Annotated in this window: 65 protein-coding genes and 1 pseudogene; 13 read left to right on the top strand and 53 right to left on the bottom strand. The window is 39.1% G+C overall.

Annotated features, from left to right (window positions below):
• Positions 1-416 precede the first annotated feature (416 nt).
• Positions 417-788 (top strand): helix-turn-helix transcriptional regulator, encoded by a 372-nt coding sequence (locus tag LEP1GSC194_RS08630; RefSeq protein ID WP_020773297.1) that lies wholly within the window; start codon positions 417-419, stop codon positions 786-788.
• A 96-nt stretch (positions 789-884) separates the two neighbouring features.
• On the opposite strand, the gene LEP1GSC194_RS08625 is transcribed toward LEP1GSC194_RS08630, so the two are convergent.
• From LEP1GSC194_RS08625 to LEP1GSC194_RS08555, 14 genes are all read right to left on the bottom strand, one after another.
• A complete protein-coding gene (locus tag LEP1GSC194_RS08625; RefSeq protein WP_020773233.1) occupies positions 885-1,508 on the bottom strand; it encodes a hypothetical protein in 624 nt (207 codons plus the stop codon).
• The gene (locus tag LEP1GSC194_RS08620) at positions 1,505-2,473 is read right to left on the bottom strand and encodes an MvdC/MvdD family ATP grasp protein (protein ID WP_020773332.1); all 969 of its coding nucleotides are present in this window, start codon (positions 2,471-2,473) and stop codon (positions 1,505-1,507) included. The genes LEP1GSC194_RS08625 and LEP1GSC194_RS08620 overlap by 4 nt, the downstream gene beginning before the upstream one ends.
• The gene (locus tag LEP1GSC194_RS08615) at positions 2,466-2,786 is read right to left on the bottom strand and encodes a hypothetical protein (RefSeq protein ID WP_036041826.1); all 321 of its coding nucleotides are present in this window, start codon (positions 2,784-2,786) and stop codon (positions 2,466-2,468) included. Before LEP1GSC194_RS08615 ends, LEP1GSC194_RS08620 begins: the two co-directional genes overlap by 8 nt.
• 534 nt (positions 2,787-3,320) lie before the next feature.
• Positions 3,321-4,346 (bottom strand): IS630 family transposase, encoded by a 1,026-nt coding sequence (locus LEP1GSC194_RS08610; protein ID WP_017809893.1) that lies wholly within the window; start codon positions 4,344-4,346, stop codon positions 3,321-3,323.
• 179 nt (positions 4,347-4,525) lie between these two features.
• Entirely contained in the window at positions 4,526-5,242 is a 717-nt protein-coding gene (locus LEP1GSC194_RS08605; RefSeq protein ID WP_232424454.1) for a hypothetical protein, read from the bottom strand.
• Positions 5,243-6,243: 1,001 nt separating this feature from the next.
• Positions 6,244-7,026, bottom strand: coding sequence for a DNA-methyltransferase (locus LEP1GSC194_RS08595; RefSeq protein WP_020773278.1), 783 nt, complete (start codon positions 7,024-7,026; stop codon positions 6,244-6,246).
• Complete coding sequence (locus LEP1GSC194_RS22965) at positions 7,026-7,403, bottom strand: hypothetical protein (RefSeq protein WP_020773198.1); 378 nt, start codon at positions 7,401-7,403, stop codon at positions 7,026-7,028. Before LEP1GSC194_RS22965 ends, LEP1GSC194_RS08595 begins: the two co-directional genes overlap by 1 nt.
• Complete coding sequence (locus LEP1GSC194_RS08585) at positions 7,403-7,681, bottom strand: hypothetical protein (RefSeq protein WP_020773271.1); 279 nt, start codon at positions 7,679-7,681, stop codon at positions 7,403-7,405. The genes LEP1GSC194_RS22965 and LEP1GSC194_RS08585 overlap by 1 nt, the downstream gene beginning before the upstream one ends.
• Positions 7,682-7,760: 79 nt before the next feature.
• Entirely contained in the window at positions 7,761-8,099 is a 339-nt protein-coding gene (locus LEP1GSC194_RS08580; RefSeq protein ID WP_020773350.1) for a hypothetical protein, read from the bottom strand.
• A gap of 6 nt (positions 8,100-8,105) precedes the next feature.
• Positions 8,106-8,777 carry a hypothetical protein gene (locus LEP1GSC194_RS08575; protein WP_020773277.1) on the bottom strand — a complete coding sequence of 224 codons (672 nt, stop codon included), beginning with the start codon at positions 8,775-8,777 and terminating at the stop codon, positions 8,106-8,108.
• Positions 8,778-8,802: 25 nt separating this feature from the next.
• Positions 8,803-9,357 (bottom strand): hypothetical protein, encoded by a 555-nt coding sequence (locus LEP1GSC194_RS08570; RefSeq protein WP_020773225.1) that lies wholly within the window; start codon positions 9,355-9,357, stop codon positions 8,803-8,805.
• Entirely contained in the window at positions 9,357-10,298 is a 942-nt protein-coding gene (locus LEP1GSC194_RS08565; protein WP_036041880.1) for a hypothetical protein, read from the bottom strand. Before LEP1GSC194_RS08565 ends, LEP1GSC194_RS08570 begins: the two co-directional genes overlap by 1 nt.
• Before the next feature lie 68 nt (positions 10,299-10,366).
• Positions 10,367-10,831, bottom strand: coding sequence for a hypothetical protein (locus LEP1GSC194_RS08560; protein WP_020773265.1), 465 nt, complete (start codon positions 10,829-10,831; stop codon positions 10,367-10,369).
• Positions 10,832-10,837: 6 nt separating this feature from the next.
• The gene (locus LEP1GSC194_RS08555; RefSeq protein ID WP_020773191.1) at positions 10,838-11,143 is read right to left on the bottom strand and encodes a hypothetical protein; all 306 of its coding nucleotides are present in this window, start codon (positions 11,141-11,143) and stop codon (positions 10,838-10,840) included.
• A gap of 145 nt (positions 11,144-11,288) precedes the next feature.
• Here LEP1GSC194_RS08555 and LEP1GSC194_RS08550 point away from each other — a divergent pair, with 145 nt between their 5' ends.
• On the top strand, positions 11,289-12,902 hold the full coding sequence (locus tag LEP1GSC194_RS08550; protein ID WP_036041878.1) for a phage portal protein: 1,614 nt from the start codon (positions 11,289-11,291) through the stop codon (positions 12,900-12,902).
• On the opposite strand, the gene LEP1GSC194_RS08545 is transcribed toward LEP1GSC194_RS08550, so the two are convergent.
• The 21 genes from LEP1GSC194_RS08545 to LEP1GSC194_RS08455 all read right to left on the bottom strand — a co-directional run bounded on the left by LEP1GSC194_RS08545 (position 12,899) and on the right by LEP1GSC194_RS08455 (position 33,519).
• The gene (locus LEP1GSC194_RS08545) at positions 12,899-14,050 is read right to left on the bottom strand and encodes a hypothetical protein (RefSeq protein WP_020773327.1); all 1,152 of its coding nucleotides are present in this window, start codon (positions 14,048-14,050) and stop codon (positions 12,899-12,901) included. The genes LEP1GSC194_RS08550 and LEP1GSC194_RS08545 overlap by 4 nt on opposite strands.
• A 4-nt stretch (positions 14,051-14,054) precedes the next feature.
• A complete protein-coding gene (locus LEP1GSC194_RS08540) occupies positions 14,055-15,416 on the bottom strand; it encodes a hypothetical protein (RefSeq protein ID WP_020773262.1) in 1,362 nt (453 codons plus the stop codon).
• Positions 15,413-16,918 carry a hypothetical protein gene (locus tag LEP1GSC194_RS08535; RefSeq protein WP_020773300.1) on the bottom strand — a complete coding sequence of 502 codons (1,506 nt, stop codon included), beginning with the start codon at positions 16,916-16,918 and terminating at the stop codon, positions 15,413-15,415. Before LEP1GSC194_RS08535 ends, LEP1GSC194_RS08540 begins: the two co-directional genes overlap by 4 nt.
• Positions 16,918-17,307, bottom strand: coding sequence for a hypothetical protein (locus tag LEP1GSC194_RS08530; RefSeq protein WP_020773282.1), 390 nt, complete (start codon positions 17,305-17,307; stop codon positions 16,918-16,920). The genes LEP1GSC194_RS08535 and LEP1GSC194_RS08530 overlap by 1 nt, the downstream gene beginning before the upstream one ends.
• Positions 17,308-17,344: 37 nt before the next feature.
• Positions 17,345-19,027, bottom strand: a complete 1,683-nt coding sequence (locus tag LEP1GSC194_RS08525; protein WP_020773192.1) for a hypothetical protein — start codon at positions 19,025-19,027, stop codon at positions 17,345-17,347.
• A 50-nt stretch (positions 19,028-19,077) separates the two neighbouring features.
• Positions 19,078-19,731 carry a hypothetical protein gene (locus LEP1GSC194_RS22960; protein ID WP_020773249.1) on the bottom strand — a complete coding sequence of 218 codons (654 nt, stop codon included), beginning with the start codon at positions 19,729-19,731 and terminating at the stop codon, positions 19,078-19,080.
• Positions 19,732-20,012: 281 nt separating this feature from the next.
• Entirely contained in the window at positions 20,013-20,444 is a 432-nt protein-coding gene (locus LEP1GSC194_RS08515) for a hypothetical protein (protein ID WP_020773207.1), read from the bottom strand.
• Positions 20,445-20,446: 2 nt separating this feature from the next.
• Positions 20,447-22,258 (bottom strand): hypothetical protein, encoded by a 1,812-nt coding sequence (locus tag LEP1GSC194_RS08510; RefSeq protein ID WP_020773274.1) that lies wholly within the window; start codon positions 22,256-22,258, stop codon positions 20,447-20,449.
• Positions 22,239-22,451, bottom strand: coding sequence for a hypothetical protein (locus LEP1GSC194_RS22955; RefSeq protein ID WP_081605063.1), 213 nt, complete (start codon positions 22,449-22,451; stop codon positions 22,239-22,241). Before LEP1GSC194_RS22955 ends, LEP1GSC194_RS08510 begins: the two co-directional genes overlap by 20 nt.
• A complete protein-coding gene (locus tag LEP1GSC194_RS08505; RefSeq protein WP_020773298.1) occupies positions 22,429-23,226 on the bottom strand; it encodes a hypothetical protein in 798 nt (265 codons plus the stop codon). Before LEP1GSC194_RS08505 ends, LEP1GSC194_RS22955 begins: the two co-directional genes overlap by 23 nt.
• Positions 23,227-23,315: 89 nt before the next feature.
• A complete protein-coding gene (locus LEP1GSC194_RS22590; RefSeq protein ID WP_017807789.1) occupies positions 23,316-23,492 on the bottom strand; it encodes a hypothetical protein in 177 nt (58 codons plus the stop codon).
• Positions 23,493-23,501: 9 nt separating this feature from the next.
• Positions 23,502-24,452 carry an Rpn family recombination-promoting nuclease/putative transposase gene (locus LEP1GSC194_RS08500; RefSeq protein ID WP_020773215.1) on the bottom strand — a complete coding sequence of 317 codons (951 nt, stop codon included), beginning with the start codon at positions 24,450-24,452 and terminating at the stop codon, positions 23,502-23,504.
• 72 nt (positions 24,453-24,524) lie between these two features.
• On the bottom strand, positions 24,525-25,268 hold the full coding sequence (locus tag LEP1GSC194_RS08495; protein ID WP_020773351.1) for a hypothetical protein: 744 nt from the start codon (positions 25,266-25,268) through the stop codon (positions 24,525-24,527).
• Positions 25,269-25,327: 59 nt separating this feature from the next.
• Positions 25,328-26,779, bottom strand: coding sequence for a hypothetical protein (locus LEP1GSC194_RS08490; protein WP_020773330.1), 1,452 nt, complete (start codon positions 26,777-26,779; stop codon positions 25,328-25,330).
• Positions 26,776-27,537 (bottom strand): hypothetical protein, encoded by a 762-nt coding sequence (locus LEP1GSC194_RS08485; RefSeq protein ID WP_020773208.1) that lies wholly within the window; start codon positions 27,535-27,537, stop codon positions 26,776-26,778. Before LEP1GSC194_RS08485 ends, LEP1GSC194_RS08490 begins: the two co-directional genes overlap by 4 nt.
• Positions 27,537-28,448 (bottom strand): hypothetical protein, encoded by a 912-nt coding sequence (locus LEP1GSC194_RS08480; protein ID WP_020773311.1) that lies wholly within the window; start codon positions 28,446-28,448, stop codon positions 27,537-27,539. Before LEP1GSC194_RS08480 ends, LEP1GSC194_RS08485 begins: the two co-directional genes overlap by 1 nt.
• A gap of 47 nt (positions 28,449-28,495) precedes the next feature.
• On the bottom strand, positions 28,496-28,726 hold the full coding sequence (locus LEP1GSC194_RS08475; RefSeq protein WP_020773254.1) for a hypothetical protein: 231 nt from the start codon (positions 28,724-28,726) through the stop codon (positions 28,496-28,498).
• 176 nt (positions 28,727-28,902) lie between these two features.
• Positions 28,903-29,292, bottom strand: a complete 390-nt coding sequence (locus LEP1GSC194_RS08470; protein WP_020773346.1) for a hypothetical protein — start codon at positions 29,290-29,292, stop codon at positions 28,903-28,905.
• Between the two features lie 50 nt (positions 29,293-29,342).
• Positions 29,343-30,905 carry a hypothetical protein gene (locus tag LEP1GSC194_RS08465; protein WP_020773260.1) on the bottom strand — a complete coding sequence of 521 codons (1,563 nt, stop codon included), beginning with the start codon at positions 30,903-30,905 and terminating at the stop codon, positions 29,343-29,345.
• Positions 30,906-30,928: 23 nt separating this feature from the next.
• Positions 30,929-31,612, bottom strand: a complete 684-nt coding sequence (locus LEP1GSC194_RS08460) for a hypothetical protein (RefSeq protein ID WP_020773195.1) — start codon at positions 31,610-31,612, stop codon at positions 30,929-30,931.
• On the bottom strand, positions 31,609-33,519 hold the full coding sequence (locus LEP1GSC194_RS08455; protein ID WP_036041822.1) for a hypothetical protein: 1,911 nt from the start codon (positions 33,517-33,519) through the stop codon (positions 31,609-31,611). The genes LEP1GSC194_RS08460 and LEP1GSC194_RS08455 overlap by 4 nt, the downstream gene beginning before the upstream one ends.
• Before the next feature lie 57 nt (positions 33,520-33,576).
• Between LEP1GSC194_RS08455 and LEP1GSC194_RS08450 the strand changes: the two genes are divergently transcribed.
• From LEP1GSC194_RS08450 to LEP1GSC194_RS22230, 7 genes are all read left to right on the top strand, one after another.
• The gene (locus tag LEP1GSC194_RS08450) at positions 33,577-34,779 is read left to right on the top strand and encodes a baseplate J/gp47 family protein (RefSeq protein ID WP_020773336.1); all 1,203 of its coding nucleotides are present in this window, start codon (positions 33,577-33,579) and stop codon (positions 34,777-34,779) included.
• A gap of 5 nt (positions 34,780-34,784) precedes the next feature.
• A complete protein-coding gene (locus LEP1GSC194_RS08445; protein ID WP_020773306.1) occupies positions 34,785-35,384 on the top strand; it encodes a hypothetical protein in 600 nt (199 codons plus the stop codon).
• Complete coding sequence (locus tag LEP1GSC194_RS08440; RefSeq protein ID WP_020773248.1) at positions 35,374-36,150, top strand: hypothetical protein; 777 nt, start codon at positions 35,374-35,376, stop codon at positions 36,148-36,150. The genes LEP1GSC194_RS08445 and LEP1GSC194_RS08440 overlap by 11 nt, the downstream gene beginning before the upstream one ends.
• A 50-nt stretch (positions 36,151-36,200) precedes the next feature.
• Positions 36,201-36,590, top strand: coding sequence for a hypothetical protein (locus tag LEP1GSC194_RS08435; protein ID WP_081605062.1), 390 nt, complete (start codon positions 36,201-36,203; stop codon positions 36,588-36,590).
• Positions 36,591-36,596: 6 nt separating this feature from the next.
• A complete protein-coding gene (locus LEP1GSC194_RS22950; protein ID WP_232424453.1) occupies positions 36,597-36,761 on the top strand; it encodes a DUF6171 family protein in 165 nt (54 codons plus the stop codon).
• A gap of 35 nt (positions 36,762-36,796) precedes the next feature.
• Positions 36,797-37,105, top strand: coding sequence for a hypothetical protein (locus LEP1GSC194_RS08430; RefSeq protein ID WP_020773316.1), 309 nt, complete (start codon positions 36,797-36,799; stop codon positions 37,103-37,105).
• Between the two features lie 260 nt (positions 37,106-37,365).
• Positions 37,366-37,647, top strand: coding sequence for a hypothetical protein (locus tag LEP1GSC194_RS22230; RefSeq protein WP_198288894.1), 282 nt, complete (start codon positions 37,366-37,368; stop codon positions 37,645-37,647).
• Here LEP1GSC194_RS22230 and LEP1GSC194_RS08420 read toward each other — a convergent pair.
• From LEP1GSC194_RS08420 to LEP1GSC194_RS08345, 16 genes are all read right to left on the bottom strand, one after another.
• Positions 37,644-37,865, bottom strand: a complete 222-nt coding sequence (locus LEP1GSC194_RS08420) for a hypothetical protein (RefSeq protein ID WP_020773222.1) — start codon at positions 37,863-37,865, stop codon at positions 37,644-37,646. The two genes, LEP1GSC194_RS22230 and LEP1GSC194_RS08420, sit on opposite strands and share 4 nt — an antisense overlap.
• A 50-nt stretch (positions 37,866-37,915) precedes the next feature.
• Positions 37,916-40,120 (bottom strand): ParB N-terminal domain-containing protein, encoded by a 2,205-nt coding sequence (locus LEP1GSC194_RS08415; RefSeq protein WP_020773221.1) that lies wholly within the window; start codon positions 40,118-40,120, stop codon positions 37,916-37,918.
• Positions 40,121-40,125: 5 nt separating this feature from the next.
• Positions 40,126-40,587 carry a hypothetical protein gene (locus LEP1GSC194_RS08410; protein WP_020773301.1) on the bottom strand — a complete coding sequence of 154 codons (462 nt, stop codon included), beginning with the start codon at positions 40,585-40,587 and terminating at the stop codon, positions 40,126-40,128.
• Between the two features lie 17 nt (positions 40,588-40,604).
• On the bottom strand, positions 40,605-41,717 hold the full coding sequence (locus tag LEP1GSC194_RS08405; RefSeq protein ID WP_020773334.1) for a hypothetical protein: 1,113 nt from the start codon (positions 41,715-41,717) through the stop codon (positions 40,605-40,607).
• Positions 41,714-41,959, bottom strand: coding sequence for a hypothetical protein (locus LEP1GSC194_RS08400; RefSeq protein ID WP_036041817.1), 246 nt, complete (start codon positions 41,957-41,959; stop codon positions 41,714-41,716). The genes LEP1GSC194_RS08405 and LEP1GSC194_RS08400 overlap by 4 nt, the downstream gene beginning before the upstream one ends.
• Positions 41,938-42,489, bottom strand: coding sequence for a hypothetical protein (locus LEP1GSC194_RS08395; RefSeq protein ID WP_020773228.1), 552 nt, complete (start codon positions 42,487-42,489; stop codon positions 41,938-41,940). The genes LEP1GSC194_RS08400 and LEP1GSC194_RS08395 overlap by 22 nt, the downstream gene beginning before the upstream one ends.
• A 6-nt stretch (positions 42,490-42,495) precedes the next feature.
• Positions 42,496-43,473: a hypothetical protein gene (locus tag LEP1GSC194_RS08390; RefSeq protein ID WP_020773288.1), complete on the bottom strand. Its 978-nt coding sequence runs from the start codon at positions 43,471-43,473 to the stop codon at positions 42,496-42,498.
• Complete coding sequence (locus tag LEP1GSC194_RS08385; RefSeq protein WP_020773196.1) at positions 43,470-43,829, bottom strand: hypothetical protein; 360 nt, start codon at positions 43,827-43,829, stop codon at positions 43,470-43,472. Before LEP1GSC194_RS08385 ends, LEP1GSC194_RS08390 begins: the two co-directional genes overlap by 4 nt.
• An 86-nt stretch (positions 43,830-43,915) precedes the next feature.
• On the bottom strand, positions 43,916-45,355 hold the full coding sequence (locus tag LEP1GSC194_RS08380) for a PBSX family phage terminase large subunit (protein WP_051997429.1): 1,440 nt from the start codon (positions 45,353-45,355) through the stop codon (positions 43,916-43,918).
• A complete protein-coding gene (locus LEP1GSC194_RS22945) occupies positions 45,303-45,617 on the bottom strand; it encodes a hypothetical protein (RefSeq protein ID WP_232424452.1) in 315 nt (104 codons plus the stop codon). Before LEP1GSC194_RS22945 ends, LEP1GSC194_RS08380 begins: the two co-directional genes overlap by 53 nt.
• Before the next feature lie 341 nt (positions 45,618-45,958).
• On the bottom strand, positions 45,959-46,915 hold the full coding sequence (locus tag LEP1GSC194_RS08370; protein WP_020773303.1) for a DNA-methyltransferase: 957 nt from the start codon (positions 46,913-46,915) through the stop codon (positions 45,959-45,961).
• Positions 46,912-47,802: a helix-turn-helix domain-containing protein gene (locus LEP1GSC194_RS08365; RefSeq protein WP_036041813.1), complete on the bottom strand. Its 891-nt coding sequence runs from the start codon at positions 47,800-47,802 to the stop codon at positions 46,912-46,914. The genes LEP1GSC194_RS08370 and LEP1GSC194_RS08365 overlap by 4 nt, the downstream gene beginning before the upstream one ends.
• 245 nt (positions 47,803-48,047) lie before the next feature.
• Positions 48,048-48,308 carry a hypothetical protein gene (locus LEP1GSC194_RS08360; protein WP_020773302.1) on the bottom strand — a complete coding sequence of 87 codons (261 nt, stop codon included), beginning with the start codon at positions 48,306-48,308 and terminating at the stop codon, positions 48,048-48,050.
• A 16-nt stretch (positions 48,309-48,324) separates the two neighbouring features.
• Complete coding sequence (locus LEP1GSC194_RS08355) at positions 48,325-48,537, bottom strand: hypothetical protein (protein WP_017808651.1); 213 nt, start codon at positions 48,535-48,537, stop codon at positions 48,325-48,327.
• On the bottom strand, positions 48,534-49,775 hold the full coding sequence (locus tag LEP1GSC194_RS08350) for a hypothetical protein (protein ID WP_020773323.1): 1,242 nt from the start codon (positions 49,773-49,775) through the stop codon (positions 48,534-48,536). Before LEP1GSC194_RS08350 ends, LEP1GSC194_RS08355 begins: the two co-directional genes overlap by 4 nt.
• Positions 49,776-49,787: 12 nt before the next feature.
• Complete coding sequence (locus tag LEP1GSC194_RS08345) at positions 49,788-50,135, bottom strand: hypothetical protein (protein ID WP_020773343.1); 348 nt, start codon at positions 50,133-50,135, stop codon at positions 49,788-49,790.
• Between the two features lie 759 nt (positions 50,136-50,894).
• Between LEP1GSC194_RS08345 and LEP1GSC194_RS21230 the strand changes: the two genes are divergently transcribed.
• The 4 genes from LEP1GSC194_RS21230 to LEP1GSC194_RS08325 all read left to right on the top strand — a co-directional run bounded on the left by LEP1GSC194_RS21230 (position 50,895) and on the right by LEP1GSC194_RS08325 (position 55,156).
• Positions 50,895-51,281 (top strand): helix-turn-helix domain-containing protein, encoded by a 387-nt coding sequence (locus LEP1GSC194_RS21230; protein WP_061218455.1) that lies wholly within the window; start codon positions 50,895-50,897, stop codon positions 51,279-51,281.
• A 391-nt stretch (positions 51,282-51,672) separates the two neighbouring features.
• Positions 51,673-52,551: a ParA family protein gene (locus tag LEP1GSC194_RS08335; RefSeq protein ID WP_020773281.1), complete on the top strand. Its 879-nt coding sequence runs from the start codon at positions 51,673-51,675 to the stop codon at positions 52,549-52,551.
• A 9-nt stretch (positions 52,552-52,560) separates the two neighbouring features.
• Positions 52,561-53,517, top strand: a complete 957-nt coding sequence (locus LEP1GSC194_RS08330) for a ParB/RepB/Spo0J family partition protein (protein ID WP_020773237.1) — start codon at positions 52,561-52,563, stop codon at positions 53,515-53,517.
• Positions 53,518-53,929: 412 nt separating this feature from the next.
• The gene (locus LEP1GSC194_RS08325; RefSeq protein ID WP_020773340.1) at positions 53,930-55,156 is read left to right on the top strand and encodes a hypothetical protein; all 1,227 of its coding nucleotides are present in this window, start codon (positions 53,930-53,932) and stop codon (positions 55,154-55,156) included.
• 60 nt (positions 55,157-55,216) lie between these two features.
• Here the strand turns inward: LEP1GSC194_RS08325 and LEP1GSC194_RS08320 are convergent, their stop codons facing one another.
• Together LEP1GSC194_RS08320 and LEP1GSC194_RS08315 are read right to left on the bottom strand one after the other, a co-directional pair.
• Positions 55,217-55,867, bottom strand: a complete 651-nt coding sequence (locus tag LEP1GSC194_RS08320) for a tetratricopeptide repeat protein (protein ID WP_020773212.1) — start codon at positions 55,865-55,867, stop codon at positions 55,217-55,219.
• A 12-nt stretch (positions 55,868-55,879) separates the two neighbouring features.
• Positions 55,880-56,255 (bottom strand): annotated as a pseudogene (locus LEP1GSC194_RS08315) (galactose oxidase); the annotation flags it as partial.

Raw genomic sequence — 56,255 nt, 5'->3', positions numbered from 1 at the left:
GGACATATTTACCATTATCGGAAGTTAAGTAAACATTTGATTAAATTTTTAAATCAAAAACAAACGAGTCAATCTATCCCTATCGTTCTATTTTACAAGTTGTTAAATTTCATTTCGTATCCGGTCGAAGTATTGCAGTAAAAAGTTTGACTCTGTAATCATATTTGATTACAGTTGAATAGTGGCCTTCCATGTGGAGCTAACAAAATCAGCGGCAAAGAAAGCTCGCCAAATGCCAAAGAGTGCAAGACAAGATTTAGTTTTATTATTGGAAGAATTAGAGAAAGAAGGTCCGGTTCAAGCCGAGTGGCCTAATTATAGTAAATTAAGTAAAAATGAATATCATTGTCATCTATCTTATAGCTGGGTCGCATGCTGGAGAAATGAAAAGAATTCATTATTAATCGAGGTATATTATGCAGGCAGTCGTGAAAACGCCCCGTACTGAAGTTACGATTAAAGGTGAAATTTCTTCTACCTTTCTGAAAGCTCTTAAAAAGGAATTTGGTAAAAAACTTCATATTGATAAGTCTGAGGAATCGATTCCTTGGAAGGATACTGAATTTTTCAAAGAGAATGAGGAGTTTCTTCAGCCTGGATCAAAATTGAAATATTATAGAAAAAAAGCAGGATTGAGCCTTTCGGAACTTGGAGATAAATTGGGCGGTATCCCGAGACAAAATCTTTCTGCTATGGAATTAGGAAAAAGGCCAATTTCAAAAGATTTAGCAAAACAGCTTTCTAAATTGTTTAAGAAGCCGGTAGAGGTTTTTCTATATGCAGAGTGAATCTATATTTGTAAGAAAAAGTCTGATCCTCAATGAATTGGCTCAGATAAATTTTAATTTAGTCGTTTAACGTCGAATTATTTAAACATACTTAAACTAGCTTAAATAGTGAGCGAAACAAATATAAAATAAGTTTAGAGGTTCTAATAAGTTCATTATACTATATGTACCGCTCATCAAAGCCAAGAATATTAATAAATATAATATTCTTTTTGCAAATTCTTGAGCTAAAGTCATTGAATCTACTTTTGTATTTATGGCATCATAGTTGCGCTTAATTTTATTGATTATTGCTATAGCCTTATCAATATTTCTACTTTCAAAAATATCTTTTTCGTCAATACTATAATATGCTTTTCTCTCTAAAGCTTTAATTGCATAGCGAATCACTGTAGAAGTATAAATTATAAATATACTAACTAATAGCATCAGACCATATTCAAGTAAGTCTTTATCTTTATTAAGTATGATCTCTTTTAATGTAATTCCTAATAGGGCCACGATACTTCCAAAAAACCCAATAAATACTATAGATTTAGATTCAATTGTTTTTATTCGATCTCTTTGGAACTCATACATTTTTATACATCTATCAATATCTTTTTCATCAATAAGCTTGGATTTCATGTTTTCTATTTTAAGAAAATTATTGTAATTGCTAACCTCTCCTTCTAAAAAAGGCCAGAAAATATTAATTATCTTCGATAAGAATTTTTTCATACAATGCCGCTGATGAGAAACCTTGCTATTGAATCGCTTATCGGATATTCCAATATTTTTTCAATCCAAGCCCATTGACCATTTGGATTTATTTCTAGGAATATGTAATTATCATTTTTGTCTAAGACTAAATCAATTGCAGCAAAATTTAATTCAAAATGTTTCATTAATTCTAAACAATATCTTTCGATTTTTGCTGGGAGTTGTATTCGTTGATGTGGGAGGATGTTTCTTGATGCTCGCCAGTCTGTTTTTGATGTTTCGTCGGACTGCGAATCTATTTGCGCTGCGAAAATCTTATTTCCAACAATTGTTACTCTAATATCGAATTGTTTTTCAATTTTTTCCTGAAGATAAACAGGCAACAACCCGACACGATCAATATTATCTCGAAAATACTGATTTACTTCATTGGTATAAACAATCTTTGAGGATAATTGTTCTTCTTCTATGAGGCCCACTTTAAGTGGTTTTAAAATCGATCTTTCAGTATAATTAATGAATGCGTTAGCTTCTTTCGGCAAGTTTGTTATTAGGGAGATAGGGATAGTAAAGCCAATATTTTTTGCTACTGACAACTGATTAATTTTATTCTCGGCTTTACGTATGTTTGAAATTTTGTTCAGCCATAATTTGTTATCTAAAAATACATTAATATATTCCAATATAACATTTAATTCCTGAGAGAAAAAATGTAATTCACCATTTGTGAGTGAGTTCGGCCCTGTAGGGAGCTTGGGCCTTCTATAATATACAGTATCAAATGTGGATAAATCTAAGGCTTCTTTCTTGGAGTTTTCCTTGATAAGAACTTCCCCTTTTATTGGATCTATTTTTATAAAAATTTCAGAACCGAGTTCCTCAGTATTTAACCTTAAATAATTGGCATTAAGATGAATTAGTTTATTGATAACAAAGTCTACCGTAACGTCCTCTTTATTTGTTATAATGAGAACCTTATTCATCCTGTTCCTTGTTTTCTTCGGTTTTGGTCAATAAATATGTTAAATTATTAAAATTCATATCATCATCTACTTCCCTTATTGTATCTGTTTTTGTCACCAAGAACATCTTTGAAATACTGGAAGTATAAGGCTTCTCCTCATCATCAGACTCTCTTTGCGTAAATGTTTTCGTTTGCAACACAGTTTTGGAATTGCACAAATCTACAAATTTAGTTCCATTAATGAAATTTAATCCTGACTTCCGGTCGTAAGTTAATTCTGGAAACTCCACATTTGTTTGCTCTCGCATGTAATCGAATATAAGTGGTTTCATATGTTATCCTTTGTTATTAATAGTTAATGAATTATGAGTTGAGCCGGTATTCACTGCTCTTGCTTCATTAAGATTTTCTATTTATTTTTCATGTTTTGCGTCTGTCACAAATATATTAACTATTTGATTCATCTTTCATCTGTTCCTTTTCAAGGATTTCCTGTCTCTTTTCTGGATTAGAATAGTATTTTTTTGTTCCTAAAAAATACTATACGTTCTCATTAAAAATTCTCTTATAAGTATTGATAAGTTTTAGAACCTTTGCGCTAATTTTTAATTTCTTATTCTCTGAAATGCTTTTCATGATTCCTTGACCTCCTGATCCGTTTTTGAATCTTCCTTATCCCATTCGTTAAATCTGATTTGGCTAATGGCGCCAGAGTCTTCTTTCTCAACCCAGGGATTACGGTAAGTGCGTTTTAGATCATATTAATTAGAATATAATATATTCAAATATTAGTAATACTAAATAAGAGTCAATAAAAAAGATCCCAAAATTGGGCTATAACAAGGTGTAGTTAACCCACTTACTACTCAGTCGTATAAATAGGATACCGATTTAAACAAAAAGAATGAACGCACGAGTTTAGCATTAGCTTTAATAGATTGAAGACATGCTTGAACAACATATAAAATAGTATCATTGGAACCCAAGAATCGTTTAGGTAGAAGATTTGTCTTTAAATGATTCCAGACAAACTCATCTGGATTTAAGTCAGGAGAATATCCAGGAAGAAAATAAAATTCTAATTTACCATTGAGAAGTTTTAAGTATTCTTTCACTTCTTTTGCCTTGTGAGTGGGGTGGCCATCCAAAATGAGAAAGACTTTCTTTTTTCTATACTTCATGAAGTCTTTTAACAGTTCTACGAACTTAGATCCCGTAAACTTTCCAGTGTAAGTTTGATACCAAAATGCACCGGAAATATTCACAGCCGAGATCGCATTTACTTTACTACGAACTCCAGTATCTTTTAAAATGACCTTATCTCCTTTTCGACCCCAAGTCCTTCCAACCGTAGAATCTGAGCGAATTCCCGTTTCATCTGTAAAATAGATCTCTGCCCCGGTTTTCTTCGCATTTTTGCGGATCAAAGGATACGTTACTTCCATCCATTCTTTGACTGCTTGAGGATCTCTTTGGTAGGCTACTTTTAACGGCTTTTGCGGGGTTATATTCAAACTATGTAATAGATTACCTACCGCCGTTAAACCGATTTTAATTCCAAACTCTTTCATAATCAGTTCTGATACCAATTTTCGAGTCCACAAACCCGAGCTCAATGACCATTGTCGAGGATCTTTACCGACAATCATTCTACTTAATCTTTGTTTCTGTTTGGCGTTCAGTAAAGGGGCTTTACCTTTCGCCTTACCGGGAATCAGGCCTTTTTCTCCATCTTCCTTGTATTTTTTCAACCATACAAAGATTGTTTTTCTTCCTAACTTTAAACTTTCCGATACTGCTTTTGGCGATTCTCCTTCCAATACTCGTTGGACTCCAAGACGTCGAAGTTTCTCTTGTCCTTTTCTTCCTATTTTCCTTGCATCTATATCCATTAAGACATTATTTAATTCTCATTTATTCTGGGTTCCATTTTTATACGTCCGAGTAGTAAAGACACGCGAAGTCAAATAAACCCAAAAACTTGGTAAATAGAAATCTTCTTTTAAAATCCATTGATTTAAGTTTTGGATTTCGGTATTTTGAAATTGTTGAATCGATTCAAGTAAAGACATTAGTTTTTAAAGAACAACATTGGTACAGTTGATTTATCTTGAAAATTTAAAGTTACACCGATTTTCAAAGCGGTTCCAATTAAAGTATAGTCGCCATTATATTTTCGAGAGAGTTCATTTCGAGTTGTAGACATATTAAAATGTGCAGTCATCATTCCTGGATCATTTCTTAAATAAATTTCAATGCCGAAAGTCGTATTTTGAACTTGGTTTAATAATTCTTCGTAATTAGAAATTGAATTCTTAAAAAATTCCAACGGTATAGTACCTTTTTTTGCAATTAGGACTTCTTTCTCATATACTGCGAGAATAATTCCTTTTTCATGAAGTCCGCCACTGGTATTGAAATTTGGAGAATTGGTTAGTATTAATTCTTTTCCATTGGAACTAATATTAAATAAGCCAACTGATTTTCCTATATCGTTTAAGGAATAAGACTGATTTTTCCAACACATTTCTAGAGATAATTTTGCATCCGTTAAATTGTTGTCCTTTAAAAAGTATGAAGTCATATAGTTATGATAATAATCGTGAATTTTATCTAATTCAGAGTTCAAATGTTCGATTTTTTTATTTAACTTCGATATTGAATCTTGATATGAATGTTTAATTTTGTCACCGGTTACCGAATCAAGAAATAGATTCTTTTCTTGATATTTATTTTTATTGTTCTCATTAAAAATTTTGAACCGAAAAGAAACGTTATCAGAAATCAAATTGGGTATTGTATAAATAAGAGTATAAATCGATGCGGTCCCGGTAGCTTTCCAAATTGTGAAATCATAATCAGTAAGTGAAATTCGAAACTTTTCATAGCTATAACTTTCAAAGAACAGAATATAAAAGATATCCCAATTCCACATTAAAAAGGAAATCGTGAAAGAGAAGTAAAATGGGCTTCCAACTCGTTCGTTTAAGGAGGACTTCATTTGATCCCAGAGGGACTTCTCGACAGTTTCATTTATCTCAGTATTCATTGAACCGAGTACAAAAATGAATAAGGATAAAGTTACTACAACGAAAAAATAATATACTAATCTACTTTTTTAAAATAAAAAAGCGATAACCCCGAAAGCTAACCTACAAAATCCCCAGAGTGCGGTGTACAAAAGAATCAATTGAAAGATCTGGAAATGGGTCATGAAAGTTTAAACTAGCGTTTCATTTTAAAATCCGCTCAGGCAAAGATACCTTGCGATTTTAATTTCTTCGTATTCGAGATTCTAGTTTTAATAAGATCAAAATAGATATTATTTTGATCGATGCCGATGAAAATACGATTGGATTTCGGTAGATAACATTCAAAAAATACTCGACAACAATCTTGAATATTATAATTAACTATACACTTACCCGCATTATTGCGGGTAAGTAACTACAACTAAATAAACACGGTCCTTCGAACGTAAGTCACTTTGGAGGGCCGTGTCCTTTACAGGAATATAATGTAATCTAAGTTCTTTGGGAGGAGGTTTAAATCTCTTTAATACTTGCCTAGTAACGATTCAATTAAAATCGGATAAAAACAAAGCAGACTTTAATCTTGGATCAAGTAAAACAAAAAATCAATCTCTCCAAAAACATAAAGCGATAATCCCGAAAACTAACCCACAAAGTCCCCAGACTACAAGACTCCAGAACGCGGTATACATAAGGATCAGTTCAAAGATTTGGAAATTGGTCATGAAAGATTAACCTGACGTTTCATTATTAAATCTTAAGAAACGAATAGATTTTGCGATTTCAATTTCTTCGCGTTCGAGATTCTAGTTTTAGCAAGATCAAAATAAATTTTCTCTTTTTCGATGCCGATAAAATTGCGATCGGACTCAACACACGCAACGCCGGTCGTTCCCGCCCCCATGCAGTTATCAAGAACCAAATCACCGACGTTCGAGTAGGATTGAACTAGAAATTTCATAAGAGAAACCGGCTTTTGAGTCGGGTGCATCCCTTTTGCGAACTCACTTGGAAAACAAAGAACGGAATCCGGATACCTTAAACCCTCATCTAAGTACTGATAATTCTCCGATTTCGGACCACTTACTTTGAAAACGTTGATTCCTGCCTTAGAAGATTTTCCCTTTTTTTGAAATTTAGGATCAATCCTAAATTTTTGAGGGTTGTATGTTGGAAGCCTTTTGTAAAAAATTAAAATGTTTTCGTGCGACTTGTTTGGCATTTTTTTAGCGTTTAAAAAACCGGAGGGTTTTGATTTGTACCAAACGAGTTCGTAACGAAAGAGTTTTTGATTGCTGCAAATGAGTCTAGTCGTCAAGGGCTGACAAGACGTTAAAATAATAGCTCCGTTGTCTTTGATGATTCTTTCGTATTCTTTCCAAAGTAGATCTAAAGGAAGAATTTTATCCCAGAAACAATCGGTCGTACCATACGGAAGATCCGACAAAATCAGATCAACCGATTTGTCTGGAATCTTTGGAAGAACGTTAAAGCAATCGTCGTAAAAAAGTTTCGTATTCAAATGTTGTGTATAAGACATTAAAGAGAAATACCGATCAAAAGACCTATACACACAGAAATTAGGACCGTAGACAAAGTCTTCTTTAGGGATTGAAAAAAGGACGGGGAATAAACTCTTTCCTCTAGATCCCGACAAAAAAACGGAGACCAACAGATTCTTTTTTTACGACGAATATACTCCCCTTCCCTTGCCTCCGAAAGGATTGTAATCGAAGCATTGGAAGATTCGATTTTTTCCCACTTTGCATGAAGTTTTTCCAAACACAAAAACCAAGAAGAGCCGACATACTCGGAACAACCCGAAGACCTTGAAGGCAAGGAGTTAGGAGTCGAATTTTGAATAGAAGCGCAGTTAAAGGTAAGAAAAAAACAAAAAAGAAAAACGAAACGCTTCATCATTTTACTTTCTCTTTGTTTTTAGGAAACGCACCGTCGCAAGTTTTTTGAACGTCTACAGGAGTTTTTTTTGCGTAACAAAGAAAACGGCTTCTGTCAATGGAGTAGTCAACGGGAGCTATATTTTCAGAAGTAACGCTGTCGGTATCGGACAAACGAATCTGAATGTTGTTTACTTTGATAAACGTAACGAGTAAAAGAAGAATGAACACCAAAGAAATCACAAAGGACTTGTGAGAAAAAAAATAGATTTTAAGATTAGAAATATGTTTGTTCAAAATATGAATCCTTTTTAAAAAAATTAAGAAAAGATTACATTTGACGTATGTTTAGAATATGAAAGAAATCTAATTGAGTTTACCCGCTTCCTCCTTTTGCCTTGGAGATAAAATCCCCAACAGCTTTTAAAATTTCACCGGTTTTAAACCAAGACATTAGAATAATTCCGGAGGTAAGAAAAAGGCCGCAGACGCTCACTCCCCCGAACCCTTCCGAAATTTTAGCCTCCGGAAAGGATTTTAGGGTATAGAGTCCGATAAACAAAAAGAAAAGACCGAGAAAAAACGCCTGGTTCGTGATACGAAAAAAGTTTTTTTCAACGACTACGCACTTTTCTAATCTTTCTTCCAGACCTTTTGCTTCTACCGAATCCGGATGGAGTTTTAAGATTTCTTTTGCTTTAATTTTCTTTTGCAAAGTGATTTACCTTAAAAGAATATCTTTCACAGAGTCTTGATTTAGAACCGCGTAACAAAAACCCGGGAAGTTTGGATTTTTCTTTTTTGCACTAAGCTCCGCGCCTTTAAAAACAGAAATAAGCTCTATCCACTCCGAATCCTTCCAAGTCGCTTTAGTAACCGTACAGCCAAGAGAGGAAACTCCCACGTAATTTTTTAGAGTTCCTTGAGCGTGAATATTTAAACCCACACAGTCAAAATAAATCGGGTCCAGTTCGTTCCAGATATGATCCCCATTTTCGTCCCGACGAAAATAAAAAGGAGAACCTTGAACGATTGCAACGTGACCGCGATGGTTCCCAAGTTTAACGAGATAGACGCCTTCCTCGGTTCTGGATTCACCGTTTTTGATGCCGTATTTTAAAAGCGTTTCTTTAGAAACCTTTCCCGGATCGAGAGTGACAACCCTACTCCCCCAGGATTTACCACCGGGATAGATATTAAAAAGCACGTCGTTAAACGAATCAAAGTCGTTGTCGTTTAAGGATACTTCGTTATTACAAACGCTGATACCTCGAACTCCGATTAAGATAAGAGAGGATTCAAAATCAAGTTTCGGTCCTTTATTTTTTTCTAAGGAAAGGAACTTAGACTTAGTTTTTTCGATTAGAAGAGGTATGAAAGTTTCGTATTTCATACCTTGGATAATAAAGAATAAAAGGTTATCGGAAAAAATTTCTATTTTTTCCAGAAAAAAGAGAGTAATCGTTAAGATACAGTTCGATCCTACCCGAATCCGAATGAGCCCGGTGTTTTTTTAGGTCTAAAAAAAGATTAACGGCGTCGTCTGAATTAGCCGGGAATTTAATAACGACTCGAATGCCGTTAAACGCCGCAACGTAGTCCACAAAATTACGAATTGCGAGACTCGCACTTTGAGAGATATTACAAAAATGAGCGAGTTCGATTTTAATCGATTCCAGATTTCTATCTTTGGCTTTTTTGTAGAGGGAAACTAAATCCGTAAATAAAACCTCGCTTACCGCCACACTCAAATTATTTTTTAAAAAAATATCAAGACGAGTAATTTCACCGAAAAAATGAAAATAAGGACTTGAAACGGTATACAAAGGTTTGGAGTTAGAAGAACGGATATCTTTGATTTTTTTTAAAAACCAAAAAATAAACTGTCCTAAGAATATTACAAAACTCGCAATATAACCTGCAATGTGTTGAAATTCATTTTCAAAAAATTTAAAATTAAAAAACTCATCCATTAGCCCAAAGCTCCAAAAGAAATTCCGGTATAACGGATTTTACTTTTTTTCCACCACTCGTTTAGTTCGTTGGTAAATTGTTTGATTCGCGCTCCAAAAAATGCGTTTTCAGCGGACATTGTAGTTCCAATAGATTCCGAAATAACGCCTAAGGAAGTAGAATAATTGGCAACCCCTCCGATGATTCCTTCTCCGTAGGAAGATAAAAGACATATCGAAAAATACTTTAGAATTTGACTTTTAAGTTCACTCGGAACTCGTGTTGCGTGGTCGTATCCGGTCGTGTAATCGACTTGATAGGCACCGGGTAAGTTGGTGGAATTTTGGTCCAAAGCCCTGTAGCCTTGAATTCCGATTTGAGAAATGCCGGTATTACCAAAAGGAATCCTAGAATAGACCGCGCGCAAGATTCCGGTTTTGTATTGAATCGTTGCGCGGTTTGTAAGATCTAAAACCGTATTCCCGCTCCAGGGAAGAGTTAAGACCCACTTGTGAAGACAGCAAAGGTTCTTTCTTCTTAGTTTTAAAAAGAAGTTCGAATTTTTAGAAACGTCGTAGTCATAGCTATCGTCCCACTCCGCATAATCTTCGATCCTTCCGGTTCGAGGTTCTAAATCAAATCTTCCGCTTTGACCGACAAGTGGCCGGGACCGAAAAAGTCTAGGGTAAATATCCCAATCGATTTCAGAAGCGAATGCGCGAACGGTTTGGTCGCACCAATTTTTTAACTGGAAGTCCTCTAACTGAGAGCCTCTCGTAGTCAGAAGTGGTTCGTTCCCGTAGAACATAATACGACGAAGCTCGTCCGGATGAATAAGAGTACCCCAACCGGGAAGTATCTCTCCTTTTTTTTCAAGCTCCGGATAGATACGGGCGGAAAGATCATGATACTCATAGTCTTCGGACTGTTTGTTTAAGTCCCCGCCAAAACCGTAAGTCAAAGAAAACTTTTTGGAATACAAGAATTGATGAATAAAAATTTCATTTTTTTAATATACATTAAAAAAGTTTAATCGGAAAAGAGTTTGGATTTAGCGAATTCTAAGTGCTCTAAACTTAAACTGTAGATTTTGCCGGAGGTAAGTTCGCAAACTACGGTTTTGCCGTCGTGTGCGATTTCTTTGACTTTTGCAAGCATACCACCCACATTCACTTTTCCTTTTGCATACACACGCATAATCATACCGGGTTTCGGAATCTTAGGACCGCTTCCGTACGTTTTTCTTTGTTCTTTTGCTTCCGATTCGAATTGTAAATGTCTTTGTGTCATTTCCTCGATTAAGGTTTTTTCTTTTTCGGAAAGGTTTTTGGAATAGGAAATTTTATTTCTCTCATGACGCGCTTGTTCCACTTTTTTTTCACGGGGAGTAAGGGTATCACTACCCGTCTTCGTATTACGAAACGCCATGTAGTCGCCCGCTTTACCGTGGACGAGCACTTTCTTTTTTACTAAGGAGTTAGAGTTTTTAAACATAATCTTTTAGTGGGAGGAAAGACTGCTATCCGTCCAAAAGCCGGAAACTTCGGTTACACCCGAAAAGGAAGCTTCACACGCACAAATTGGACGAAAAAACTGAATGTCTCCGTTTCCAGACCTTATGTAGTTTTGAAGATTTGCGTCTGCGTTATTTCCTTTGACGAATATCTTCCACGCGCCGTTTGCGTATATACCGGTAACGTAATAGAGCCGATCGGGTGAATTTAAAACCGCATTCCCCGGTAGAGTAAACTGATTTTGAAATTCAAGACGGCTAAAGTCTTGAAGAGTAATCGATTTTTTAGGCATAAAGAAAAGATAACAAAGAAAGAAAATATCGGAAAAATTAAGTTAAATTTTAAAAGTACAAACCTTGGTAAAAAGGGGTTTTTCCGGCGGAAAAACCCGGAAAAACCTCCTTCCGATATTTACGTTTTAAACTAAATTCTTGATTGTGAATTTAAAAAACGGCCGCCCTCGAGGAAACGATTACGAGAAAAATTTAGCCAAACGACAAAGGCTTGTAAACTCAAACGAAAACGTAGTAAAACCTGAAAAAATAAACCAACACCTACTTACTTTAGCAAAATCATTTTTTAATCAGATAAATTCGGAAAAACTCGCGGGAAGAAATCCGGTATATACCTACGACCAAATAAATCAAATCAGAGACGGCGTACAACTTCGGCCCACTTGGAGAATCCCTTTTACCCAGCTAAGAAACGCAAGTTACACGACATCGATCATATCGGCGATACACACCGTAAGAGTCGAGGAACTAAGTCGGTTTGCACGAATTAGTAAAAAAACCGGACTTTGGTTTCGGACTGAAAACGAAGACGACGAAGTGGACGAAGAAATCCTTTCTAAGATGAAATCGTGCGGTAGGTTTTTTGAAAAAATGGGGGATTTAACCCCCGGTTGGGCCAATAGAGACCATCTAGGGTCCGTCTTTGAGATGATGCTAAGGGATACTCTCACGATCGACAGTATCGCCTTTTTTCTAATATACAATTCTTTTAATAAACTCATTGAAATCAGATACCTAGATCCGGCAACGATTTTTCCCGTAGACAGAAACAAGGGTTATCGTAGCGACAAAAGTATCGCATTTGTACAGATTATAGACGACAACGTAGTCGAAACTTTCTCAGAAAACGAAATTCTGTGGTTTCACAAAAATCATATCTCGGACGTATCCCTTCGGGGATTCGGATTTTCACCGCTCGAAGCGTGTATTTTGGATTTAATCGGAGTAATCAGATCCCTTAAATTCAATCGGGATACTTTTTCAAGACTACACCCACAAGGGTTCATGAGTTTTCAGGGAGACGCTACGCAAGAAGTAATCGAGTCGTTACAACTACAGTGGCAGGAAATGGTTTCGGGCCTTGACGACTCTCACGGAATCCCCATCATCGGAACTTCCGCCGGGGAAGTAAGATGGACTCCTCTTAATATTCCAAACGATATGCTCTTCAAGGAACTCATGCAATGGTGCGTTTCTTTCGTACTAATGGGCCACGGAATGGATCAGTCCGAACTTGGGCTTAGACTCACCGGTTCCCAGGCTACTTTTTCGGAAGGCAATCAGGTTGGAAAAAGTAAACTCTCGATGAACCGAGCGAGTCTTTCTCTTTTAACCTACTTCGAAGCCTCATTTAACAGGATACGGGAATTTAGAGAAGATGATTTCGCGGGAATCGTATGCGATTTCACAGGAAAAAATCCGGAAGATGAAAAAGACAAACTTTCCAAATTAAAAGACGAGGTTTCAAACTGGAAACTAATCGACGAAATCCGAATTGCACAAGATGAACCTACAATCGCGGAAACCCTGGCCGATCTCTACGGTGTCAGCGAGGAAGAATATAAAATGGCCGGAGCGGTAATTTTAAATCCGATTTTTCAACAGAATTTTCAAATGATGCAGCAATCAAACCAACAGCTCGAATCAAAAGATCCTGAAACGGAATATTCCGATTCGGGATATTCGGAGGATTTAGAGAACGACGATGGATTTGACTTTGAAGAAGAGGAAGAAAAGGATGCGGATCTTGTTTTTTAGAGATTGAGTTTTACCAAATTGTTACAAGTAATTCCACCCATACTTTGAAAATTACCGTTTAACCACCAAGTATTGTCTAAAAAGGAAAAACCTTTGGATACCTTGGAAGTAAGATTCCCGACTCCAGACGGAGGATACCAAGGTAGAACTTGCATTGTAACCGCATCCAAACAGGCAATCGAAAGCCTAGTTTCACCGCCTACCGAAGAAAAAAAACCGGCAAAGTGGAGTTGGTTATTTTTACTTGCAAAAGTCATAATATTAGGTTTGACCGCGTCTCCGCCGAGGTTTGTGGGATAAAGGTCGAGTAACGTACCCGTATTTGCGTTTAACGCCGCAAATCCGAGCCGTCCTTGACCTGAAATTACACCAAATGCCCCTCCGATAAAAAGAGTGTTCCCGATTTGTACCATGTCTTTTACATGAGGGGAAGCCCCGGCTCCCGCGGGTGGACTTGTGGGTCCCCAAGTGCCAATGACGCTTCCAGTACTTGCGTCAAAAGCCGCGATTTTTTCCCGACCGACCCCGCCGATTTGAGTAAAACTTCCCCCTATATACACCTTGTTTGTATCCGAAGAAAGTAAAAGCCTGTAACCTTCACCGCCTAAAACTCCTCCGTTTGGGTACCAAGACAAAACACCGGCCGTAGTAACATCAAGGGCCGCGATTCCGTTTCTTGAAACTCCTCCGATACTTGTAAAATTCCCGCAAAGGTAAAGTGAATTGTTTTTAACGCAAAAGTCGTTAACCGTCAAAGAACCTCCTGCAATTCCACCGTTTGGATACCAGGGTAGTACGTTTGCGTTACTAAGATCGAGTGCGGCGATTCCGTTACGCGCCACTCCGTTTACGGATGTGAAACTACCTCCGATAACGAGCATACTTCCGACAACGATCATCGCGGTTACAGTTCCGTTTGCACCTTGTAGTCCTTGAAAAAGAGGAAGTATTTCTCCACTGTTTGAGTCCAACGCCGCGATTTTGTTTCTTGAAACTCCCCCTATACTTGTAAATGCACCTGCAATAAATATTTTATTTCCACTCAATGCCATAGCATATACGGCCCAATTGGCCTCGCTTACCGGAAAACCCGAATCTACGATCGGTTTTGTTTTTGGTATTTGAAAATGGGCGAACGGTAAAAACATTCGCTTAACCCATATTCAAAATACAGGAGGAATAAATAGAACCTCCGACTTTTATAAAAGAATAAAAGTCTTTTCTTCCTGAAGCTAAGGTCGGTGTCGGAATACTCGCACCCGCCCAAAGAAACGTTCCTCCAGACCAGGTAATTGTATACGAGGAACCCGTAGATTCCAGAACGACATTTACAACTTCGTTTTCAGTCATATTTGAAAACGTGATCGTAGCGTTTCCCCCGGTGATTCGAAACAGATTCGAGGCTGAACAGTCGAGTGTCTTACTTCCCGCAGAAAGAAGACTTGTAAGAGGAGAAGATTGACGAACAAAATCGGATAATGTCTTCATTCCTGGAAGAGAAAAAAGACTACCGATTGACGCAGGTTTAAATCCGCCTTGCGAGTTTGAATCAAAGATTAGAATCTCATTATTAAGTCCGGGGGAAACCGAAATAAAATTTCCTGAAGAGTCCCGTGTTACAAGTTGACCCTTGGAAATTAATGTTTTTTCGAATACGTGGGAGAGATCGGATTCGGATTTTGTACCAAGAAACGATCCTTGAATGCCTACAAAGGAATTGCCGGAGGTTAAAACCGAACCTAAATTTGTAATGGTCATTGTGGAGCTATCTCCCCCTTGAATACAACCGGCCTCAACATTACAAGATCCTGATATTCCAAATATCTGAATGGATCTGTTTCCTAATGAAAAAACGGTTCTTCCGTTTCCGACTATTTTAGAGTTTTTTAAAAAAACCGACAAAGAACCCGAAAAAAAATCCATTCCTGTTTCCGTTCCGGTATATTCGAGAACGGAATCAGAAAGGGAAAGTGAAGTTGATCCTCCGTTATCAAAAAAATGAGAAGAAAAGTTTAGTTTTAATCCTTGAACATCTATCGGCCACGCACTCACTAAAAATCCGGAGGCAAAGTTAATAGCAGTAGGAATTTGCTTTTTATACCTAGAAAGTAAAATACATTCCGAAAAATCAATATTCTCCGGAGGGATTGAGATACCTTGAAGGGAATCGTCGAATTGTAAAAATTTAAGACCTTTTTTTGAGACAAATGCGGAGCGAAAAGTTACCCAAGTGGAATATACATTTTCGTTTGGAGAAACCTCGCCCGGTCTAAAGACAAATACATTTGTGGATAATGGAACCGGCGGTCTTTGGTTGGATAAAAGGAATCCGTCGGACCCAAGAGTTGCAACGCCTAAAGGCACGCCTTTTTCGGTAAAGTTTATTTTTGTTAAAATTTGGGTTTGAAGTAAGGAAAGAGCGGTATTTCTTGCGACAATCTCATTTAAAATTTTAGAATCCACATACTCACGGATTTGATTGTCCTTTAAAAAATCGTTTTTAAAAGATTTCATTTGTATTCAACCACGATACGAACATTCCGGTTATAAAATGTAGAGCTTCCCGTAAACTGAATTGTAACGTATCCTTGATTGTCGAAATACCCGGCGGCTGTAGTTCCCGAAGGCGGAAGAAAATACCATTTACCCGCGTTATCCGAAACGCATGCAAAAACGGCGAGGATGGAATTGGAAAGACCGGTGTTGATAATACATTGACCGCTTCCGTTTGTCGTTCCTTCGAAAAATGCGTTCTTTTTCATCGTTCCTTGAGGCGCAAAATTACCTCCGAAAAGAAAAACACCTATTTGTGAAATCAGTTGAAAGATCGCTATATTTTGGGCTTCGATATATTCTTTAACCGATCTTGCAGAAGGCGCGATGCTTACTTCTTCAAACGTCGGAGTGTTAGTTAAAAATCCGTTTGTCGTAGCAAGATTGGAAGTTGCGGGTGTTCCTAAAAAATACCAACTCCTTCTTTCTAAAGAGTAGATAAGTTCAAACGAACCTCCGTCTAAATCAAGCTGCCAGTCCTCTTCTAAGTTTTCGATTTTTTCACCGTTTCGAAGGAGTGTGATCGGATTCGTGCCTGCTAAATTAGAAACGTCTAATATTGCGACTACGATATTGTCGTTTGGATTTTGCGGTAAAAAAACAGGGAACCCCCCGCTTGTTACGTCGCAAAGAACCCGTTCGTATTTGGTGGCGGTATAGGGGGAAGATTTAACGGATGAGTTCTTTAAAGAACCGAAATTTGTTCTCCAGCTTCCGTCTCCCGACAAAAACTTTTCTCTGTCTAAAACTTGTGGTGCCGGAACGAGTCCCTTGTTTCCGTTTGAAAGCTCAGTTGCTCCTAAAAATACGTTATCGAGTGCGAGCGTCCCCGAGATATCCGGTAAAAGATATTCTCTACTTTGAGAAGCATCCGACTTCAAAACACTTACCGTTTCTTCGGAAAGGATTTCAATTCCCGGGTTATTTGAATCCGTACTGAGTCCCGGATATCCGCCGGGTAAATTTTTTTCGGACCTAAGTTCGTACTGTGGATGGTCGTTTGCAGATAACCCGATGAGTTGAGAATGAAGAGAATTACGGGCTGTCGTTTTTAGCCATCTTCCGGGACTTTGCACGTTTAAATCGTTTGGAAGAATTGTGCGTAAAGGATCGACTGGATCGGGAACATTGGCAAAAGACTCTGAATCGAATTGGTAGAGGGTAAGTTCGTCTTCAACTTCCCTGATTTGTTTGTCCCTTCTTTCTTGTACTGGAATTCTACGAAGTTCCTCCAGGTTTTGAACGGGTGTATTCCAATTTGCGAGTACTTCGTTTCTTACCCAATCTAGATTTACCGCGTCGTCTCCTTGTAGCGGGCTTGCAACTTTTAGGTGCGTAAGTCCTGAGTCGTCCGGAAGACGTACTTCAAATCCGGAAGGTGTCGCTTTTAAACTCGGTCCTTTTTTTCCGAAACTAACTTGGGTTGCGATCCCTTTCAGTAGGAAATGAAATACGCCATTCATTATCCTAGATATACTTCCACGAGTATTTGATTCGTGTCATACGTAGTTGCGACTCTTAGAGAATTAAGTCCGCCGCTCCAGGTCATAAAGCCTTGAGGAAGAGGATGGTCTTGTGCGGACCCGTTTAGTCGAACTACAATCGGTGCGGGGTCTCCTTTTTTTACGCCGATTGCGGTGTCGTCTGCAAGGTATGTGCCAAGGATCAATACGTATTTAAACGCAATTCCGGAAGGAATCGGAATCGCGACCAAATTGTCCGATTGTTTAAACGCTTTGGTTAGTTTTTGAGGTTGTTGTACTTGAAACTCTGCGGCAAACTCCTCTACTTCTCTTTCAATCGAGACGCCGTTTCTTTGGAATAATTGAAATAGTACTCGGTGGATTTCCATTTCGAAAGATTAAAACGAAATTAAAAATCGGAAGTTTCTATTTGGTACGAACTAAAAAACCGGCCGGATTTGAAAATGACATTAATTTGGAAATCGCTCCGAAAACAGGTTCTGAGTACTCGCACAACTTTTCTACTCCCGTGACAATTCCTGTAATTGAAGTGGATACTACCGGAAGAAGTTTTGTTTCTATATTCGAAACGACTTCAGTCAAACCAAGCATCGCATTTTTATTTTCTTTAAAAACTTGAATCATCGCCGTATTTAAGTTGTACCCAACTTCGGCGGCTTGCGCTCCTACGTCCGAAGCAAAAGTTTCTTTTTTTCGGTTATCTAATTCTAGACCCTTATTGTATCCCGCGCTTATTCGAGAATTGTCGGATGAAAAGTTTTTGTACCCGAAACTCATATTCGACATTTCCGAAAAACTTCCACCCTGTAATTTGTGAACAAGTCCTCTTGTTTTTGGATCAAGACTTGAAAGCGCGGACGACATGTATTTTCCGGGACTTAGTTCCGACTCCTCTATCGCTTTAAAAATATCCCCTCCGTTTGCTCCGAGTGCATGACTCATAGAGAGAGAACCGAAAATTCCGCCTCCAAACGCTCCACTTCTTCCTTGGTTGGAAAGGTCTTCCGCGAGAGCCATTCGTCTGGAAGGGTCCATTTTGGAATCGTTTCTATTGAATCCGGATGAAAATTTTGCAAAATCGGAAATGTCGCCGGAAAAGCCTTTGTTTCTTAAATTTTCAGAAATTGATGCAAGTTTCGATATATATTCGGATTGTCTAAGTCCTGTAAACCCTGAAGCGGCCGCTCCTCCCCTTAAATATCCTAAATCCGCATTTTTTGAATCTTTTCGAATCGTCTCCAGTTCCTTAACTACGTCTGCAATTCCCTTTCCTTGAGACGCCGCAAACTGAATCGTATTTGAATCTATTAAATTACCTTTTTGGTATATACTTTCCCCACTCACTCTACTTTTAAATACGTTTGCTTGTGCAAGTTCCGAGTTGGAAAAATAACCTCCCCCTCCTCCCACGTATCCGCCTGTGGCTCCGATTGTAGACGCTTGCGATTGCATGGAAGCGTGGTACTGTTCTCCGATTGCTGAGATTGTTTTTAATACCCCACCCGCAACTGCAAACGCGGCTCCGGCGATCGGAATTGTCGCACCTAAAGCGGAAAGAAATTTGGATTTAAGGCCGCCTCCGCTTTCTCCCGCTTCACTTGGATTTGTATTTCCACCGCTTCCCCCAAGTCCTCCAAACCCGCCTTTATCAAAATGTGCGTGTTGGATTTTAATTTCCGATTTTTGGATCTGAAGTTGTTTGAATGAGTCCGGTTTTGTCGAGGAAGTCTTTTCTTCCTCGTCTTCTTCTTTCTTTTTTTTCTTTTTCGAAAACAGGTCTTTAGCCGCTGAAATCTTTTTATCAAGAGTATTGTAAAATCCACCGTGGCCGGTTTCGTCTAAATCCGATCCGTCGGCACCGATTTTCGACGCGTACGCACTTCCCCCCGCGTATTTGGAAGCGGCCTCTAGTTTTCTTTTCTTTTTTGATTTTTTGTTTTTTGAATTTTGGTCTTCACTTCCACCCGCGCCACTTCCAAAAAGAGAGAATCCTTTTTTAAATTTTTTGGCGATTCGATCAAAACCTTGATCGACTTCCTTAAAATCGGGTTTTGCGTGTACTTTTATTTCTAAGGATTCAGAGGCCATGTATTTTTAATTCGTCATCGATTCGTTTCAAAATCTCTTCCCTTTTTTGTTCACCTTGCGCGTGGATCTGTTCTTGTGAAAACCCTGCCTCTTCTTCCAGGATACGAATCAGCGTCGGGCTTATGTTCGTTAAAAACTCCTCCGATTTCATCCTCTCCACTTGTTTTTTCTCCGACAATAGTCGAGTTTTGGTCTTTAAACTCGTTAGATCCACTCTCGACGTCGCCTCCAGCAAAAACCTCTTTTGTTCTAGAAATAGATTCCCCAGATGCCTTACCCCCTTCGGTAGAATTTGAAACTCCTTCATTAAAAAAAGATCGAGCAGGTTCTTTTCGTTTGAGAGTGCGTCGAGCGTCCCTATTTTTTTTTAACTCCGATCGAAACCAGTTTTCTTTCTTCTTATATTCATTAAATAGTCTTAATACGAATTCTTTGTCTCGTATTTGTTCAAACGAAACTATCTCTTCGATCGGAAAGTCGGGCGGTATCTCTTTAATTACGTGATCGAGGGTCGTTATCGCAAATATATAACCGTACGTCGTATTTGGAATCGATTCTAAGGACGCACCTCCCAATCGTTTCGCTACTCCTATCTCTATATCAAGCTCCGTACTCGGATCTGCAATGTCCGCCTCGAAAGAATAACTTTCACTTTCGTATTTCGCCGAAAGTGTGACTCGTTTATTTGGTTCCAGAATTCTCATATTCGAGATTTTAATTGAAATGTTGTTATCGGAGAATGTGAAGTGTATATAGTTAGGGTCGTTATTCTATATTTGGGGCCGAACCGTTTCATTTTTTTAGCATGATTGTATCGATACAATTTTTACTTTACAAATTTCCTTTCTACGACGACGCTTTTAAAGTATATCCCCCTATGGTAACGTGTAGGGTGCGGGGCTACTTCGAAAGGGGTAGCCCTTGCTTTATATAACAGCCAAATATATATCGATAAAATTCATTAAAAAAATAGACGTATTACGTTTTAGTTAAATGCCTCCATCGGTTCCCAATCCACGAGTTCGAATTCAATTTCCCTTCCACTCATTTCGTTATTTTGAATACTAAACCCTTCTGTGTTCACTCCCCCCGTTAAGAGTCCCACTCGTTTCCCGCTTTTTTTGTCTAAAACTAAAATATCGTACAAGTCGTCCGCGTTGTCATCGTCATACGTATCGATTACTACGACCCCATCGGTTGGTACTGTCAATATATGGAACTCTCCCGACGCCGTTCCTTGCCAGTCGAGGGATTTAAGTCCTTTCGGTTTTCTTTTTCCGATCGCTTGAATTCTTCCTTGATTGTTGTTTATATTTACTCGCAAAGATTTCATAAACCCGACGGATTGTCCGTTGATTTTAACGATTGCGTCGTTTCCGGTGAGTACTCTTGGATTCGGTTTTGAACTTTTTGCCATGTTTAATTTCCTCCCGTTGCAGCACCGCGAACGACGTCTAAGTTTAAGAGAAAGAACATGTAATTGATCGGAGTTACGATTTTACCGTCGGGGAATACGAAATACGCTACGTCTCCGTCGCGTCGTATTTCGAAGTTTTCGTCAAATGCGTCTTCGCCGGTGTAGATGTTTCGAGTCAGCCAGCCGTATTGGCGAATATATACATTACGAAATCGTTGTGTTACAGCGGTTCGAATGTCCGCGTCCGTTAAATTGGTTCCGAGTGCGTTTGGATCTGTCGGTACCTCTCCCGTAAAGGTAACATTTAACCATTCCCTAAAATCTTTTACCAAAGCTAACGCTGTACAAACCGTTGATGCCTGGTTTTTGATTAGGTTTTGGGCCTGATAACTGGTAAGCGCGAGTTCGATTTTAAACGGTCCGCTATTCGGTTTTCTTGTGACTACAAGTCCGCCCGCTCTTAATACTTTTTTAATTTGTGTTTTGGAAAGAATTTCGGGCGCGTCTACTATATTCAAATCCTTGTATGTTACCGTCTCTCTTACGTTTGCCGCCGCCTTGATTGCGTTGTGCAGTACCGATAACATCCAACCCGGATATGTTTTTAAATTGACTCTGTCTGCTTTGTATCTCGTAACAGGAGAAAGTCCGAGTACCATATATTCCGAATTCGTCGTCTTTATATCGTCAATCCTCGCATCGATTGACTTGTCTAAATCAAGTCCAGCTCCACCGAATCTTTCATCCGAGCCTTCGGCTGAATTCCCGATTGAGAGTTTGTCGGCTAAATAAAGTCTTACCGGTTCGATGGAAGTGCAGACGTTGACGTAAAATCCTTTTGCAATCTCGGTTTCAAATACGGTATCAATCGCATCTAAATACGCTTTCGTCGTTACGACTCCCGTTCTTCCGCCCGTGAGATACGTAAAACTAGCCATATCCGAAAGGGGTTTTCTCTCCAAAGTTGCGACAATTTCAGCGAGTCCGTTTGAGAGAAAAAAAGTTTCTTGCTGGTGGAGAAGAGATTTTAGGGTGAAGTTTTGAGTTTTTATATCCACCGCGTCTGTTGCGGATATGTAATCTAGGTGGTAAGTTTTACGATCGGGTTGCGACAACAAAACCGCGCTATATCCGTTTTGACTGGAAATATACGCAACCAGTTCCGATAGAGTTTCGTAGTCTTTTACCAAGGCGACCAAATCTCGACTCGTGTCCGTTGCAGGGGTTCCTGATAACGTGACTCGTAATTCTATTCCGTTAAACGTTAGGTTTGCAGCTCCCGCGTTTCCTGAGTATTGTATCCTGATTTCGTTTGCTTCGATCGTTTGAGAGGTTACGATTTGATCGCTATCCCCCACTTGGATGATACTTCCGTTGTTTGTGATTCTAAAACGAATCTGATTTCCTTTCGGTCCCGGTACGGTGGCTTTAATCGTATTCAATATTCCTGATACGTTTGTGGGTGCTTGTGCGCTTGCGGAAACGTTCGGAGATATATTTAACGCTTTGATGGTTTGAGGCCCGTTTGCAAATCGTGAATCTTTGGAAGGCGAAAATGCGTTTATTACCGCATCGGCTAAGTCGCCCGAGTAAAGAACCGACCTCGCTTCGTCGGAGCTTCCCAGTTCCAATACTCGTTTTGTTACGTGTAATGTTTGGTCGTTTGTGTCGTATCCGTTGTCGGAAGGTCCGATTAAAATGAGGGTGCTTAAGTCGGGGGAGATTCCGGCACTTTGGGGTTTGGTTCTAAACGCACCGCGCGCTCCGGGTTGAATATATCCGCGTCCTAAAAACTCAGGCTCGCGTGTTCCCATTTACGGCCTCCCAAACGTCTTCGAAAGTTCGGTTTGAGACTCTTTTTAGTTCCCGGTAAAAATATTCCCGAAAGCGCGGGGTTATCGTTTTACCTAGTTGAGTTTCTTTTTTTAGTAGAAACTCTTCGGGAGTCTGGTTCTTGTTTGAAGATGAATTTTTTTCTTTTCCTTTAAGATTTAATTCCGGTTCCACCTTGTTTGTCCTTTAAAGCGAATCGACCTTCGAATCGGGTGCGGCTTCGCGTTAAAGATACGTCAAAGGTTTTAATATCGGGAAAAAGAAATGCGGGTTTGGTTCTAAAAATCGATTTTGTTTGTACGATTTTTAATTTTATTTCAAATCCCCAGAACGGTTCTGAAAAATCGGTCGTTGTTAGATTTGGTTCCGTGTCTTCGGGTAGAAATACGGTCAGTCCCGGATACATTACGGGTAAATCGTTTGCGAGTAGGAGAGTTGTAGCGAGTGCGGAGTCATAGAGAAACTTGTTTGTGTTTCTTCCGGCTGCACCGGTTACAAACCCGGTGATAATTACGTCCGACTCGCAAGTGAATTGAAACTGTTGGAAGTATTTTTTGTTAGAAAACTCGTCTAAAAAAGATTTGGAAGCGATTCGTCTGCTTTCGGGGAGTTCTGAGATTTTTTTTAAATACTCCAAAAACTTTTCTGAATTTTCAAAATGTAATTCGTTTAATCCTAAAAACTGAGTGTGTTTTTCAGTCGCGCATTCGATTCCGATTTTCGGAAATTTAGTATTCGGACCTTTTGTGGATATTCCTTCTTGATACAAAGGGTGTCCGTGCTCTATCGGTACGTTTATATTTCTGTATTCAAGTCCTGTCAGGGGAATGTTGATTCTAAAATAATCGACTACCACGTCTTCGGGTGGAGCGGGATACGTGATTAATACAAGACCTTTGTCCCGTCCGTCTTGTTTGCGAATGTCATCTTCTCTTAAATTTGCGTCCATTTAAGAGAAAAGAATAAGGAAAAAAAAGAATCGGAAAGGGTGTTATTTTTTGCGGGATAGGAAGGATTTTATTTAGGGCCGATCGTTCCCTAAATGACTCCGTGATCTTTAAGTTCTTTTTCAGTAAGGCCCGTGACTCGAAGAACGACGTTTAGGTCGATTCTCTCCGAAAGCATATTGCGAGCGTCTTCGATTTTGCCTTCGATTTTACCTTTGAGTTCTCCCTCAATCTTGCCTTCTTCTCTCAGTCTCTCTGCGGTAGTCATAAAGTTCCCTTAAATGACCCCGTGATCTTTAAGATCTTTTTCAGTAAGGCCCGTGACTCGAAGAACGACGTTTAGATCAATTCTCTCCGAAAGCATATTGCGAGCGTCTTCGATTTTGCCTTCAATTTTGCCTTCAATTTTACCTTCGATTTTACCTTTGAGTTCTCCCTCAATCTTGCCTTCTTCTCTCAGTCTCTCTGCGGTAGTCATGGTCAATTCCTCGTATTTCTCTAATTTAGATCCAAGTAGTACTTTTTTTATTTCCGTCGGTTGTAGATCCCTGATGCTATAGATATATAAAAAGAGTTTTTTTAAAATTTCAACCCTTTTAGACTCGTTTTCTAAGTCGTTTAAAAGCCTAAGTAACTCGGACAAATGTTCTGTAAATTCCAGATCCCCTTCTCTAATTCGCTGAACCACTCCTAAAATCACTCTTAAAGTGATGGTTTGTAACTTCTCTTCTAAGGTTATATCCGAAAGAACAAAACATTCTATACTAAAATCCGGAATGTAATTCTTTAAAACGACCATTTCTTCTTTTGTAAGAGAAAAACGATCCAAAAATTGATTTCCTAATTCCCAAGTTTTCTCCCCGTGATAGAAGACGAAAGGGATAACTACAGAGTATTTTTTTTCGTTTCTAAATTGATTTTTGTAAATCGCGGAAAGGTACCCCAAAAGCTGACTGTAAACCCTATCGTCTAAATAACTTTTGTGTTCGAATAGAAGATAAACGTTTGCAGTTTCTCCCGATTTTAGAGGAATCGTAAACAGTAAATCCGTTTGTTCCTCTTTTAGACTTTCCGATACAAAACTGGATTCCGACAATTCTAGTTTAGTTAAATCTAATATTTTAACCAAACTTTCGGGTAAATTCTTTTGGAAAAAAGGTATCGATTCGGTTTTGTCCTGTAACGTCTCTCGAATCAATCGATCATGTGGATTTTGAATTTCAGACATTTACCGTTTAGATTAAGGAAAGTCTTATTTTTTTGTATATCAATATTTCAAATCGTTTTCGAAAGTAAAATTTCATTTTCTTTTCTTACTTAATAGCTCACTTATTAAATCCTTCGTATCCAAGGCTACGGCCGATTTTAATTGTTTTGATTTTAGAGCGCGATTAACGTCTTCTTTTACTCGACCTAAAACCCTTTGCGCCGGTATCACGGATTGAAAAAAATCCGTACTTCTTTCGGTTACTACCACAAATTTTACAAAAGATCTCTGCACATGCCCGTTTTTGTAAACCTGTTCGCTTGCAAATACGTTTCCGCGACCGGTCATTCCGGGGTCTTGTCTGTATTTGTATCTATTCCTGGTTACAAGTTTACCGTGCGCGTTTTCTTCCTTAAAAGAACCGGTCTTTATAATAACGGAATTGATCGAATTGTTTTTTGGAGAAACGGGAGTTTTATTTTCGTTTTTAGTGACCGGGACGATTACATAAGGACCGTTTTCACCCATACGTGCGCGACTTCCTCCGAGTAAAGCCGGACGCATATCGTAACGTCTTCTACCCCTTTCAATCACCGCCATATAATTGTATTTTCCCTTATTCGGATGAAAGACTTGATATCCTCCCGGAATTTTTTTAATTAAAATCCCACCTCCCCCGCCTGTACGGTTGGACATCGCCATTTTTCCCCACCAAGCGGGTTTTGCACTCAGTGTGTTGTGAGTCCAGGAGTCTTTTGCAGAAACCGCGATTTTTTCCAAAAGAAATCTTGTTCTTGGAAACTTTCCTTTTGCGTATAACGATTCGAAATTTGCCATTTAAAAAAAGGGTGATTACTCACCCTCTAAAGTAAGGAGAATAAACGTATTAGATAATTCTAAAGTCTTACGGGAACGTTCGTGAATACGTGGAACTTCTCGGGTGCTAACTCTTGAAGTGCGCTGTAGTTTTCGACGATTCCGACTCGCGTCCTTAATACACCTCCCGCACCGTAGGGAAATAAGGTTTTGGTATACGGAAGAAGCTCGGACAACACCAAAGTTCTTGTTTCGTCGCTTGACGACTTTGAGTTAAAATCTCCCTGAACCATAATTGTAGTACCGGGTAAATCCTCGTTAAGATCCTGAATAATCGTCGTAGCACCGACTAAGTTTCTTTCAACTGTCCGCATATACAGAAGTAGATTTGAATCCGGGGTCGTATCCCGAAGTATCACGTATCTTGTTTCCGGTATTCCACCGACTCCCGGTGTAATCGTAAGTTCCGAGGCACCTCCATTCGGAATCGAAACGTTTACCTCCGGACAAGCGGCCGAAAAGTGTCTTAGAGTCCCCGCGCAAACTCTGTAGTTGTAGTCTCCGACATACGAACCCGTAAATAACGAATTCGGAACGGAAGGAATTACGGATACTGAAAGGCTTGGTGTAGAAGGAGATTCCTTGTCGCTTGTCGCGCCTTCGACCATATTTCCGTTGTGATCGAGCCTTTGAGGTACTCCCCAACTATGACGGTCGAGCCAGATATCGTCGTCAAAAATAATCATATTGTCTTTAGCGTTCGAGTCCGCAACGCCATAGACGATATTGGAAAGAGAAGTGTTTGAAGGAGAATAACTGTTATTTTGCAAGACCATCCCGGAACCGTTACGATCAAAATTTTGGTCGTAGAGTGCTTTTGTGGACGGGTGCATTTTTACGTAGTTTACGAGACCGAAATATTTGGTCCTGACTTTGGAAGTCACATATTTCATTTGATCGATTGCGGGTAACGCACCCCTACAATCCGTAAAAAATTCTTTTCCTAGTTTTTTGGCGACCGTTTCAAAACCGTCCTGTTCGTTTCGGTTGTGTTTTTTATTTCCAAACCAAATACGTCTCATCTGATTCTCCATTGCGCGCCTGAGTGCGGCGTTGGATTGAATCAGTTCCGGGTCCTGGGCATTTGTTACCGTATCGACTACTTTATTAAAAGAGAATCCTTCCGCGCTGTAATTGACTTCGTTATACAGACGTTCTAGTTGTGCGTCTCGAAAACTAGGCTCTTCGGATTGTCCAATATTGGACGTATGGTACCACCCGCCACCGTGTGATTTGTAGCGGTTGTATTCTGCAAGCGTCTGAGTGATGGCTCTTCTCGGTACTTCTTTTAAAAACTTAAAGTCCTTGTCCGTGGACACCAAAGCGACTTCCACTTTGTCAAGTAGTTGCATGGAAAGCGTTGCACCCGAAGAATTAAAATCCACAAACGGAGCCGCGCCGTTTTGAGCCGTGTTTGCTTCGAACCCTTTTTTAATTTCGATTAATTGGTCTAGGGAATAAGGACCGATCATTTTAAAACCTCCTTATATTCGTTAAAGAATTTTTGGGCTCTCTCGGAAAGCTTCCAAGTGGATTGAAAATAGGAAACGTCCTCTAACTGACACTTACCGAGTTCGATTCCTTTAATGATTTTATTCGCTACATTGTCCCTTTCGCGAGCGTCCACCTGACCGTTTAGATTTGATTTTTGTATTTGAGTGGTTACGGGTGTTTTTGTATTTGCGGGTCGACAAGACACACTTCCGATTTCTGATTTTAAGGTTAGAAGTTCCGACTTTAGTTTCTGGTTATCTCGTGCGTTATCAAGCAGATGTTCGATTGCAGCGGCCAGTGTTTCCTGTCCTGATTTAAGTATTTCTAATGTATTTTGAATCTCTGAAATAAATTTTGATTTTTCGATTTCTTTTTTCTCCTCTTCCTCTTTTTTCTTTTTTTTGTCTTTTTCTTCCTTTTTCTTTTTTTCCTCAGATTCTTCTTCCTCTTCGCCATTTAAAGAATCCCCCAGTTCCGATTTAGAAACGGTTTCATCAGTCGTATCGTCAAAATACGCATCAATTACCTCCTCTGCAAAAGAAATGGCTTCGGCTTCTTCCAAGCCTTTCGAAACGGCCCACTCTTTTATTTTATCAGTTTTGGGTTCCACTTTTCCAGAATCGAGTAGGGTCGTCACAGTCGAGGCTAACGTCTGTAAATCCGATTCATTGATCGAGGATTTTGTTACGTTAGTCGTTAGTCTTTCTTTTAATCGCGAAATCGCGTCTTTTAACATTACGATTCTCCGTTTAGTTTTAAAAATAAAAGATCGGTAAAATTCTCTAAGTCTTCCCCTTCTAGATAGAATTCGTCCGAAAGAACGGAACGAATCCAAGAAGACCCGAGTTTTAATTCTTGAGTTTTAGTCCGGTTTGCAATATCGGAAAAGATTAAGTCTAAAAACTTGTCTTGTGTGTTCGGATCTGATAAAAAAAGTTTCGATAAAAAATCGAGTTTTCTTTCGATTCGAAACAGTCGGTCTAAACTTTCCGGGTTTTGTAAGTCCTCACTCGGAACGGGTAACGAACTTTTTTCAATATCGCGAAGTAGAACTGCACCCTTAATTAATTGTACGGCAGTGTCGGGGTTGTAGACTTCTTGAAGGGGAGCTATGGCGCATTTACGAAGTTGTATTTTTCGAATCGTTTTTCCTTGGTAGTCTTGGGGCCTTGCGTATCCCGAAACGGACGCACCCCATCCCATAAAACCGGCTTGGAGCCCTTTACTTATTTCTTCCGCAAATTTGTTTTCCGGGAATAGGCGTCCTTGGATATACAATCCGTCGTTTTTAATTCCTAAATTTTGTGGAAAATCGTCTTTGAATCCGATCCGTTCTACCCCTCCGATGATTGATTCAACTTTAGCTTTTTGTAAATTTACAAGTTCTGTCCCGGAAAGTTTCCCTTTGCTTCTTAAATCCTGAATTTCTTTGTCGATTAAGTCGGTTAGATGATTGTAATCAAAGTATCCTTGTGTGAGAAATTCACTTCTCATGTCGAGGTCTGCGTACGCGGACTTTAGGATTACTTCGCCCTGGAGGTCTTCTTTTTCGGAAGAAGCCCTAACCAGTATTTTGATCGCGCCGGTTCGTTCTTCGGGGCTAGCCTTTAGGATTTGGAACGGATGTAAAAACGCGGTCTCAAGCATCAAGACCTTGTTATCAAGAAAACTTAGTTATCGGACGGTGGGATTTTTTATTCTTTGGAAATAAATTCCCCTTTTAAAAAAAGATAAAGGACTTTGAAATAATTACAGTTGTAGGCGATTAAAAAGTAACCGTCTGGATGAATTTTAAGTTTTTTAATTAAAACCGCAAACAATCCGAATAAGATCCAGTTGCCTCTGAAATAATAACCCTGTACGGAAAGACCCATATAAAAAAGGTTATAAATCACACCCTCCTCGATTTCAAATTTGCGAACCATATTCTATATTGTTAAATTAGACGTTATGACTGCTTTTTCTTTTAAAAAAAGGGATAATTTTTTCTTTTAAATTTCAAGCGAAGTTTTTTTTAAAGAAATATCCAACACTAGCTATACCGGTATTCGGAATGTAAGTCCGAATACCGATTTTTTTCCAATTGGAACGTTTTTAGTTTTTAGTTATCCGAAAATATTAGAAAAACATTCAGTCTTCCTTTGCTACTTCCGTTCGGATTCCAATACACCCTGCACTGAGTTGTCGTTTTGATTAAATCAAATCCAAATCCCACGTAGATCCCTGCAACCGACAAATCTACGTTAAAACCGTCCATCCAAAGATCGGGAGACGTAGTACTTCCGACGGTAAGAATCGGAAAATCGTCAAAAGCCGTCTCGACTTTTACGAGTATTTGGAGAACTGTAGAATTGACCTGTAAATTTTCCCCTAAATTGTAGGTTCCGAGCGGACTTGAAAAATCGATTTCCACTTGGGATACGTTTAAAACTTTTTTTCTAGAATCGGAAAGCGTATCGTCGCTCGCAAAGGGTCCAAGAAAAGAAGACATTCAACTAATATTTTATTCGTTTTTTAATAGAATCGGGTTTTTAATTTTTTTTAACTTCTAAAATTACTTTCGTAGTTTGAAGAAGAAGGCCCCCATTTAAACGAAACGTTCGTATTTGCCTTTGCGCTACCGGGTGAAAATTCGTCCACTACGTCCGTGATATATCCGAATTTGCAAATTTCTTCTTCGGATATAGGGTACTTTTTGGAAGGATTAAAAAGGATTTGAAAGGGCATTCCGGGTCTTAGAGGAATAAAGGGAAGATCAAAAGATCCGTTCGTTATTTTTAATTCTTCCAAATCGCAAAAAATTCGAAATAACATATCCCGAATCCCGGAAAGTTCTTTCTTGTAGTTTTCTTTGTTTTTAGTTTTTAAGTTTTCTTCCTTAAAAATGAGTCCCGGAATTTTTACGTGTAAAAGTCTCGGTCCAAATATGGATCTGATTTTATCCGCGTATTTTGGTTCTGATAACACGGTACCGAATTGCTGGAATGTATTTTGAATTACGTGAACCCCTGATACCACGTTTTCCTCGTTTTCTTCGATTCTAAAGTTTTTTAAATCCTCTAGTAAAAACGTATATACCGCATCGATTCCGAAGTTTTTTAAATCCCTGTATTTACCGTCCTCTGAAAACATATAAAAGGGAGTCGGGCGAAAAACTACTTTTGATTCTTTACTACCGACTTCGTATTCTTCTAAGTGAGGAGATCCGATTTCTCCAAACGAAATCCCTTTTCCAAAAATTCCCTCTATCTCAAAAGTTTCCAACGGATCTACAAAAAGTTCATAGAGCGGTTCGCACAAATAGGAACGTAGAATCTCCCAAAAATTCACGTACTGTCCGATCGTAAAAGAGCTAATTACTTGGGATTCGTATACGAAAAACTCCGTGTATGCTTTTTTAGGTAAGAGTATCGACAAGGCCGCATTCGGATCTTGGGAAGTGGTCGGACGTAATACTGGATGATCCGCGAATCTTGTAACGTTCATAAGCTTACAAAAAAACTCGTCCCAAAAGTTCTTTAGAAGGTCTTTTAGTTGTCCTTGTAAAAAAACCTTAGCTGCACTTGTAATCACGCCCGCATACGATTCGCCGGTTCTTGTTTGGGGTGCGCCTTCCTCTCTTTGGTAGTCGATAAAAAAGTCTGTGTCCGTAAGTAAAGTCTCCATCGGAGTTATTTGTACGCTTACAAAACTTTTACCGTCGGGTGAATACTCAAGAGCCCTACTTTTTATCTTCCCTGCGTTTAGTTTTTTAAATCCGATCGTTTTCGTGCTTGGAGAAGAATTATCGTAGTACAAAAACACAAGACTTCTTACCCGAAATATATCCTTGAATTTTAAACTTTCCGGGTTTTCAATTTGAGAAAGCGGAAGCGGTTTTGTTTCTCCGTATTGAATTACGTATTCTTCTTGCAAGGGAATCGAAAGTGAAATCCCTCCTCGACCGGCACTTAAAGACCTGTGTGATTTGATTTGAGTGACATACTCAATCGGAAAAAAGATATTTTTAGAAGAACCGGGAAGATGGATTTCGAGTGCAAACGATTTCGGTGGGATCGATATGTCACTACGAGACGCAATCGAGATTTTTTCATCCTCTAACATACAAAAAAAGAAACCTTTATTTTTTAAATCGGAGGACTTGTTTTTGTAGGTGCTAAAGGCCCCGGGTTATACGTGTGGCCGTGATTGTTAAAGGACTTTTTAGAAGAGATTAGGTCTTTTTCCGATTCTATTTCCCCGCTTGCTTTGATTTTTCCTTTGACCTCCAAGTCCCCGGTGATTTTGGTTTTGGCCGTTATTTCTAAATCAGTAAAATTTAATTTTCCTTTCTTTTCTAAAAAATCAAATTCCAAAACGATACTTAAATCCGAGTCATACACTTCTATTTTATTCGTTGTTTGCCTGACACAATAACCGGATTCGTGAAAGTCGATGATATCCGTATTCGGATCTAAAAAGGAAAATTTCTTCCAAAACATACTTAAAGAATCAAACTCGCTGTCTTTTGTCGCAAACGGAAACGTTTTCGTTATCACGGGACTTCTAAATGACCCGCCGATGAATTCTAGAAGTACTAATTGATCTTTTTTTAATGAGAAGGCCCGTCCGTGCGCCTTCCCGTTTGAAAACAATGCGGGTCCGAAATACCTGACTTTTAAAAATTGTTCACCGAAAGTTGTCAGGACGTTCGCTCTAAATCTGGGAAAAACTTCCGTTACGGTTGCAAATACGGGAGGCGCAAAACGAGAATCCAAAGACTTTATTTTTTCTTGCCAGTCAAAAGAATCGTTTGTAAAGCTCCCACTCATACGGAAAGAATAACACTCCCTCCGGATATCGACTCCAATTGGAAATTAAAATAGAAAACATCCCCCTCCCCTACGGCCCCTAAAAATTTTGCGCTTTTAATTCTCGGATCGGACCGAAATTGATTTAAAAGATTTGTAATACTCCCTTTTTTAAAAATCTCATCCGGGTTTTCTCCCGGTAGGATCGGGTTTCCAAATTCGGACGCACCGATCAATGAACCTTGTACGATATCGATTAAATCCAACTTTTCATTGATTAACGTCTCATCCCCCTCGAGGAGACTTAAATCACCCGTGGGAGAGATTTCAATCCCTCGATTCGGATTTAGTCGTATATCACATCCGATGAGTGCGATTTCTAAATCCTTTGGACTTGGATTGTCCGGAAGGGTTGTGAATACGTTAGTGTTTGTTCCATACGGGATTTTAATCGCCCTTTTGGTTAAACTTGTCGTGTCTTGTGCGTTATTATATTTGGCAAGGGAAAGTCCGAGTTTTAAGTCTTTTAACTTTTTTTCGGCGATACTTTCCCAGGTATCTCCAGGGCTAACGTGGTATATTGAAAATTCGTTGTCAGTGGATGCAAGGTTTAGGGCCGCTTTTATTTCGATTAAAATTTCTTTGGAAGTTAAGACGAACTTGTATACGTCGTTTTCTATCCAAACGCTTAAATCCGCGTTCGGTTTTAGTGACATTGCCTCGATCGAACCTGAATCGTCTACGGAGATTAAAACTTGAGAAATTGAAGTAACTAGGGAATTGCAGTCGTTTGTAGCCGTATCTAAATTTTGTCTAAATTCGGCTTCATTTGAACGGGATTTTTTAGATGAAATATCAATTTGATCCGAAAGCTCATCCGAGTGTAATCCTCTTTTTTTGGTTTTTAGAGAGAGTTCTAATTTAGCGTTTTCGAATGTTTTTCTCGCAAGTTTTCCTTCTATACCAAACTGATCCTTCATTCTGTCCCAGGAGGTAAGTAGTCTTTTGGTGGAACTTGCAAACACCTGGATTCCTCTTGCAACTCCGAGTAACGCGCCCGATATTTTTAAAGGAAGGTTCACTAAATTTTCAATTTCGTTCATAAGGCCGGAAATCGTTCTAAACGCGTTAAAATTCGACCTCACTAACTGACTTGTAATTCTTGATTCCAGTTCTTTTACGACCACTAAACTTAAGGAATATTTGTAAGTGTTGGTATCGGATACCGATCTTGAAATCGTAAAGCCGTTACTTGGAATGACTACCTCTACGGTTCTATTTCTATCGTAGTCTCTGAATACGAAGGCGTGTGTTTTCCAGGTAAGTCTTTTTTCAAGGAACAGTTTTATGATACTCGACGCTTGCGGGTCGTTGGTCGTATATTCCACTCTTTCTAAATTTCGAGAGTAGTGGAGTAGGAACATAAAGTCCTGGAATTCCTGTAGGCCGCTACGAAACTCCCCTCCCCCGAGACTTAAATAACTGCTTCTCAACTTGTCGTAGTAACTTCCGATTTTATTTTTTAATATCGTTTTACCGGCTGAAAAAGCGGACTGTACAAATCCGGACCCCGATTCTCCCGGTATCGTAGATCTAGGTTTTTGGGGAAGTCCTAGGTGATAGATATGGAATTCGCCTTCTAGTTTAATTTCGTGATTGTCCGGTCCAAAGTCTACGACTACTACTCCGCCGAATGTTTTTTCTATGTTGGTTCTATTTTTAAAATTCTCCGTATACGACAGCGGACCGTTTACAAAAAAATATTCGTTTGAGTCCCCTTTCGTAATCGAGTATTTTCCGCTTTTTTCCTTTTCATAGAAGGCGAAAGAAAATACGTTTTGAGCCTCATACGTCGGTGCAAGGCTTCCTGAAAACCCCCCTCCCGTTACCGAATTAAATCCTGATGTTGCAAGACCCATGATTCCCACAAAAAAGAATCTAACACCCGCTTACGTGTATCGGTTTTTTTTCCGATACCTTTTTTTATGTTTAGTTTTAAGAACGTGGCTTACGTTCCCAAAACCGAACTTGAATACAAAATAGCGATTCAAAATTTCCTAATCTCTACGGGTTCTAGACTTTGTAACTTCAATCCGGGTTCTAGGATTTCCACTTGGATCGCGGCCATTGCCTCCGTTTTAGCCGAAGGCGATCTTAGAACCCTCAACGGTTTTGACTACTCGATCCGGGAAGGAATATATACAGCACTCGGGTTTTCAAGGCTTCCGGGTTTAAGATCGGTTGGTATCGTTCGAATCGAACACCAAGGCCATACATCTCCCGTTCCAATTCCGATTTTTACCCTCGATCTTTTCGGCCTTATGTACGAATCCGTTCTACCTACTTCCATCGAAGTGGGCCAAACCTTTGGTGAAATTGAAATTCGGGCCAAAGAGCCGGGTGTCGACTTTAATATTCGTAGGCTTTCGATCGATACGGAAGAAGGTCTCGGTACCTTAAATATTCAACTTCCTGCAAATACTCGGGTTTGGAATCCGAACGATTTTGCGGGAGGTACAAATAAAGAAAGCGAAGAAAATCGTCTTAAAAGATTTCGTAATTTTATCGTTTCTTTGGGTAGATCCACACCCCTCGGTATCTATACCGCTACGATTTCTATTCCAGGTATCGCCGGAGCGCAACTTACTACAAACGTAAACCCCTTTTCGGGTCAAAGGGAATTCGGTTGGATCAATTTGTATGTCTCAGACGGCACGTCAAATCCTCCGCAATCCCTCCTTGACTTCGTTCAAAAAACAATCGAAGGGGATTTACAAGACCCTGAAAATTTCCCCGGGTATGCGGCCGCTGGCACTTGGGTTTGTGTTTTTAAAATCCCGGTTCTTGGAATCTCGGTTAAATTTCATTTAGAAATATTAAATAATTCTCAAGTCTCAATCGATGACGCGATCTCGGTCGCAACAAACGCAATCACAACTTATCTCAACACCCTTCCGGTTGGTTTTGACGTTTTACTCAAACAAGTGGAAGGTACTATCCTTAAAAGTCATCCCGACTTTTACAAGGTAACGATCTTAGAACTCTACGGAAAACTTGCGACCGACCCCGTTCCAAATACGCCGCCGATTCCAAATGACGTTAGCGTTCCTCCCACGTTTCTTCCAAGAACCGGCGGTTCGTCTCTGGGCGTGATTTTGGGTTCCGCTTCCAAATCCGAACCCTCTTAAGATATATGGCTTTAAATAAACTTTTAGAAAGACTCCCTCAGTTTAACGAAACCGACCCTACGTTTAAAGAACTGTTCGGCGACAAGTCCCGTCCCGAGTATCTTCCGACAACGAACGTCAATGATATAAACGTAGGCGCGCTTTTTAATTCCGTTGAGTGGCATTTGAGGTATCAAGAACTTGCCACACACTGCGCGGTTTTGTCTAACACGGAAGGTCATTTCCTTAGAAAGTGGGCAGAGCTTCTAGGAATCGAGCGACCTTTGAATATGAATGATCCCGAGTTTGTAGGCTACATCCTAGGATACGTTCTTTCTAACGAACCTACGATTCCAAAAATCGGACAGATTTTTCAAAGGCCTGACTTTGCGGTTTTACGATGTAACGAACTCGGGTTTGCAACCGACGTATCGGCTAGTGATACCGGCCTTTTTCTTCCGGGTCCCGATACGAACTCGGTTTCGAGTATCGTCACACCCGACAGAGGTGTGAGTTACATTGTCGCCGAAAACCTTTCTTCTTTTAAAGACATTCAAATCACACAACTCAATCGAATTCTTGCGGCTGGCACCGCCGTTTTTCTTGGAGCTAAAAATGGAAACTGAAATCTTAATTTCCGGTAACGAAGTCAAAGTCTATTATCAAAATCTTTTTCAAAAAGTCACAGCAGAAGATTTTAACAGACTCTCGGGGGCTGAAAGTTCAAACTCGATCGTTCCGGCCTTACTTTCTGCGATCCTTGCAACGATCAACAGGGATTCGGATACAGCAATCGGTTTTGAAGTTTCCTTAACGGGTCCGAATACGATACAAGTGAGTTCCGGTATTTTTATAAGAACCGACTGCGTTTTTATCGTTCCCGCTTTAACTTTAACCCCTAATCCGAATTCGCGAGTCGGTATTTATGAAATTGCTCTAGAATCCTCTCTTACCGACGAAAAAGCGGTTCCTATTTTTAATTCAAGCGAAAGATTCCAACCTCAAACAAGGCCCACAAGAAAAACTTTCAGGTCCAGAGTTTTCGAACAATCCGTTAATTCCCAAAATCTTCCCTCTGTTTCTCCGAACCGAATCGGTTTGTTATCGTTTCAAAAAACAAGTGTCGGTGGTGTCATTTCAAACGTTACTCGCACTTTACCCGTCTATGACCCGAAACTGATCGGAATCGACGTGGAATTAAACCCCGGAATTTTAGACAACGAGTCTCTTGCCAGTGCGATCAACTGGATTTACGAACACCTTGAATCAAAGGATTTTTTAAAAACCACCCCCTCCCCCGGTTCTACAAGCAAGAACTGGAGGGTTAGAACTCAAGGTAATTTTTCCTATTGGAGCGATAACGAAGGAGCCACCTGGCTCCCTTTCGCATAACCCCGCCGAGTGGGCCTTCTTCTCCGGTAAGCGGAGCAAGCGGCCATTGGGTGGGGAATTTAGGTTCGAATCGTTACGACGTTTTTCCAAAAGGCTCTTACACTATCGGAGACACTTGGTACGTTGTGGACGCTCATCTTGATTACGGTTATTCGGTTACGGACTGCAATCAATGCGGTGGTAGCGATTCCTGTTTTCAAAAAGGGCCTTGGTTTGATTGTCTTCCTTGTCCCGGCGGCTATTCCAGAAGTGTCAGTATTAATCTTTGCTGGGTGGGTGGCACCACCTTTGTTTGGTGTTGCACCACTACGTGTTGTATTCACACATGCAACTCTTGTTATATTCCGGACTGGTATACTCGTTACAGAGTTTTTCGTTATGAATTTTTTCAGTGGAAACCGGTCACGACTTACCTCGTTCACGGTAGGTATTGGAGTTAAAAAAGTATGATTAAAAAGGAAAGTGATTTTTCTAAAAAACGTTTGGAGACTTGTTTGTCCTGTCCTTTAATTTTAAAGGGGTTTTTGTCGGAGCAGTGTAGCGTGTGTGGTTGTTTTGTGCGTCTCAAAACAAAATTAAAATCAGAGTCTTGTCCGATTTTTAGGTGGTAGATTAGTATATGAGTTGTTGCGGAGGTACAAAAACAATGAATCAAGATTTAATTTTTCAACAGATCGGTCAACTTAGCCAAATTGCAAGAAACAAAGGACGATCGGAAAGCGAGGCGGCCAGTGACGCCTACAACTTTGTGCGGGGACTTCTTTTTCGCGCAAACGAACTTTTTAAAAAATACCCCACTTCTAACAAAGACCTTCTTTTTCACCAAATGTCAACGCAAGGGCTTACCCTTTTCCATACAAACGACAATCAGGAAGAAATCTTAGACCTTGTTTCCAAGTCAGTCTCCTCTTATGCGGATATGTCGAGATCTTTGGCGGAAGAATTCTCTAAATAATAGATCTTCAAATTTTAAAAGGTTTAACGTCATTTTTCGTGACCCATTTTCCGAGTTTTTTTCTCTTTTTTTTAAAATTGGAAAAAAGAAATCGGGACTGTTTTTTTATTCACTAAGTCTTGCTGTTTTCGGGCCTTGAATTCGTTCTTTTTATTTACAGAAATCCCAAAATAGAATATTAAGGTTTTAGAAACGTTGTGGATACTTTTATTTATGCGTTAAATTCGGAATCTAAATTTTCAATCGGTCCTAAAATTAATTTGATCCCCTTCGGGTTTCCGGACTCTAGCGATATCCACGATTTAAAAGATATCCAAAAAGGACTTTTTAAAGGTCGGTTTCTAGTTTTGATCGGACTCAGTAAAACGTACGGCTTTAAAAACGAGCATAACTTAAATTACAATCGGTCCGTAGTTTTAGAGGATCTTACTCTCTGGGTTCGTAGTAAAAACGAAAACGAACGGTTTTTTATGTGTTCCGACTTTTTAATCAATTCGAGAACCCCTTTCCAAAACTTCGTTCTTTTTTTAAAAGACTTTTAAGTTTCGTTCTCTTTTTGCTGTAAAAACTTCTCATAGTCCCCGAGTAAATCCTCTTTGATTACAAATTCCAAAAGCCTGTCTCGGTCTACAAACGTCCTATCTATATTTTGCCATATTTCATCAAATACGGAGTGTGTAAGTTTTTGAAAATACAACCCTTCCGTAAGTAAGGCTCTATTTCGAAGCACTTCCGGATGATGTCTGAAAGATTTACTCAAAAAAAATTACTCTTTTTTCCTTTTACTTGTTTTTGGAAGTATCGGGAAAGTTAGATTTCCACTTTCTTTCCTTTTGAAAGTTCTAGGGTTTTTTTAATTTTTTGTAAAAAACCTTTTGCAAATAGTAGAGGTGTACTCGATTCGTTTTCGATCTCTTTCAATTTACTTTGAATCGAATTCTTTATTAAAGTCAAATCCTGGATTATGACTCCAAGTCTTCCGAGTACAGAAGACGATTCCACGCCTTTGTCCGCGCTAAGTGCGAGTGAGGCCGCTAGCTCCTTTACAACCTGTGGATTTAGGGAAGTGATATTGTCGCCAAGCGGCCTTTGTATGCTTTTGGTTAATCCGTCGAGCATGACCTCAAGCATCTTTTTATTTGCGGACGCTTTCTCTTTGGAAACGTTCTTTAGTGCCTCTTTTTGTATATCCGTCGCTACGTAATCAAAATCAAAATTTTCTAATTCTCCACTTTGTAATTCTTTGATATAGTTTTGGAGTACGCTTGCACCCCTACTTCCGTATTTGGACCTATTTTCAGCGTACCACTTAAACGCTCTGATTTGCATTGTGTGAGAGGGTTTGTCGTTTGCATCTTTTGCGTTCATCCCTATCACCTCTGCAATTCCAAGAGGCAAAGATCTGTCTTTTTTGTGTACGAGTGCAAATAACTCAGGTGATAAATTATTGAGTGCTAACCTTTTATTTACTTCCCCGACTTTGATTCCTAGTTCTTCCGAGATTTTTTTTACGTCCCATCCGTTTTTTACCATTTCCCCGTAGGCTTTGGCTTCGTCGGTTGCGAGTACGTTTCGTCTGTGATTTTCTGAAATTTGTGCAACCAGCCGATCGTTTTTAGACGCGAAATTTTTTTCGACTACCGGTATTTCGATATTTTGCGACAAATGCCCTTCTTCGATTAGCTCACGCACCGCTTCGTATCTGTGGTGACCGGCAACAACGGTCCACTTTCCTTCTTTTAAATCGACCGACAAAGGAAAGCTCGGATCGTATCCATTTTTTTTTATTTTAATTTTTAAAGTTTCGATTTGATTGCGATCGTAGTCTTTTTTTGCCGTATATTGTTCGATGACTCTTATTTGTGAAAAGGGAAGTTTTGTCGGATGAGTATTTCCTTTTTTTGGTTTTTCTTCTATTTTCTTTTTCGGGTGTTTTTTAATTTTTGTTTCTTCGGGTGTTCTTTTCTCTCTCTTTTTTGGGAGTGTAATCCAACCGCTTTCCGTTTTTTTATGCATCCGCCCGTCATTCCATTCTTCTTCGGTTCCGATTAAATCGGGCGGCCTGCCTACATCCGCTTTTTGTAGGTTTGAGATTAGATGCGTGGATTTTTTTACTTCTAAAAGAAGACTTTTGTAGACGGACTCTTCCTCCATTTCTCCATACTCTTCTTTTTGAAAGAGTTTGTTTTGTGGAGTGTTTATGTTTTTTAGTGTGCTTCTTAAATGAGAGAGTTTTGATTTTAAAAATTCTATTTTAGGATTTTTTAATTCTTTTTTGGTGTTTTCGGTTTTTAACCACTCCTTAAACTCTCCTACGGTTAATTTGACGATACTACCGAACCCCTTCCAATTTTTCGGATAGTTTTTTATATATCCGTTTCTGGCCGATTTTTCGTCGTGAAACCCAAGCATTACCTTGTGTTCGTCGAAATTTCCCTCCTTGTCTTTCTGATTGATTACGAATACGACCCTTGATTCTTTGTCGGGTCCGACAAATACGTCTACATGGTCGCCGTCTGTTTTTTTTATGTATCCATAGTCGTTATGGATTTTGTTTCTCCATTTTTTTCCGTGGGAGTCGGTTCCTTCTCTATATGTCCCCTTTTTATTTTCGATTCTGATTTCAATCCCTTGGAGATACGTTTTTTTGTAGTTGCCCTGCCTTTTTTGTCCGGGTAGTAGCTTTGATTTTTGAATTTCTTCTTTTTGTTCTGGGGTTTGGACTGCTTTTGATTTTTCTTTTAGATAGTTTGAAAGATAGGAGGCTTTGAGTGTTTTAAATTCTTTTGACAGTTGGATACAGGCCCCTTCCGACAAAGTTTTAGAGGAATGTTTTAGTACCTTTAAAAACCCTTCTTTTAATAGTGAGTTTAGTTCTTCTTCGTGTGAGTCCGGCCCATCACTCATCGCCATTTCCTGCCAAGACGGATTTTCTTTCGTCATTGCCAGGTGAATTTTATCTAAGATTATTTCTGCGAGTTCGGAAGTGATATCTTCTTTTTCTAATTCTTCCAAGTCTCTTATTCGTTATTTGCGGGGGTTAGGATCTTTATTTCATAGAGCTCTTTTTTTAGGGCTTGTAATTGGCCTGAGTCCAGTGATTTTACAAACCCTTTAAAACTTCCCGCTTGAAACGAGATTCCAAACGGCAATAGAAGGACTATAGGATTTACTTTGTGTAACAAACGAAAGGGTTTTACGACTCTCTCCTCAATTCTTTTTAATACACCGCTTAGATCCTTAATTTCTTTTTGGTTGTAGTGTAGAATCATCAACTGTCCCGGCACTTCGGTTCTAAATTTGATTTTGTGTCTCCAGATACTCCAGGCAAGTTTCATCATCCCGATTAGATACATTGGAAAGAGTGCGTTTAATTTTAGGGTTTCTATGAATTTGGATTCTTGATTTTTCATTTTCAAGAAAGTGTGCGTTTTTTCTTTAAAGGTTTTAAACTTCCAATCCGCTTTTAGTTTTAGTTCCATTTGTTTTTTCCTTACTTTTAAGTACGTGTGTTTAAATTCGATATCGGTTTTAGTTTAAATATTTTCGGCTTTTCCCTGTCTTCCCCGCTTCCGCCTTCGATAAAGCCGGAGATTCGAAAGCTCGGGTGATAGTCATAAATTACACTATATCCGTTTTTCGGTTTATCGGTGATCCATTTGATTTTGGAATCTCCGAATATTACAAAGTCCTTTCCTAATTCGTGGGTTTTTAGTCCCGTTTTTTCTTTCGTAAGTATTTTTTCTACGCGGGTTATGGGAGAATAGGAGAGTATGTCATTGCTTGACGATTGCCAAGGGACGTATTCGCTAAACCTAAGCGTTGAGGAAAGTAGCGTGATAATGTCCCCTTGTCCGACATTGTATCCGGCTCCGATTACGGCCATTATTTCGCCCTCTTGGAAAGTAATCTGACTTCTATCAAAAATCCTGCGTGCATCGGTATCCACTCGATACGTTTTGTATCCGACTTTTACCGGATTGAAAAAAAGGATTTTTAATCTGTAGAGTCCATTGACCCTTTTTGGAAATACCACCGAATTGAGTGTAAAGCTTGAGTGTTCTATGAGTTCCGGTTCTTTGCCTTCCTCTATTTTAAAAACTTCTTTTACTCCGACGATTGCGCCTAACGGTATTTTTGGAAATAGGACGTATTCGTTTTCTCCGTATCCCTCTACACAAATCTCTTCGAGCATCGATACTTTGTAATGTAGCAGTACGCTATTCCAATATTTTAATGTCTCTTCGACTTCGATGTACTCATCACATATCCTTTTTACATTCAGTTTTTTTTGTGTTTCTCTTGAGATGAGTACCGCATTTTTTACTTCCGTTATGGGCGCATACCGGGTATATATTTTATTTCCCTCTATCTTCCAACTCAGTTCCTCGGTTATTTCTAGTTCCTCTTGGAAAGTCCGAATCATTCCTTCAAAACAATATTTACAATCGGGAACTCTCTCCTCCCCCGGACAGGGGCAGGGGGTTAGTCTGTACCAAAGACAAGATTCCCCCCGCCTTTCAATCATTTCCTCATTGGTTAGAGGAGTGAGTACGTTCGGTTTGGTTGTGATCGAAAAGGGGGTGTTTCCCCCTCTACCGCTTTTTTTCAAAGTCTTTTGACCCGAGTCGCCTGGGTCACATACTCAAATCGTTTTTTGTCGTACCCGCGCCTCAGTTCAAATGTGACCGGTAGGCCGTGAATAATCTCTTCGTCTTTGATACTCGAATATTTCGCGTTAAAAAAATATTCTTTTCCGTTCGATTCTACAAATCCGTAGCCTCCTTTGTTTAAGGTTCGGTTCCAAGGGATGTAACGGGTTATTTTTCCGGTTAAATTGTTTTTAGTTTCCAATCGATGTATTTTATGAGCCAAGATTCTTTATTTGAATCTTCGCTACACGTAGGTTCCTCCCAGACCCCTACTCTAAATACTCCGGATTTTTTTATCGGACCATACATTCTTTCTAACTGTATCCATTCCTCGTTGGCCTCCGCGTTTTGCTCATATATGTAATCGGTTCGAAGCCTTGCCTTTGCATCCCTTAACCTTCCCTCCCGAAATATTTCACCGATTTCGTCGTCGTCCTCTTTCTCTTCTTTTTCAATGTCTATATATTCGTATTCGTGGGAACAATTCGGATGAACCGGACAACAGAGTCTATATTTAGAATATTTTAAATTTCCGTTACTTTTTGCGGGCCATACCGCGATTTCTGTGATCGAATCACCGCTAAACTTGTCTTCACCTAAGTATTTTAGTCCCAGGTTTTGCATATACTGAGGGTCTTTTAAGTGTTCTTCGGAAGGAAATACGCGGGCGACTTGTCCTAAAAATTCAAGGCATTTGTCGCAAGATACAGGTGCTTTATTCGTCTCTTGCAAGTTGGGTTAGTAATTTCCTCCGCCAAACCTTACATACGTTGGAGTTTGTTTTTCGTTTGCGAGATAGAGTAATTTGCCGTTATTAAAATTGATTGAGACTTCCGTATATGCAAATCTTCTCATATCCCGGTTTAAATGTCTTATGACGAGTTCTTCATACTCTTTTTCTCTTTCTCCTCTTTCTTCCGCGCTGATTCCTTCTTCAAATAACCCGAGGGCCTCTTGTATTTTAGTATCGTCTGGTGATATCATTAAACTCTGTATCTCTTCTAACCCCGCGTTATTTGCGATCGCCGCCGCGATTTGTTCCCTATACATTTTTGTGATTAATTCATGCGCCTTACCTTTTCTTTCTCCGTTCTCGTCGTATACCGCAAGCCACTCTGCTCCGCGCGCCTGTGCATAGAGTAGTCCATAGGTTTGTTCTTTTGTGAGTCCTAACTCCTCTTCGAGTACTTCTATATCCTCAAGTCCCGGTAAATTGTGGGTGGTTGCAACTTCTGAAAATTCAGGGATAGTCATTTCTTTTAAGTCACTCGCGTCTTCCCCTTCACCGATTAAATACTCTGCAATGTATCCGAGAATGGACGCTTTGTTTCTTTCTTTCAGGTATACCCGGTTCCAGTTTTGCGCTAAAAAATCAAATATCTCCCGGTCAACTTCTTCTAAGTCTTCTCGGTTTATGACACCTTCCGGAAATTCAAGCCGATTCGTTTTTTTTGTAAGATACGAATAGTCTTTTGTAGGATCGGGAGTTACCAAAAGTGTTCTCGGTAAATAGGTTCGCCTTACGAGAAGTTCTCCAAAATACCTCCGTCTTAAAACTCCCATCACGTCGGACCAAAGTGATTTTTGAATTTTTATATCGTATATTTGATTCGGTTTTCCGAGTAATTCAAATTGTAGGGATAGTAAATAGTAGCTCCAAGCGTAGGAGAGTTCGCGAACTACCCTGTATTCCGATAGCGGGGATTCCCGTTTCAATTTTCTTCCCTTTTCTCTTTTAGTAGTTTGGACGCCTTCCAAAATAGGATATGGAGTACCGTTTCTTTGTCGTTTTGGTTTGTTACCGAGGAACACACACTGTCAAATAGGATTTGTCTATCTCTTGAAGATAGTCTTCCGATTCTTTTGGCAAACTCGGTATCGTTTGTTTCCTCCGTTCTAATTTTTCCCGTTTCCCTAAGTAGTCTTATGGCCTTTGTAAAAATTAAATGTAATACCGTATCCCGAGTTTGGTTGTTTATCACCGATGAATGTAGACTGTCGTAGAGTGTTTGTTTTTGTTTTTCATCTAGGCTTAATATTTCTCTGATTAGGTCCGTTTCTTCTTCTTGCACTTTAATTTTTTTCCTTTCATCCCAAATCTTTTTAATCCTATTATACGATATTTTTGTTCTATCGGAAAAAACGCCTTGCCCCCTTTTTATTTTCTATACGTAAACGAATTCGGATCGATTCCAAAACTTTTGAGCCTTTGCATTCGTATCTCTTCCACGCCCGTAACTTTTTTTGCCTCGATTGCAGTTCTTACGCTTTCTAAATTCGAGGTTACGATTCTATTTTTCCTTCCCACAATTTTAAGCGCGATATACCGTAACGCATCCATCGCGTGGTCGTGGTTTTTAATCGGATTCTCTTTTGCGTTTTTGCCGTCTTTTGGTTCTTCCCAGGAATAGATCGAAAACTCTTCTATCGTATGGACACACGTTCTAAATATCTTCAACTTAACTCCTTTTTTTCCCGAAAGGAGTTCGAACAATGCTTGTATCCCGGTTGTGACGTCCTTATCAGCCGCAAGCGTTAAATACCCGCACTCCGCCATCGTCGCCCTGTCCTCCGCGTCATGGTCGGCTACGATATACAAATTCGGTTTTCGTTTTGTTTTTAGGATTTCACAGTGCGCCCTTACCGTTTTTGAAGTCTCGTAGTGTTCATCCGCTAAATACCAAGTTTCATTCGATTTGTCATAGTAGAGCCAAAGAAATACGAACGGATTTGTGTATCCGAAGTCAACGGCTCCCGCACAGTCCCAAGTTTTTGGGATTTCAAACGGTTCTACGATTGCTTGTTCGTAATTCGGATATACAAGTCCCTCCACGTCTACCCACTGTCCGAGATACAATCTTTCGCGCTCTACCCCGGTAAGTTCGCCCAGGATCTGTTTATACTCATCCGTTATATACGGATTGTCGAGCGGTGTCCAGTGACGCCTTGTCATTCGTTTTAGTCTGTGGTGTGGTAAAGCTTTTCCGGTTTCGGGGTCTTGTCTTAATACAAAATATTTATAGATCCAGTGAAATCGGTTTCTTGGGTTACAATCCACAAGAAACTTGTTTGTGAGTTCTGGTCTCACATACGAAATTCTTGATTTAATTTTTTGGAATGTTGCGTATGATATTTGGGTCGCTTCGTTGATAAAGATGGTGTTGAACTCGGTCCCCATGATCTTTTCTACTCGGTCTGAATCGTCTAGTCCAGCTCCGTAGATTTCAGATCCGTTTGAAAAACTGATTACGTGATCGGACTCGTTGATCGTATAATCTCGGTTTTTTACAAAACCCATCTGCTTTAGGCATGGAAGCAAGGTTTGTTTCCATACCGACATTCGTAAATGATTGAGTCTGTAACGTGCGATTAGGTGACGGGACTCGGGGGATATCCAAGCGCGCGATATGATCGCTTTTATGACAAGGTAGGTTTTTCCGCTACGCGCTCCTCCGTCGTAACATATCTCCGTTACCTCATGACTTGACCAGTCTTCGTCAAGGGCTTGGGATTGTTTTTTTGAAAATAAATTACTACGAGATACTTCAAGAATTTTCGGTTTGGATATATTTCTTGTTAGTAGTTTCTTTTTCCCCACCCATCACGCGCCCGCCGATTAACTTTTCTACGCTTCCGGGTTTTTCTCCCACCCCCGTTACGATCTGAATCGTCACCTGGCTTTCCACTTCTTCTAAAGAAGAGTTTTGGTGTATAGTATCTGTGAGTCCGAGGGATCGGAGAAGTTCCTTGACGAGTATATTTCTTGCTTTGATTAAAACGGATAGTTCTAGGTTCGTTGTATTTGGATCTAAGATCTTTTCTTTGAATAGATTTAAGTACAGAGTAGCCTCCGTATTCATTCTAGAGAGCAAATTAGTCGAATTTGTGAGGATTTTAAAGTCCATTTTTTTCCTCACTTTTCCTCGAATTTCCTCACGTTCATTTTTCCATGAATTTCTTAGTATAAGGTTGTCTAACGTTTTGTAGTCGATTTTGTATTTGTTACATATCAGTCTTCTTTTGGTTCCTTGAACGAAATCCATTCTGATTTTTTCTATTTCTTTTAACGAAATGGATTTGGAATCTTTCTTTTTTACCTCCTTTTCTTTGTCCGTTTTCTTGATGGTTTTTTTCTTTTTGGGCGGCATACATTTCGAATTCTTTCGAACTTTAAAAAAGGATTGTTGGTTCTCGTTTTTGTTTAAGAGACAGTCCTGAGTTCCCATTCCTCTAAATTGTTTTTGGCCTCAAGGCAAGACCTGATATCCAAATCGATTCCGAGGAAACTTCTTCCTTGTCTTAAAGCCGCCTTCCCGACCGTTCCTTCCCCGACAAACGGATCGAGTACCGATCCGTTTAAAGGACTTCCCGCTAATATACAAATCTCAAACAATTCCTCGGGTCCGACCGCCGTGTGTCTTGTCCGGCTATTCGGTGTCTGGATTTGCCAGACACTTCGTCTTGTGGCTGTTAAATCAAAATTTTTAATTTTGTTCTCTATTATCCTTTTTTTAAGTTCGGAGGGATTTTCTGCGTTTGTTTCTTCGTAATTTTTTAGGCCGTTTGACTTTTCTTTTCCGTCTTCTGTGGCTAACATTGTTTTTAGTAAGGCTTGTGGATTTTTATTTTCGTTGTGGGTATTCGATGACGGAACCGATACGATTTTAGAATTGAAATAGTATTCTTTTAAATCTTTTACAAAAAACAATACGTACTCGTGGGAAAGTGTGAATCGCCTTCTTACCGATTCCGGTTTACACGACCCTATATTTCCCGTTTTAGTCGTGATTGATTTCGCCCATATAATTTCTTGTATGTAATGATACCCTATACCTTCCATCATCTCGACAAAGTGGAAAGGCACTTTCAGCGTTCGTCCGCGTCTAAACGTATCCCCAAGATTTACAAAGATTGTCGAACTCTCCTTTAGCAATTTTTTAGATTGCAAAAATACTTCTCTCAAACTTCCTAAATAGTCCACTTGATTCCCCTCTCTCCCGATCTCTAAAGGTAGAAGAGGATTCGATACGTCTAAGTAATTTCGTTTTTGAAAATAAGGGGGAGACGTTACAATACAATCAAATTGTTGTGTTGGATTTTTTAACGTTAAATTTTTTAATATTTGAAAAGAATCTCCGTGTAATATTTCGAAACTCATGCGATTTTTTCCTGACAGTAAATTGCAATCGTTTCGAATAATCTTTTGGGACAACTCCACTTCCCCGCTTCCAGTTCCGCTAGATACGACTGTGAGTATCCTATTGCCTGGGATAACTGGAACTGTGTTAATCCCGCATCCATTCTTAACTGTTTGATCCTGGTTGCGGTTTCCGAATTTTCGGGTTTATAGGTTTTGTCAAACCAAGGCGATCTGGCCGCACTTGCACTTTCTTTTAAAACCTCCTTTAATTTTCCCCTCCACTCGTATTTGAGATTTTTTCCAGATACGATTAAAAGAAAACTTCCGTCTGTGAGCCCGGTTAGACTTAATACCAAGCCTTTGATTTTTTTCTTTGACCACAGCTCGCTTAATTCTTCTATACTTTCTTCTTTTTTTACTCCCGTTTTTAATTTTTTTAGATCCGAGTAAACCGTAGTTTTGGATATTCCCGTTAGAAAAGATACTTCTTCTATTCTGTTTTTTTTAATTTCAGGGGTTAATAGATCCGGACAGTAAGCCTTATATATTTTGATTCTTTGTTTGTGGCCGATTTGAGTTCTTAATATTTTCCTAGATATCATAAACCCGAGTTCGTCTTTCGGGTTTACGATATATCCGTCTATTGCAGTCCATCCGAGGAGTGTAACCGCGTGGATTCTATTTTCTCCGGACAAACAATGATACTCGCCTTTTTCTTTGTCATATCTTACGGAAATCGGTTCATGTAGTCCGATTCTTCTTATATTCTCCGCGAGTTCGGTTATATACCTCTCTGGTTTCTCTTCGAAGAGTTCTTTTTTTCTCGTATCAAATACGATTTTTTTTAGTTCTATTTTTGTGAGTTTTAGTTGGTTTCCAATATTTCTAACTTTTTCTTCTTTCATCCTTCCTGGATACTTCCCCTTGTACAAAAAGGTCCATTCCTGTTTTTTTTATTCGTTAGAAATATTAAGGACTGTCTATTGACTTTAAATTTTCTTTTGTTTTGGTTGAAAGGCGGGTTATTTTTTGTTTATTGTATTCGAATATTTTAATGATGTCTTTTTTTAAAAAGATGCGGGGTTCTTTTTATTTTTTCCCGCCTTTTTAGTTAGGTTCTTTTTTTTCTTTAATCTTTTTTCTCCTTTTTTTAAGCGGCGATCAAATTCCCGTTTCGCCATATTTTAGTTTTTACGGGCCGGTATTTGCTCTTTTCGGAATATACGTATTTTTGTACGGAGTATTCCACCCCCTCGGGTGCAGTCTCTTGCAAGTGTGTAGCTTCCTCGATCGCTTTTTTGCGAGCGTCCTTGCCTTTAAAGCTTTGTCCGATCGCTCCCCAAAGTCTTGGAGAGTTTTCGGTCGGCTGCATGTGTTTGTAAATATGGTATTCCTCTCTAATTCTTTCCATACCTGTAACACTCTTTTTATTGAACGTCGTTTTGTTTGTGCCTTCGATTTCTTCTTTGTGCGTCAAGGAACCGAATCGCGTCATACCGATCTACATACAATATTTCTCCGTCTTTAATTTTTACGAAAAAGGTCTCTCCGTCTTTTAACGACTTTTGTATATACGCGTTTTCTTTTTGTATCGTTTTCAATTTTTCTTCTTTGGTGTTTTGTTCAAGTACGCTATTCATGCGATTTTTTCTCCCATTTTGATTTCTATCTGATTTTCAATTTTCGGTATTTCCGCATTCGACGCTTTTTGCAAATGGGGGGAAATTTGCGAAAAATACTTGTCATACAAGATTTTCTTTGTTCCTTCAAATTTTGCCGGGTCTCTATTCGTTTCGAAATACTCTTGGGTTGTTTTTGGGAGTTTTGCTCTTCCCCACTCCAAAAAGATTTCATAGGGATCGGTGATTGCTATTTTTAGCTTAAATTGTTTTTCTTTTTTCTCTTCTTTCGGTTTCTCTTTTTTTTCATTTTCTTCGTTCACTTTTTTGTTTTTAAAGATTTGGACTTTTTTTTCCCTTTCAAATAACCTCGACCAGTATTTTGAAATCGTCTCGGGGCTTACCGGTTGATTGTTCCAAAATTTCACATCTTCTTTTCTGAGTGTTGTGAGTAAGTTCACTTTCGATTCGATTAAACTCCAGTCGCCTTGAGAAGTTTTGTACAACCACTCCAATGCTTTTAATTCCGAGTGCGGTTCTCCCATATAGCCTCCGTGATTTTGTTTGTAGATCTTTTGAAAGGATTCCAACCAACTTTCGGGATAGCTGTTTTGTGGTTTGGATTTTGTTTTTTCCAGGCCCGGCTTTTGCGGGTGCGGGGTGGGTTCGTTCTCTCTAGTAGTTTTTGTTTTTAGTTTTTGGTTTAAGAGTACTTGGTTTGTTAGTTCTTGGTCTTTAGTATTTAGTAGGGGTCGGTTTTCCACGACAGGTAAATCCACTCCCGGTTTTTCGGGGTGTGGTAAATCCAGAAGTGGTATTTCCACTCCTAGTTTTTCCAGGTGTGGTGTTTTTTCTTCCGCTTCTTCGGATTCAAATAGGGTTGGTTCTAATCTTGGATCGATTCCCTTTTTCTTTTTAGCTGTTTTCGGTGGTGCAGATACTTCTGGCTTTTTTGTTTCTTCAAAAAAATACCATCCGGACAGATATCTTCCGGTTTGTGGGTCTCTTTCTTTTCGATATTCTGCGTATCCGAAATGCGCGAGTGTTCGAAACCCGTTTGCAGTCGCGCTTTCGCTATCCGAGGAGTGCATACTAACTTCTTTCGGATTTGCTTTCCAGTCCGGGGGAAGTTGTAAAAGAAAAGTTAGGAGTCCTTTTTCTTTCCATCCGAGTCTTTTATCCCTCAGATATTTATTGTCTACTACGGTGAAATTATTTGTTTTCTCCGTATGAAAAATTCGCTCTGTCGTCGATTTCATAATACAAAATCCTCAAGCGACTTCTTCTTCGAGTTTTCCGGAGGCGACTTTGCAGTAGGTTGAAAATGATATTTCAGTTCCTTTTTTGCCGGTTTCTTTCCAGGTGTGTTCTATATATTTTAGGATCTTTTCGGCTACGTCTATCGAGTAGGTGTAGTAGAATAGATTTCGTTTGTGTGTGAACTGTAATCCAAACCCCTCCCCGATGAGTATCTCAAGGTCCGGAATTTTTAGACTTTCATAAATGTCGTTGTCGTTTGGTAGTTTTCTCCAGTGGTTTCTAAATAGGATCAACTCCAGCCTTGTTTTTTGGGTTTCGTTTTTCTCGTGTGTTAGGACAGGTTTTCTTAATGTTTCCAACGTCATTTCCTAGGAATAATTTTCTTTTTTTCGCATATTTTTTATTAATCCGTCTTAGGATTTCGGTTTGAGTTTGGCGTCTAAATCGATATCGGAAAATTTCTATTCCGAAAAATAGTACGCCGGTAATTATCGTTATCAAGGTTATCCAATCCATTTTATCTTTTTTCTCCTTGCTCCTTCCTATTCTCGTTTAAGTTCTTCCAGATACTTCAAATGTTCTTCGATTAGCCAATCCGCACCCCACGCGCGCGTCGGATGTTCGAAGACAACTTCCTTTGTTTTTTGTTCGTATACTTCGTAGTTTACACTCCCCTCCCCTATCGGGCTTATCCTATATTTTTCTAAAGGGTCCACTTTTTGTTTGTTTTAGTGTCCAAACTATTTCATTTTAGCCAGGCACATTACAGTTTCGGAATATCTTGGCTCTTCTTTCATTTTTTACTGCTTGTCCCAAAGCGAGGGTTTGGTATTTTTGTTTCGTATTTTACGTATTTTTTTCGACTAATTCAATTGTATTCGGGATATATATTATATTTATTGAATGGACAAAGACCATGTTTAGAGGCTTTTTTCTCGTTCTTTTTGAAAGGCGGTCCGCTTGCAAAGTGGACTAACGTTACAATTTGTATCAAAAACACATCGTTTTCCATTTCTTTACTTTTTTCCTGTGGTATACACAGTAGAAGTAGATATTTGCCATAAAGTCCCAATATGGGACTTAGTAAAGTCAAAAAAATCCCAAAAAGAGACTATTTCATGAAATCAAAATTACAGTCAAAAAGCGAGCGGTTTGATGCGATCCGTAAAGATTTGAAGCTCAATGTACCGAAAATGGCTAAATTTTTAGGTGTTGGACGGAGTACTTATTTTAGATATCGAAGCGGTGAAACCGAGTTACCTGAAAGTAGTCGTGTAATTTTTAGACTTTCGGGTTACGACGACAATTGGATAGATTCCGGATTTGGTAAAATGAAATTAGAGGATTCCGAACATTTGGTCGAAATGCAGAAAAAATTGAAATTACTTATGAAGCTCGACACTTTCGAAATTCTCCCCTATATCGAAAGGCTCCCGGAGGATCTTTCTCATGAACGCAAGAAACAACTGAAGGATTTTTTTGCATTTTTTCTATCTCAATCATAATATTAACGCATACTTTTTCCAACGATTTTTCCAACGCCTCCCCTCTCAAAGCTTCGCTTAAAAATATTTTTATTTTTTCTCTGATTTCTTGTTTGAGTCTTTCATTTTGTCCGGCTTCCATTTTTTATTTCCTCACTTATCTCCCTAATTTTTATTTATTTCGTTAGGGTCAATGATCATGCGAGTCGATAGTTTTACCGGTTGATAATTTGGTTAATGTTGAGGTTTAAGAAATATATTTTTTGATAAGCTTATAGGCCGTACATAAAACTCACATTATTATTCCTATATTTTTGTTTAGGACATCCGGATGCACTTTTGTTCTCGAACATTTTTCCGGTTTCATAAAATTCTTATTTTCTATATTATGTCTCTTTGATAAATTTGCAACATGGCTGTTTTTGTAATAAGCAACCCAAAAGGTGGAAGCGGTAAATCTACTACAGGATTTCATTTTATCATTTCCTTAGCAAAAAATTCACAAACTGGACGAACCTTAGCACTTGATTTTGATATGCAAGGCGATCTGACAGACGCCTTTTTTCCAGATGTGCCAATCGAAGAGTTTGATGAAGCAAATACTCTTACCGTCATCAAAGGTGAAACTTCGCTCAACGAATCTATTCGAGAAATCCACGGAGTAGATGTATTAGTTGCATCGCTTGAATTGGAAGACTATGGTTACTTTGCTACGAAAAACCAATCGCTTATACCAAAAATAGGCTCGCTTGTTAGAAATTCATCGTATGAACATGTGGTCATTGACACCCCGGGTTCGGGAGCTTCAGAAGTAATCTCTGCATTTATGGGTGCTGATTATATAATTATTCCCGTTAAACCGACGAAATGGGCGACTAGAACTATTAAACGCGTTTTGAGAAAAGTTAATGAAGCGCAAGACTACATCAATCAATACCAAGACGGTCGAACGTTGGAAGTTTTTATTGTACCAGTACAATGGGGTCACCCAACCAGTCCATCGATTCGTTCTATAAAAATTTTAGAGCAACTACGCAACTACAATAATATATTAAAGCTCTTAAAAGAAAAGGAGCACGGATTTGAATTAGTGAAAAATCCACATGTGACAGATCCTATTCCTTATATACAAGAAATGGATGATCGAACTGAAAATGGAGAGCCGTTTAAACCTAATACTAAAGGCTCCGAATATTATGAGCGATTAGTAGAGGAAATCTTAACATTCCATAAATCAAAAATATCGAGCAAAGTGCATCCGGATGTCCTAAACAAACGGTTAGTGCATTAGGATTTCAATATGGCAAAAAATAGAATATTCGATCTAAGCAACTCCGTTGCAAATACGACCTCCGCAAGAGATGGAGAATCCTCAAGCAAACCAAGAAAATCTAATGTTTATCTAAATCAACTCTATGACGCAAGTAACCAACCCGAAGGAGAATTAACTAAAGTAAAGATTGATCTCATAGACGTTTCTGGAAATCCAAGAAAGCAGTTCACTCAAGAATCTATTAAAGGACTTGCTCGCAATATAAAATCTATGGGACTTTTGCAACCCATAGTAGTCAGAAAAAAAGGGAAGTCTTTCGAACTCGTTGCGGGGGAAAGGCGGATACGAGCAGCGAAATTAAACGGTGATATATTTATTGATGCTATAGTCAAAAATGTAGATCAAATCGACCCACTTTTTATTCCTGAATATCGTTTAGTAGAAAACCTACAAAGAGAAGATTTAAAAGACATCGAAACCGCTTTATCATTAGCCGAAATACGTGAGCGAAACAATTATTCTATTTCTGATCTCGTTGCAAAGTTTGGGAAGTCGGAATCTTGGGTAAAACAAAAATTAGCACATGCAGCTATAATAGATAAATTAATATCAGGAAAGAATGTCCAATCAATCGAAACGCTTTCAGAGATACCAACTTCAATAATTTTGAGTATAAAACCACAACTCGAAAAAAATCCTAATGAAGCATTGTCTTGGTTACTCCCACAATTAAAAGAAGGTATAATTCCTAAAAGAGCGGAATTTAAAGAATATGCTATAAAAAACAAAGTGTCTACTAACAAAGAACCGCAAAAATTTAACACTGAAATTGAAAAATTAGAAGATCGAATTATTCGTGCTAAAGAAAAGATTAAAACAATAGAAAATCGTATTAAAGTTTATCATAAGCAGATCAAAGCCCTACAGAACAATGAAACAGCAACTGGTTATAATAAATTTCTAAAAAAACAAAAAGTTGAATGAATTCATTATTTTGGTCACTATCATTCTTTTTAAAAAATATCCAAAAAAAGAGTACCCAAATTATTACCCGTGTTTTATAGTACCAAACAGATCTCATCCGAGATTGAATGTGTAAGCCCGCCCAAGGGGAGGTCAGAGTCCCCAAGGGCATTCTTCCTTTAAATTCAAATAATAAATTATGTCTCTTAAAGTGCTTGACATCCGTCACGTACTTGTATCTAGTCAAAAAATCTTAGGCGACATAACTAAGAATCGGCTTCTCTGACAAATAGCCGAAACACATTCAATCGAGGACCTACCGAAACGGCTCCACGCCATATCTTTAGTTCCCCGTTTTTGAAATAGAGTAGGGTAATACCTTTACCGTGCGCGCCCGTGTATGTCCGCACCGTAAAAAAATAGGAACAAAAACATGGGCGAAGCTATATCCACGTATGCTCTGACTATACCAAATGTCATTGAGTCACTACCATTACCAAGGGCCAAACGACAGTTACTTGCGAAAATCACGGAACTTGATATCGCAGGAAAGAAAAAGGGCTTGGGTGGCTGTATTGCAAAAAATAAAACACTCGGTAACGCCGTCAAATTAGCGGAAACAACCGTTTCAAAATATATCCGCGAAATGAAACGGGAGGGATACCTCAAAGCGGGTACATTCCACGGCCACCACAGAATACTCCACTCAACTCTTCACAATGCCGTTACGATGGAAAGGAATCAGTATAATCAATCAAAATTGATAGAAAAAAATCCTAGCCAGCCTAGCGTTAATAGCCTAGCCAACGGTAACCAAGAGTACGGGGCTGTCCCGTACGAGAGTACGGAGCCTATTCTTAGTAACAAAGGTACAAACAAAACAAATAATAAAAAGAAGAACAAAACAACATCTTCTTCCCCTTCTGAAGTGAATTGGTCAAATATCTCTGAACACACTGAAATTCTGATATTGAAAGAGTGGGGGGAATACGATCACACACCTAAATTAGAAAATGCTAAAATTAAGTTATGGACCGATTTTCAAAAAGGGGAAAAACCGGAAATTATTTTGGAGACGATTCAAAAATTAATCTATATCCGAAGATCTGAAAAATATAAAACACATACTTTTTGGAATACGATACCAGTAAATATATCCTCGTCCTATTCGTATAAGGACCAGATCAAAAATACATATAACGCCCTTGTAAAATACGACTCAGGTAAAACAACGGAAAAATCCGTTAAACAAGAAAGCGTTTCTCAAAGATTAAACTTGATGAATCGAAAATACCAAGCCCCTACTTGGGAGGGTTTCTTAAACTGGTCGTCGGAACGGTTAACTAAGTCCAGTATCGAAATTCTGAAACAAGTTCAAATCAAGTTTGAAGATAACGAGACGCTTTTAATATTAAATGAAGTGCCTGAATCGTTACGGATGATAATAACAAAATATTTTACGGAAGAAGTTCAAAAGATTGTGCCGGTTGAATTTAAGAAAGCGGCCACGGAGGAAAAATCGGATCTATATTCAAAAAAGAAAACCGACATTAATAGTAATAAAGGAAAATTATCCGACGACGCATTTCCACACGAAGAGTTTATTCAAAAACTTACGGCACTCGGAAGGGGAGGGCGTTGGAGTATTTCGCTTGTATAGCCACGAAACTTTTGCGGCCACAATGGGCGTGTCAAACGATTGGCAATCAAATAATAGGCTTTATTTTCTTTTCCACAAAAGAAAGGTAAAAACCAAATTCAAAAGCGAGACGAGGGCAAAACCAGAAATGATTCCGAGATAGAGTTTTTCTCTTTTAGAAAAGGAGTCCGATTCTTTCCTGTAGGAGCCGGTTTCTTTGAGATTGGAAAGGGTAGAATGGAGTTCCGACTTCAAATCATTGATCGAACGATAAATTTCCGAATCCAAGAGAATGACCGTTTGCGATCCGGAAGATTTACGATTTTGGGAAGAACTTGAACTCAATTTTTTTTGAGTCGATGTCGTTCGGAGTAAATCAATCTCCGTTTTGAGTTCCTGATCGAAGGGCCATTTTTGACGAGCCTTTTGTAAAAGTTCGATTGCCTGGATGTGATTTCCCTTATTTGCTTCTTCCCTTCCTAACCCAACCCAGGCGGAAGAAAGAAGATATTCCGCGTGGTGATCGGAAGGATTGTTTGAAAGTAGGGAAATCGCCAGCTTTTCGGCTTCGGAATAACGTTTTTCTTCTAACAGTTTTTTACCGTTTTCGTGACTTCCGGAATAATCGTTGTCTTGTGAAAAAATTCCGAAAGAAAAGGTGAAAAGAAAAAATAGAACCCACAATGAAAACTCGAGTTTTGAAACAAGAAATGAATTTAATTTAAGTTTCATATAAGAACCTACTTACCTGTCGATCCTGATTACTTTGTGGGAGTATCTTGCGCGAGGCATCTTTAGAGAATCCAGAGACCAGGTGCTTGCGATCGGATTTTGAAGACCGATTGAGTAAACCGCGTCTGTGGGAATGTTAAGGGCGGAAGCTCCTCCAAAGACGAATAACTTTCTCGTTTCATAGGAGGCTTGAACTCCCGGATAATAAACGGAAACCGGAAGGATCGGACCGATAGCAAACGCCAGAGTTCCGTTTTGAAAAAAGTCGGTTCTGTTTGTAGTAGTAATTGAGGTGATCGGTTGTAGAGTGCTCACTCCCGTAGAACCTCCGATGACCGCAATCCATTCGGGATCGGTAGGGTAGGGATCATTATTCAAAGGTTTTACA

Origin of the sequence: Leptospira alstonii serovar Sichuan str. 79601 (assembly GCF_000347175.1) — a bacterium.
Classification (GTDB): Bacteria; Spirochaetota; Leptospiria; order Leptospirales; family Leptospiraceae; genus Leptospira; species Leptospira alstonii.
The sequence above is the reverse complement of the archived record's forward strand: the minus strand, read 5'-3'. Positions and strand labels throughout refer to the sequence as shown.

Excerpts from the sequence above, each read along its gene's own strand:
- LEP1GSC194_RS08630 (WP_020773297.1), top strand. The coding sequence starts at position 417 with ATGCAGGCAGTCGTGAAAACGCCCCGTACTGAAGTTACGATTAAAGGT.
- LEP1GSC194_RS08625 (WP_020773233.1), bottom strand. The coding sequence starts at position 1,508 with ATGAAAAAATTCTTATCGAAGATAATTAATATTTTCTGGCCTTTTTTA.
- LEP1GSC194_RS08620 (WP_020773332.1), bottom strand. The coding sequence starts at position 2,473 with ATGAATAAGGTTCTCATTATAACAAATAAAGAGGACGTTACGGTAGAC.
- LEP1GSC194_RS08615 (WP_036041826.1), bottom strand. The coding sequence starts at position 2,786 with ATGAAACCACTTATATTCGATTACATGCGAGAGCAAACAAATGTGGAG.
- LEP1GSC194_RS08610 (WP_017809893.1), bottom strand. The coding sequence starts at position 4,346 with ATGGATATAGATGCAAGGAAAATAGGAAGAAAAGGACAAGAGAAACTT.
- LEP1GSC194_RS08595 (WP_020773278.1), bottom strand. The coding sequence starts at position 7,026 with ATGTCTTATACACAACATTTGAATACGAAACTTTTTTACGACGATTGC.
- LEP1GSC194_RS22965 (WP_020773198.1), bottom strand. The coding sequence starts at position 7,403 with ATGAAGCGTTTCGTTTTTCTTTTTTGTTTTTTTCTTACCTTTAACTGC.
- LEP1GSC194_RS08575 (WP_020773277.1), bottom strand. The coding sequence starts at position 8,777 with ATGAAATACGAAACTTTCATACCTCTTCTAATCGAAAAAACTAAGTCT.
- LEP1GSC194_RS08570 (WP_020773225.1), bottom strand. The coding sequence starts at position 9,357 with ATGGATGAGTTTTTTAATTTTAAATTTTTTGAAAATGAATTTCAACAC.
- LEP1GSC194_RS08560 (WP_020773265.1), bottom strand. The coding sequence starts at position 10,831 with ATGTTTAAAAACTCTAACTCCTTAGTAAAAAAGAAAGTGCTCGTCCAC.
- LEP1GSC194_RS08555 (WP_020773191.1), bottom strand. The coding sequence starts at position 11,143 with ATGCCTAAAAAATCGATTACTCTTCAAGACTTTAGCCGTCTTGAATTT.
- LEP1GSC194_RS08545 (WP_020773327.1), bottom strand. The coding sequence starts at position 14,050 with ATGTTTTTACCGTTCGCCCATTTTCAAATACCAAAAACAAAACCGATC.
- LEP1GSC194_RS08540 (WP_020773262.1), bottom strand. The coding sequence starts at position 15,416 with ATGAAATCTTTTAAAAACGATTTTTTAAAGGACAATCAAATCCGTGAG.
- LEP1GSC194_RS08535 (WP_020773300.1), bottom strand. The coding sequence starts at position 16,918 with ATGAATGGCGTATTTCATTTCCTACTGAAAGGGATCGCAACCCAAGTT.
- LEP1GSC194_RS08530 (WP_020773282.1), bottom strand. The coding sequence starts at position 17,307 with ATGGAAATCCACCGAGTACTATTTCAATTATTCCAAAGAAACGGCGTC.
- LEP1GSC194_RS08525 (WP_020773192.1), bottom strand. The coding sequence starts at position 19,027 with ATGGCCTCTGAATCCTTAGAAATAAAAGTACACGCAAAACCCGATTTT.
- LEP1GSC194_RS22960 (WP_020773249.1), bottom strand. The coding sequence starts at position 19,731 with ATGAGAATTCTGGAACCAAATAAACGAGTCACACTTTCGGCGAAATAC.
- LEP1GSC194_RS08515 (WP_020773207.1), bottom strand. The coding sequence starts at position 20,444 with ATGGCAAAAAGTTCAAAACCGAATCCAAGAGTACTCACCGGAAACGAC.
- LEP1GSC194_RS08510 (WP_020773274.1), bottom strand. The coding sequence starts at position 22,258 with ATGGGAACACGCGAGCCTGAGTTTTTAGGACGCGGATATATTCAACCC.
- LEP1GSC194_RS08505 (WP_020773298.1), bottom strand. The coding sequence starts at position 23,226 with ATGGACGCAAATTTAAGAGAAGATGACATTCGCAAACAAGACGGACGG.
- LEP1GSC194_RS22590 (WP_017807789.1), bottom strand. The coding sequence starts at position 23,492 with ATGACTACCGCAGAGAGACTGAGAGAAGAAGGCAAGATTGAGGGAGAA.
- LEP1GSC194_RS08500 (WP_020773215.1), bottom strand. The coding sequence starts at position 24,452 with ATGTCTGAAATTCAAAATCCACATGATCGATTGATTCGAGAGACGTTA.
- LEP1GSC194_RS08495 (WP_020773351.1), bottom strand. The coding sequence starts at position 25,268 with ATGGCAAATTTCGAATCGTTATACGCAAAAGGAAAGTTTCCAAGAACA.
- LEP1GSC194_RS08490 (WP_020773330.1), bottom strand. The coding sequence starts at position 26,779 with ATGATCGGTCCTTATTCCCTAGACCAATTAATCGAAATTAAAAAAGGG.
- LEP1GSC194_RS08485 (WP_020773208.1), bottom strand. The coding sequence starts at position 27,537 with ATGTTAAAAGACGCGATTTCGCGATTAAAAGAAAGACTAACGACTAAC.
- LEP1GSC194_RS08480 (WP_020773311.1), bottom strand. The coding sequence starts at position 28,448 with ATGCTTGAGACCGCGTTTTTACATCCGTTCCAAATCCTAAAGGCTAGC.
- LEP1GSC194_RS08475 (WP_020773254.1), bottom strand. The coding sequence starts at position 28,726 with ATGGTTCGCAAATTTGAAATCGAGGAGGGTGTGATTTATAACCTTTTT.
- LEP1GSC194_RS08470 (WP_020773346.1), bottom strand. The coding sequence starts at position 29,292 with ATGTCTTCTTTTCTTGGACCCTTTGCGAGCGACGATACGCTTTCCGAT.
- LEP1GSC194_RS08465 (WP_020773260.1), bottom strand. The coding sequence starts at position 30,905 with ATGTTAGAGGATGAAAAAATCTCGATTGCGTCTCGTAGTGACATATCG.
- LEP1GSC194_RS08460 (WP_020773195.1), bottom strand. The coding sequence starts at position 31,612 with ATGAGTGGGAGCTTTACAAACGATTCTTTTGACTGGCAAGAAAAAATA.
- LEP1GSC194_RS08450 (WP_020773336.1), top strand. The coding sequence starts at position 33,577 with ATGTTTAGTTTTAAGAACGTGGCTTACGTTCCCAAAACCGAACTTGAA.
- LEP1GSC194_RS08445 (WP_020773306.1), top strand. The coding sequence starts at position 34,785 with ATGGCTTTAAATAAACTTTTAGAAAGACTCCCTCAGTTTAACGAAACC.
- LEP1GSC194_RS08440 (WP_020773248.1), top strand. The coding sequence starts at position 35,374 with ATGGAAACTGAAATCTTAATTTCCGGTAACGAAGTCAAAGTCTATTAT.
- LEP1GSC194_RS22950 (WP_232424453.1), top strand. The coding sequence starts at position 36,597 with ATGATTAAAAAGGAAAGTGATTTTTCTAAAAAACGTTTGGAGACTTGT.
- LEP1GSC194_RS08430 (WP_020773316.1), top strand. The coding sequence starts at position 36,797 with ATGAATCAAGATTTAATTTTTCAACAGATCGGTCAACTTAGCCAAATT.
- LEP1GSC194_RS08410 (WP_020773301.1), bottom strand. The coding sequence starts at position 40,587 with ATGGAACTAAAACTAAAAGCGGATTGGAAGTTTAAAACCTTTAAAGAA.
- LEP1GSC194_RS22945 (WP_232424452.1), bottom strand. The coding sequence starts at position 45,617 with ATGAATACGGAGGCTACTCTGTACTTAAATCTATTCAAAGAAAAGATC.
- LEP1GSC194_RS08370 (WP_020773303.1), bottom strand. The coding sequence starts at position 46,915 with ATGAGTTTCGAAATATTACACGGAGATTCTTTTCAAATATTAAAAAAT.
- LEP1GSC194_RS08365 (WP_036041813.1), bottom strand. The coding sequence starts at position 47,802 with ATGAAAGAAGAAAAAGTTAGAAATATTGGAAACCAACTAAAACTCACA.
- LEP1GSC194_RS08360 (WP_020773302.1), bottom strand. The coding sequence starts at position 48,308 with ATGGAAAGAATTAGAGAGGAATACCATATTTACAAACACATGCAGCCG.
- LEP1GSC194_RS08355 (WP_017808651.1), bottom strand. The coding sequence starts at position 48,537 with ATGAATAGCGTACTTGAACAAAACACCAAAGAAGAAAAATTGAAAACG.
- LEP1GSC194_RS08350 (WP_020773323.1), bottom strand. The coding sequence starts at position 49,775 with ATGAAATCGACGACAGAGCGAATTTTTCATACGGAGAAAACAAATAAT.
- LEP1GSC194_RS21230 (WP_061218455.1), top strand. The coding sequence starts at position 50,895 with ATGAAATCAAAATTACAGTCAAAAAGCGAGCGGTTTGATGCGATCCGT.
- LEP1GSC194_RS08335 (WP_020773281.1), top strand. The coding sequence starts at position 51,673 with ATGGCTGTTTTTGTAATAAGCAACCCAAAAGGTGGAAGCGGTAAATCT.
- LEP1GSC194_RS08330 (WP_020773237.1), top strand. The coding sequence starts at position 52,561 with ATGGCAAAAAATAGAATATTCGATCTAAGCAACTCCGTTGCAAATACG.
- LEP1GSC194_RS08325 (WP_020773340.1), top strand. The coding sequence starts at position 53,930 with ATGGGCGAAGCTATATCCACGTATGCTCTGACTATACCAAATGTCATT.
- LEP1GSC194_RS08320 (WP_020773212.1), bottom strand. The coding sequence starts at position 55,867 with ATGAAACTTAAATTAAATTCATTTCTTGTTTCAAAACTCGAGTTTTCA.